The organism is Lacrimispora sp., from assembly GCF_036758025.1.
Lineage (GTDB): Bacteria > Bacillota > Clostridia > Lachnospirales > Lachnospiraceae > Lacrimispora.
The window spans coordinates 1-57,671 of record NZ_DAIOXM010000003.1 but is presented as its reverse complement, the minus strand read 5'-3'; the positions used below and the strand labels follow the sequence as shown (position 1 = coordinate 57,671).

49 protein-coding genes and 2 tRNA genes (1 of these 51 running past the window's edge) are annotated in these 57,671 nt (G+C 42.9%); 20 read left to right on the top strand and 31 right to left on the bottom strand.

Translation table 11 applies throughout. The annotated features are described in order from the left end of the window. The 15 genes from V7M78_RS04165 to gdhA form a co-directional block, all read right to left on the bottom strand. Positions 1-691: the 5' portion of a zinc-binding dehydrogenase gene (locus tag V7M78_RS04165; RefSeq protein WP_333646739.1), read on the bottom strand. The gene continues 575 nt to the left of window position 1, outside the view; only the first 691 of its 1,266 coding nucleotides appear in the window; the start codon lies at positions 689-691; the stop codon falls past the left edge of the window. A 100-nt stretch (positions 692-791) separates the two neighbouring features. Next, positions 792-1,913: an extracellular solute-binding protein gene (locus V7M78_RS04160; RefSeq protein ID WP_333646737.1), complete on the bottom strand. Its 1,122-nt coding sequence runs from the start codon at positions 1,911-1,913 to the stop codon at positions 792-794. 44 nt (positions 1,914-1,957) lie between these two features. Further along, positions 1,958-3,604 (bottom strand): ABC transporter permease, encoded by a 1,647-nt coding sequence (locus V7M78_RS04155; RefSeq protein WP_333646735.1) that lies wholly within the window; start codon positions 3,602-3,604, stop codon positions 1,958-1,960. Then, positions 3,601-4,758, bottom strand: a complete 1,158-nt coding sequence (locus V7M78_RS04150; RefSeq protein ID WP_333646733.1) for an ABC transporter ATP-binding protein — start codon at positions 4,756-4,758, stop codon at positions 3,601-3,603. Before V7M78_RS04150 ends, V7M78_RS04155 begins: the two co-directional genes overlap by 4 nt. A gap of 148 nt (positions 4,759-4,906) precedes the next feature. After that, positions 4,907-5,695, bottom strand: coding sequence for a response regulator transcription factor (locus tag V7M78_RS04145; RefSeq protein WP_333646731.1), 789 nt, complete (start codon positions 5,693-5,695; stop codon positions 4,907-4,909). A gap of 4 nt (positions 5,696-5,699) precedes the next feature. Beyond that, positions 5,700-7,412 (bottom strand): sensor histidine kinase, encoded by a 1,713-nt coding sequence (locus tag V7M78_RS04140; RefSeq protein WP_333646729.1) that lies wholly within the window; start codon positions 7,410-7,412, stop codon positions 5,700-5,702. Positions 7,413-7,824: 412 nt separating this feature from the next. Beyond that, positions 7,825-8,388: a 6-pyruvoyl trahydropterin synthase family protein gene (locus V7M78_RS04135; protein WP_333646727.1), complete on the bottom strand. Its 564-nt coding sequence runs from the start codon at positions 8,386-8,388 to the stop codon at positions 7,825-7,827. Between the two features lie 93 nt (positions 8,389-8,481). Next, entirely contained in the window at positions 8,482-8,868 is a 387-nt protein-coding gene (locus V7M78_RS04130) for a Fur family transcriptional regulator (protein WP_333646725.1), read from the bottom strand. 314 nt (positions 8,869-9,182) lie between these two features. Beyond that, positions 9,183-9,256 (bottom strand) — tRNA-Arg (locus V7M78_RS04125). A 101-nt stretch (positions 9,257-9,357) separates the two neighbouring features. Further along, complete coding sequence (locus V7M78_RS04120) at positions 9,358-10,251, bottom strand: DUF3881 family protein (RefSeq protein ID WP_333646723.1); 894 nt, start codon at positions 10,249-10,251, stop codon at positions 9,358-9,360. Between the two features lie 221 nt (positions 10,252-10,472). Further along, positions 10,473-12,080 carry a hypothetical protein gene (locus tag V7M78_RS04115; protein WP_333646721.1) on the bottom strand — a complete coding sequence of 536 codons (1,608 nt, stop codon included), beginning with the start codon at positions 12,078-12,080 and terminating at the stop codon, positions 10,473-10,475. A 2-nt stretch (positions 12,081-12,082) separates the two neighbouring features. Then, on the bottom strand, positions 12,083-12,610 hold the full coding sequence (locus tag V7M78_RS04110; protein ID WP_333646719.1) for an RNA polymerase sigma factor: 528 nt from the start codon (positions 12,608-12,610) through the stop codon (positions 12,083-12,085). A 321-nt stretch (positions 12,611-12,931) separates the two neighbouring features. Continuing rightward, a complete protein-coding gene (locus V7M78_RS04105) occupies positions 12,932-14,350 on the bottom strand; it encodes a sodium:solute symporter family protein (protein WP_333646717.1) in 1,419 nt (472 codons plus the stop codon). A 234-nt stretch (positions 14,351-14,584) separates the two neighbouring features. Next, complete coding sequence (locus V7M78_RS04100; protein ID WP_333646715.1) at positions 14,585-15,292, bottom strand: AlkZ-related protein; 708 nt, start codon at positions 15,290-15,292, stop codon at positions 14,585-14,587. Positions 15,293-15,446: 154 nt separating this feature from the next. After that, positions 15,447-16,781 (bottom strand): NADP-specific glutamate dehydrogenase, encoded by a 1,335-nt coding sequence (gdhA, locus tag V7M78_RS04095; protein ID WP_333646713.1) that lies wholly within the window; start codon positions 16,779-16,781, stop codon positions 15,447-15,449. A gap of 428 nt (positions 16,782-17,209) precedes the next feature. Between gdhA and V7M78_RS04090 the strand changes: the two genes are divergently transcribed. After that, positions 17,210-17,527, top strand: a complete 318-nt coding sequence (locus V7M78_RS04090) for a rhodanese-like domain-containing protein (RefSeq protein WP_333646711.1) — start codon at positions 17,210-17,212, stop codon at positions 17,525-17,527. Positions 17,528-17,553: 26 nt separating this feature from the next. Beyond that, entirely contained in the window at positions 17,554-19,254 is a 1,701-nt protein-coding gene (locus V7M78_RS04085; protein WP_333646709.1) for an FAD-dependent oxidoreductase, read from the top strand. 47 nt (positions 19,255-19,301) lie between these two features. Here the strand turns inward: V7M78_RS04085 and V7M78_RS04080 are convergent, their stop codons facing one another. Then, positions 19,302-19,979: a Crp/Fnr family transcriptional regulator gene (locus V7M78_RS04080; RefSeq protein ID WP_442914625.1), complete on the bottom strand. Its 678-nt coding sequence runs from the start codon at positions 19,977-19,979 to the stop codon at positions 19,302-19,304. Between the two features lie 223 nt (positions 19,980-20,202). Here V7M78_RS04080 and V7M78_RS04075 point away from each other — a divergent pair, with 223 nt between their 5' ends. Continuing rightward, on the top strand, positions 20,203-20,646 hold the full coding sequence (locus tag V7M78_RS04075; protein ID WP_333646707.1) for a MarR family winged helix-turn-helix transcriptional regulator: 444 nt from the start codon (positions 20,203-20,205) through the stop codon (positions 20,644-20,646). Positions 20,647-20,663: 17 nt separating this feature from the next. Continuing rightward, on the top strand, positions 20,664-21,815 hold the full coding sequence (locus V7M78_RS04070; RefSeq protein WP_442914622.1) for an MFS transporter: 1,152 nt from the start codon (positions 20,664-20,666) through the stop codon (positions 21,813-21,815). Here the strand turns inward: V7M78_RS04070 and V7M78_RS04065 are convergent. Together V7M78_RS04065 and V7M78_RS04060 are read right to left on the bottom strand one after the other, a co-directional pair. Further along, a complete protein-coding gene (locus V7M78_RS04065) occupies positions 21,810-22,403 on the bottom strand; it encodes a helix-turn-helix domain-containing protein (RefSeq protein WP_333646706.1) in 594 nt (197 codons plus the stop codon). The genes V7M78_RS04070 and V7M78_RS04065 overlap by 6 nt on opposite strands. Positions 22,404-22,545: 142 nt before the next feature. Next, positions 22,546-26,535 (bottom strand): hemoblobin-interacting domain-containing protein, encoded by a 3,990-nt coding sequence (locus tag V7M78_RS04060; protein ID WP_333646705.1) that lies wholly within the window; start codon positions 26,533-26,535, stop codon positions 22,546-22,548. Between the two features lie 234 nt (positions 26,536-26,769). Here V7M78_RS04060 and V7M78_RS04055 point away from each other — a divergent pair, with 234 nt between their 5' ends. Both V7M78_RS04055 and nudC read left to right on the top strand, forming a co-directional pair. Next, entirely contained in the window at positions 26,770-27,360 is a 591-nt protein-coding gene (locus V7M78_RS04055) for a biotin transporter BioY (protein WP_333646703.1), read from the top strand. A gap of 192 nt (positions 27,361-27,552) precedes the next feature. Then, complete coding sequence (gene nudC, locus V7M78_RS04050; RefSeq protein WP_333646701.1) at positions 27,553-28,395, top strand: NAD(+) diphosphatase; 843 nt, start codon at positions 27,553-27,555, stop codon at positions 28,393-28,395. Positions 28,396-28,453: 58 nt separating this feature from the next. Here the strand turns inward: nudC and adhE are convergent, their stop codons facing one another. After that, complete coding sequence (gene adhE / locus V7M78_RS04045; RefSeq protein WP_333646699.1) at positions 28,454-31,069, bottom strand: bifunctional acetaldehyde-CoA/alcohol dehydrogenase; 2,616 nt, start codon at positions 31,067-31,069, stop codon at positions 28,454-28,456. Between the two features lie 234 nt (positions 31,070-31,303). Here adhE and coaW point away from each other — a divergent pair, with 234 nt between their 5' ends. After that, positions 31,304-32,149 (top strand): type II pantothenate kinase, encoded by an 846-nt coding sequence (coaW, locus tag V7M78_RS04040; protein ID WP_333646697.1) that lies wholly within the window; start codon positions 31,304-31,306, stop codon positions 32,147-32,149. A 63-nt stretch (positions 32,150-32,212) separates the two neighbouring features. On the opposite strand, the gene V7M78_RS04035 is transcribed toward coaW, so the two are convergent. The 3 genes from V7M78_RS04035 to V7M78_RS04025 all read right to left on the bottom strand — a co-directional run bounded on the left by V7M78_RS04035 (position 32,213) and on the right by V7M78_RS04025 (position 34,551). Beyond that, positions 32,213-32,719 carry a DUF4446 family protein gene (locus tag V7M78_RS04035; protein WP_333646696.1) on the bottom strand — a complete coding sequence of 169 codons (507 nt, stop codon included), beginning with the start codon at positions 32,717-32,719 and terminating at the stop codon, positions 32,213-32,215. A 69-nt stretch (positions 32,720-32,788) separates the two neighbouring features. Beyond that, complete coding sequence (locus tag V7M78_RS04030; protein WP_333646694.1) at positions 32,789-33,778, bottom strand: ParB/RepB/Spo0J family partition protein; 990 nt, start codon at positions 33,776-33,778, stop codon at positions 32,789-32,791. Between the two features lie 2 nt (positions 33,779-33,780). Then, positions 33,781-34,551, bottom strand: coding sequence for a ParA family protein (locus V7M78_RS04025; RefSeq protein ID WP_333646692.1), 771 nt, complete (start codon positions 34,549-34,551; stop codon positions 33,781-33,783). A gap of 310 nt (positions 34,552-34,861) precedes the next feature. Between V7M78_RS04025 and V7M78_RS04020 the strand changes: the two genes are divergently transcribed. Next, on the top strand, positions 34,862-35,809 hold the full coding sequence (locus V7M78_RS04020) for an alpha/beta fold hydrolase (protein ID WP_333646690.1): 948 nt from the start codon (positions 34,862-34,864) through the stop codon (positions 35,807-35,809). 248 nt (positions 35,810-36,057) lie between these two features. Here the strand turns inward: V7M78_RS04020 and rsmG are convergent, their stop codons facing one another. The 9 genes from rsmG to V7M78_RS03975 form a co-directional block, all read right to left on the bottom strand. Further along, positions 36,058-36,789 (bottom strand): 16S rRNA (guanine(527)-N(7))-methyltransferase RsmG, encoded by a 732-nt coding sequence (gene rsmG, locus V7M78_RS04015; protein WP_333646688.1) that lies wholly within the window; start codon positions 36,787-36,789, stop codon positions 36,058-36,060. 10 nt (positions 36,790-36,799) lie between these two features. Beyond that, positions 36,800-38,743, bottom strand: a complete 1,944-nt coding sequence (mnmG, locus tag V7M78_RS04010) for a tRNA uridine-5-carboxymethylaminomethyl(34) synthesis enzyme MnmG (RefSeq protein WP_333646686.1) — start codon at positions 38,741-38,743, stop codon at positions 36,800-36,802. 30 nt (positions 38,744-38,773) lie between these two features. Beyond that, a complete protein-coding gene (gene mnmE, locus V7M78_RS04005) occupies positions 38,774-40,153 on the bottom strand; it encodes a tRNA uridine-5-carboxymethylaminomethyl(34) synthesis GTPase MnmE (RefSeq protein ID WP_333646683.1) in 1,380 nt (459 codons plus the stop codon). A 76-nt stretch (positions 40,154-40,229) separates the two neighbouring features. Continuing rightward, positions 40,230-40,907, bottom strand: a complete 678-nt coding sequence (gene jag / locus V7M78_RS04000; RefSeq protein ID WP_333646681.1) for an RNA-binding cell elongation regulator Jag/EloR — start codon at positions 40,905-40,907, stop codon at positions 40,230-40,232. A 12-nt stretch (positions 40,908-40,919) separates the two neighbouring features. After that, positions 40,920-42,200, bottom strand: coding sequence for a YidC/Oxa1 family membrane protein insertase (locus V7M78_RS03995; protein WP_333646679.1), 1,281 nt, complete (start codon positions 42,198-42,200; stop codon positions 40,920-40,922). A gap of 19 nt (positions 42,201-42,219) precedes the next feature. Beyond that, positions 42,220-42,435, bottom strand: a complete 216-nt coding sequence (gene yidD, locus V7M78_RS03990; RefSeq protein ID WP_333646677.1) for a membrane protein insertion efficiency factor YidD — start codon at positions 42,433-42,435, stop codon at positions 42,220-42,222. A 4-nt stretch (positions 42,436-42,439) separates the two neighbouring features. Beyond that, positions 42,440-42,787 (bottom strand): ribonuclease P protein component, encoded by a 348-nt coding sequence (gene rnpA, locus V7M78_RS03985; RefSeq protein WP_333646675.1) that lies wholly within the window; start codon positions 42,785-42,787, stop codon positions 42,440-42,442. A gap of 58 nt (positions 42,788-42,845) precedes the next feature. After that, entirely contained in the window at positions 42,846-42,980 is a 135-nt protein-coding gene (gene rpmH / locus V7M78_RS03980; protein ID WP_013274848.1) for a 50S ribosomal protein L34, read from the bottom strand. 136 nt (positions 42,981-43,116) lie between these two features. After that, positions 43,117-43,737 carry an ECF transporter S component gene (locus V7M78_RS03975; RefSeq protein WP_333646664.1) on the bottom strand — a complete coding sequence of 207 codons (621 nt, stop codon included), beginning with the start codon at positions 43,735-43,737 and terminating at the stop codon, positions 43,117-43,119. A gap of 501 nt (positions 43,738-44,238) precedes the next feature. On the opposite strand from V7M78_RS03975, the gene dnaA reads away from it, so the two are divergent. From dnaA to V7M78_RS03915, 12 genes are all read left to right on the top strand, one after another. After that, on the top strand, positions 44,239-45,615 hold the full coding sequence (gene dnaA, locus V7M78_RS03970) for a chromosomal replication initiator protein DnaA (RefSeq protein WP_333646662.1): 1,377 nt from the start codon (positions 44,239-44,241) through the stop codon (positions 45,613-45,615). A 258-nt stretch (positions 45,616-45,873) separates the two neighbouring features. After that, positions 45,874-46,995, top strand: coding sequence for a DNA polymerase III subunit beta (gene dnaN / locus V7M78_RS03965; RefSeq protein ID WP_333646660.1), 1,122 nt, complete (start codon positions 45,874-45,876; stop codon positions 46,993-46,995). 20 nt (positions 46,996-47,015) lie between these two features. Beyond that, positions 47,016-47,225, top strand: a complete 210-nt coding sequence (locus V7M78_RS03960) for an RNA-binding S4 domain-containing protein (protein WP_333646658.1) — start codon at positions 47,016-47,018, stop codon at positions 47,223-47,225. Positions 47,226-47,233: 8 nt separating this feature from the next. After that, positions 47,234-48,319 carry a DNA replication/repair protein RecF gene (gene recF, locus V7M78_RS03955; RefSeq protein ID WP_333646656.1) on the top strand — a complete coding sequence of 362 codons (1,086 nt, stop codon included), beginning with the start codon at positions 47,234-47,236 and terminating at the stop codon, positions 48,317-48,319. Positions 48,320-48,344: 25 nt separating this feature from the next. Then, positions 48,345-50,264 (top strand): DNA topoisomerase (ATP-hydrolyzing) subunit B, encoded by a 1,920-nt coding sequence (gyrB, locus tag V7M78_RS03950; RefSeq protein ID WP_333646654.1) that lies wholly within the window; start codon positions 48,345-48,347, stop codon positions 50,262-50,264. A 78-nt stretch (positions 50,265-50,342) separates the two neighbouring features. Then, positions 50,343-52,859, top strand: a complete 2,517-nt coding sequence (gyrA, locus tag V7M78_RS03945; RefSeq protein WP_333646652.1) for a DNA gyrase subunit A — start codon at positions 50,343-50,345, stop codon at positions 52,857-52,859. A 191-nt stretch (positions 52,860-53,050) separates the two neighbouring features. Further along, positions 53,051-54,373 (top strand): hemolysin family protein, encoded by a 1,323-nt coding sequence (locus V7M78_RS03940; protein WP_333646650.1) that lies wholly within the window; start codon positions 53,051-53,053, stop codon positions 54,371-54,373. A gap of 208 nt (positions 54,374-54,581) precedes the next feature. Then, complete coding sequence (locus tag V7M78_RS03935; RefSeq protein WP_333646648.1) at positions 54,582-55,007, top strand: RrF2 family transcriptional regulator; 426 nt, start codon at positions 54,582-54,584, stop codon at positions 55,005-55,007. A 120-nt stretch (positions 55,008-55,127) separates the two neighbouring features. Further along, positions 55,128-55,970: a fumarate hydratase gene (locus V7M78_RS03930; RefSeq protein ID WP_333646646.1), complete on the top strand. Its 843-nt coding sequence runs from the start codon at positions 55,128-55,130 to the stop codon at positions 55,968-55,970. A gap of 27 nt (positions 55,971-55,997) precedes the next feature. Further along, complete coding sequence (locus V7M78_RS03925) at positions 55,998-56,549, top strand: Fe-S-containing hydro-lyase (protein ID WP_333646644.1); 552 nt, start codon at positions 55,998-56,000, stop codon at positions 56,547-56,549. A gap of 8 nt (positions 56,550-56,557) precedes the next feature. Then, positions 56,558-57,271: a lysophospholipid acyltransferase family protein gene (locus V7M78_RS03920; RefSeq protein ID WP_333646642.1), complete on the top strand. Its 714-nt coding sequence runs from the start codon at positions 56,558-56,560 to the stop codon at positions 57,269-57,271. An 86-nt stretch (positions 57,272-57,357) separates the two neighbouring features. Next, positions 57,358-57,445, top strand: a tRNA-Ser gene (locus V7M78_RS03915). Positions 57,446-57,671: the final 226 nt, after the last annotated feature.

The window sequence follows — 57,671 nt, the reverse complement described above, 5'->3', positions numbered from 1 at the left end:
TTTTAGCGGCAAACTCTTCCGAAATAACTTCTCTGGCCCGGGCAATCTTTGCGTCATCAATATCTGTCACAACGATTCTCCTTGGCTTGTTCCTGTACTGGATTCCGTAGCTTACAGCTCCTAAGCCCATGGGGCCACAGCCTCCTAAAATAATAATATCCCCATCTTCCTTGGTTCCAATGGCATGTTCATGATCTCTCTTATTGGTGTGGTAATTTCCATGATACCCTCCGATGATACAGCTCATGGGCTCACCCAAAGAAGCCTCAAAAAAGCTTTCTCCTTCATAGGGCATCAGACAGCCCAGCTCCATAACCTCAGGCGGAAAAATGCAGTAGGTGCAGGCTCCGCCGAAAAACTCATAGGAATAACCGGGGGAAGCCAGGCTGCCTTTATAATTTAATGCAGGCTGCTGGGCAAACTTCATTCCCGGCTTAAACTGGTCTTTCCATTTATCTCCCACCTCCACGATCACTCCGGCGAATTCGTGGCCGATGATAATAGGATTGGTGTCAATGTTCTGAGGCGCTCTCTTATGCCTCTTTCCCTGCTCCGCCAGCTTATAGGTGGACATGCAGATACTGTCGCTCATAACCTTTACAAGGATCTCATCCTCCTTAATAGGAGGCAGTTCAAATTCCTCCAGCCTTAAATCCAGTTCTCCATACATCCTCACTGCCTTTGTCTTCATTCTATCTCTTTCCTTTCCGCTCTTTTGGAAAAGGTGTCCCAAAAGCCCATTGCCGAACTCATCACGTTTTCGGACTGTGGCTTATGGGACACCATTATGTTTAGTTTAATTCTGCATACAGTTCATTCCACTTGTTAAGCATTTCCTCTTTATGCTCTGCTAAATACGCAAAGTCAAGGTCTTTGATCGCTAAGGTTTCCTCATCAGGCAGACCGCTTAAGTTGCACAGAGTGTTGGAACCCCGTCCTGCAGAAGCTTCTGCACGGGCATCCTGGAATTCCGCAGAGGATAAAAGATCCATCATGGCCTGGGCTGCTGAAAGGTTGGGTGCATTCTTTACGATTGCAGCTCCTCCTGCCATTGCAGTATTGCCTTCTTCCATGTAAACGCACTCAATGGGAGCACCGTCATTGATCAAAGCTGCTACGCTGGACTCATAGGAAAGTCCTACCACATATTCGCCGTTGCTCACCAGGTTATAAACATCCTTTGAGGAGGTGGTGGAAAAGCTTGCCGGAATCAGCTGCTTAATATAATCCCAGGACTTTTCATCGTCAAATTCATCACCCATAACAGCCAGAATGGTCTGTAACTGACGCCAGCCGGAAGATGATGCATCGGGAGCAGCAAGAATGATCTTTCCTTTCAGAGCAGGATTGAGCAAATCTTCATAGCCCTTGATTTCAATTCCAAGCTCATCTCTTAAAGCAGGATTTACAACCAGGCTCATTAACTGAACATCATAAAAAGTATAATATCCAGACTCGTCATGGTATCCCTGTTCTTTGTCACAAGCTGCTGTATAAGGCTGAAGAATATCATGATAGGTCTCACCGTCTGCAGCAAACATGCCTCCGATTACCACATCTGCATCACTGGATTCATCACTTCTGATTCTGGTAGCCAGGGTTCCCACGGAATCAGCCTGGATTTCCATTTCACAATCAGGATAATACTGCTTCCACATATCTCTTAATACCTGCTGCTGAGTTTCTTCCATGGTGGTGTAAACCGTAATTTTCCCGGTCACTTCACTGGCTGGTCTTACGTAATAGGGTGCTCCTGAATCAGTTGATTCTGCTGCTTTGGTCTCTTCGGCTGACTGAGCTTCTGTTTTTGACTCCTCCGCCTTTGTTTCCGGTTCCGCTTTTGTGCTGCATGCAGTCATAGACAATGCCATAACCGCTGCAAGACCTGCTGCCAATAGCCTTCTTTTCATCATAATTTCTTCCCTTCTCTTTATAAATTTTGGTTTTATAACCATTTTTACAAGCGCACATCCTCCATCTTGGTGAATTTTAAATAGATCACCAGACAAAGTACTGTCAGCGCCATTGTAATCGTTGCAAATACTGCTGCTACCCCGTAAATACCGCCGGTAATTGCGGAATACGTACTGATTGTCAGGGTAATGGTCCTGTTATTATACAAAATTACTCCGGAAGACATCTCCGTAATAATTGATACAAAGCTTAAAACAGCTCCTGATATGATTCCGCTGGACATTAACGGTACCGTGATCTTTACAAATGCGGACACCTTGGGAGCCCCCAGATTCAGCGCCGCTTCCTCAATGCTGACCGGAATCTTCATCATGGCCGCCGTAGCGGAACGGCTGGTAAAGGGCATCCTCCGTATGGCGAGAGCGATGACCATGATGACCAGGGATCCCGTAAGGGTAAAGGGCTTTTTGGAAAATGCCACAACCATGGCAATACCGATTACCGCTCCCGGCATAATATAGGGCAGCATGGAAATGGTATCAATGGCATTGTTTAAGAAATTGCTTCGCCTTACCACTAAATAAGCGATTAAAACCGCAATGACAATAATAACCGCCAAAGTCGCAATGCTGACAATCATGGTATTTCCAATGGAACGGAACAGCATTTTTTCCATTGCCTTTTGATAATTGACCAGGGAATAACCCGGCTTTAAAATACTGTTTTTATAATTTCTGAAAGACATATTTACAATATAAATCTGGGGCAGCAATGAGATACCCACAAGAAGATAACAGTAAACATGCATGGCCGCATTGGCAAACCCGGAAGCCTTCTTAGGCTCTACGGGATGCAGGGCACTTATGGTAAATTTAAACCGGTTGGACGCCGTCTTCTGTATCAGGAATATAACTGCCGTTACCAGCACCGCGATAACGCTGATGGCTGCTGCAAAATGATAATTGGTTCCGTTTTCACCCAGGTACTGGTTATAAATCAAAACGGGAAATGTGCTGTATCCCCGTCCAATCAGCACCGGCGTTCCGAAATCCGCAAAAGATCTCATAAAAACCAGCAAAGCTGCGGCCAGAATGGTGGGCATGGTCAGCGCCATAATCACCCTCTTAAAACGGTCAATTCCCTTACAGCCCATGCTTTCGGCTGCTTCCAGCAGAGAATTGTCAATATCCCGGAATGCACCGTTCATATAGATTACCACCAGCGGAAACAGCTTTAAGGTCTGCACAAACACAATTCCGCCAAAACCATAGATAGAAACCCCGGAAATTCCTATGGATTTTAAAAACCCGGTGATCAATCCCGAATTTCCCATGAGCAGAATCCAGGCATAAGCGCCGATAAAGGGAGCCGACATGGTGCAGAGAAGGCAAAGCACAAAGAGCACTTTCCGTCCCCCCAGCCTGTAAAAAGAGTAAAAGTAGGCAAAGGGCACTCCCAGAAGCAGGCTGGTAAACATCACGCATACTCCAACTTTAACGCTTTGAAAGATAGAGCTGTAATAATAGGATTTGCTGAAAAACTGGCGAAAGGCATCAAGGGTAAATTCGTCGTTTGCATAAACCGCTTCCCTGAGAAGCTTTCCAATGGGATAAATCAGGAACACCAGAAATATCACCAGCAAAACCCCGGAGACGACACTCCAGAAATCACCTCGTTTTTTTCGGATCATTCCTTCACCTCCCGTCTTTCAAAGCCTTCCGGCAGGATGGTGCTGTTTTTTACCCCTTTCATCAGACTGCCTGTGGATTCCGAATCAAATACGTTGATCTTATTGGTATTGATGGTCAAGACAATGTCACTTCCTGGAGGAATGATGGAATCGATCTCAGATTCCTGGATAATTTCTACCTCTTCCCCTGTCTCCAGCTCTGCAAAATAATGGGTATTGAGTCCCAGGAATACGCTGTCCCGGATAACCGCCTTAATTCCCTGGCCTCCTGTACTGCTTTCTGACCGGGAAACAATCAGCTCTTCCGGCCTTGCAGATACAACAACCTCTCTGTCCCGGATCTCCTCATCTCTTATGGAATCAACAGAAATTTCATATCCGCCCTGGAATACGACCACCGCCTTTTCCCCTTCTTTTCTCAACCTGGCATTTAAAAGATTGGACTTGCCGATAAAGGTCGCCACAAATAAATCTGCGGGCCTCTGGTAAATATTTTCAGGTTTGCCGATATGGCGGATCACTCCGTCTTTCATAACTGCGATTCTGTCTGAAATAGCCATGGCCTCTTCCTGGTCGTGGGTGACATAAACCGTGGTAATTCCCACCTCTTTCTGAATCCGCTTAATCACACTGCGCATCTCCACCCGCAGCTTGGCATCCAGGTTGGAAAGAGGTTCATCCATCAAAAGCACATCAGGGCTGATTACCAGAGCTCTGGCAAGGGCTACCCTCTGCTGCTGGCCGCCGGAAAGCCGCTCCGGCATCCGGTCCCCGTACTGATCTACGTGAACCAGCTTTAAAAACTTATCCGCTTCCTCTTTCATCTGTTCCTTTGACATGTTTTTGTATTTCAGGCCGAACTCCACATTTTTACGTACCGTCATATTGGGGAAAATTGCATAATTCTGAAATACCATACCGATTCCCCTTTTGCCGGGTTCCATGTCGTTGATCACTTTGTCATTAAACCGAAAGCTTCCTCCTTCAATGGAATTAAATCCGGCAATCATTCTCAGCAATGTGGTCTTTCCGCAGCCAGACGGGCCAAGAAGGGTAAATAACTCCCCATTTTCAATGGTTACCGACAAATCCGGGATTACTGTCACTGTTCCGTACCTTTTCACCGCGTTGCTAATTGAAATCGTTACGCTCACTTTTCCCACCGCCTTTTTGGATGTATTGTATATTTTCTTCTCTTATTAATCATTATTTTATACATTTTAATCATTGATTCCTACCCAAAATACAGTCTCAATGGAAAAAATACCAAACAGATTGCTTCGTCCAAGAAAAAAAGCAGCTTTATTTCAGCTGCTCCTTCACTTTCCACGAATACTCCTTGGGGCTGCACCCAATGTATTTTTTAAATACCATGTTAAAATACTTGTAATCTCCGATTCCGCACATCCAGGAAACATCCTGAATGGCAATATTTCCCTGATTCAAAAGCTCCACAGCCTTTTGAATACGGAAACGGTTCAAATATTCGATAAACGTAGTTCCCATCTGTGTTTTGAATTTCCGGTTCAAAAACGTCTCACTGTAATTCATGGCCTCCACCACATCCTGCCAGCCTATCTTTTCCTGATAATGTTCTTCAATGAACTTCAGCAGTTCTTTTACAATCTCATCATGCTCCCCTGTCTCCTCTGCTCTGGAAACCAGCCTCACGTTTTTCAGTTCCTCCGCCTCCTGCTGCTGGGCCAGCCAGGTCTGATAGATCCACCGTTTTTCTTTTGCATTCTCAATTGCCTTTACCATCTCCTCCCGTTTCAGAGGCTTTAAAAGGTAATCCGTCACCCCGTAGTGAATGGCGCTTTTTGCATATTCAAAATTAGAATATCCAGACAGAATAATGGCGGAATAACTGTATTCTTCACAAGTCCGCCTGATCATTTCGATTCCATCCATAACAGGCATATTGATGTCCACAATCAGAATATCCGGTCTCATCTTTTCAATCAGTTCAACCCCCTCTATACCGTTGCGGGCCTCTCCCACTATGGTACAGTCCAGCTCTGCCCAGTTAACCGAATACATCAGCCCCTTTCTGATAATATCCTCATCTTCTGCTATTAAGACACGGTACATTCCGTCACCCCTTCTGTTCAATCTGAACCGTTACTTCAAGACCAATACCTTCTCTGTTTCTGATTAAAATTCCGCTGTTTTCCCCGTATTGAAGATAAAGCCTGCGGGACAGGTTGCAAAGTCCAATGGAAGAAGAACTGTTGTCATGCTCCTTTAACTGCCGCTCAAGCTCCTTAGCCCTCTGAGGCTCCATGCCCAGCCCGTCATCTAAGACCTGAATGACCAGCATATTCTTATCCATGTATCCACGGATTTGGATATTTAACTCCATTTTCTTCTGAAAACCGTATTTGATGCTGTTTTCAATCATAGGCTGAAGCAGCATTTTGGGAACAATACACTCGCTGCATTCCGGCTCCATATGGATTTCACAGTGAAAACGGTCACCGAAACGGCAGTGCTGTATCTCTAGGTATGCATCAATAAACTGCATATCTTCTTCCAGGGTCATTTCTTTTCTGGTGGTATTGACGCTGTAGCGCAAAACCTCCGTCAATTTCACGATCAGTTCCTCTGCTTTCGGCGCGTCAAATATAACCAGATTCCGGATAATCTCCAGAGTATTATAGAGAAAATGGGGATTCATCTGCTGGGTCAGCTGTTCCATCTCAATGCGGCTGTTGAGCGTAAGCAGCTCTGTATTGCGTTCATTTAAACTCTGGATATTATCCAGCATGCGGTTTACCTGGTTCCCCACTTCCCCAAACTCATCGTCTGTTCCAAGCTGAACCCTGTGCTTGTAATCGCCTTTCCGGATTATACGGATTTCCTTTACCAGGTTTTTTATGGAAGCAGCATTGTTTTCCGCCATGGTCCTTGACATCCAGCCGGCAACCACATACCAGCATATTCCTACCAAAAAGAGCACCAAAAGTCCGATGTATACCGTCTGATTCTTAGGATAGTGTACCAGGGAATAGATTACAGCCGAATATTCAGGCAGTTCCTTTGAAACACTCCAATACCGGTCCCCTTTGCTTTCCCATATTCCATGGGCCACTCCATAAAACTTATTATTGTTGTCAGCCATTCCCGGCTTGCTTATGTACATGACATTCTGGCGCATATCTGTGATCACGCCGTCAAAGTTGCTTTTGGAAAGATAAAAATTCCATTCGCTGCCGGACAGAAACAAGGTTACATACCCTTGAATGCTTCCTTCTTCAAAAACCGGTTTCACAAAAAGGGCGTCGGCATAATTTACCCTGTCATAATAAATAGCACGGTAAATTTCCCCTTCATTTAAATTTCTTGCATTATAACAAATGGCATTATTATAATTCAGCAAATAAGAAGAAAACCGGTTCTCGCCGAAAGAGGTAAAAACCATATTGCCGGCTTTATCTACAATCAGAACCTCATTACGAACCTTACAATCCTCATTAAACTGGCGGAAAAGATTTTTAAATTCATCGGAAACACTGGAATCTGTCTGGGAATACATTCTTCTCACCACATCATTGATCCGGTCATTCAACAAAAATTCTCTGTTTTGAATGTCAAGATCAAAAAATGTTTCTTCCAGCTGTTCCAAGTGGGAAACAGCATTCAGTTCATTTTCCATCAGAGTAATGATATATTGTCCTGCCCAGAAAAAGAAAGCACTGATCATCAGAAGCAGCACAATCTTCCGGGTCACGGATTTCTGCAGGTTTTTCTGAAACCGCCCCTCTTCCGGGACCTTGTTTTTATTGGAAGGACGTAAAATAATTCCCATAGTCTTCACAGTCCTTTCCCATTTTCATCAATAGCTCCTCTGTCCGCCATAACCATGATTTTTTCGTTCCCCATTTCATCTGCCTTTATTTTATATAATTTAACAATAAAAGTGTAGTTAATCAGCCATATTTTTATTAATAATTCTATTATAAGAGGTAGTCCTGGGTTTTTCAATAAAAATCGAACTTATCCGGTACAGCCGGAAGCTTGTAAACATAATACTGACTATGGGGAGATGTCGTACTGTATTTGCATTTTAACGCAAAAAAGGAGCGCTGCTTCACAGATGATTTTTCATCTGTTTTGCAGCACCCCTTATATAGATTTAATATTCTGCGCTAATCAGCCATGTACATTGTTTCGATGCCCTGATAATTTCCATCAGCGAAAGCATCTGTCTTCATGTCAAATTACTTTTTATATCCACACTTGGGACATACGCCGTTTTCATTTAAGGCAATACCACACAACGGACAACGGTCGATGTTGTTGTTTGTCTCAAATTCTTCGGAAGCCCCATTAACACCGCTGGTAAATGTAATCTTGGCAATGTTCAGCTTATCCTTCAGCAGATCATAAACAATCTTAATCATTCCTTCAACAGTCATAGTTTCTTTAGTTACAACCAAACGACATTCCGGATATGCAGTTGCAAGCTCTGTCTTGAAAGCGGGACCCTTCATTTGATTGGTGGGCGCACCGTCCTTAATGCCCTGCTTTTCATAAACATCGAGGATTGCAGGCAACAGGGGATCATCTTCCCGCAGAACCAGCGCATGGTCGAAGTTTTTCAGAACTTCCCAGGCGGTCTTCTGAATTTCGTTGCAAGGGAAAACCATATTGACGCCGGAATTAACAGAATCCTCAACCTCAATCGTCAGTACGCCGGTGTGACCGTGCAAATACTGTGCTTCGCCTTTAAATCCAAAAAATCTGTGTGCATACTGCAGGTCTAATGTTGTAATACTTCTCATAGTTCTTCTCCTTATTTTATATTATTTACGGGGTATTGCTATGCTCCCGTATGCGCACTAAATAATACTTGTCCGGAATATCTGAAGCTGTTCCTATGTATTACTTTTACATTCAGAACAGATACCCCTGAAAACAATATCATGTCCGGTAAATACGAACCCATGAGTATCCCTGATAGATCGCTCCATATCTGCTATATATTCCATGTCTACATCAAAAACACGGCCGCACTTTACACATCTTGCGTGATAATGATTACTGCAAATATGGTCGAAACGGTCAGCCCCTCCGGGCATCTCCCTTTTTTGTATCTCGCCCATTTCGCATAGCCGCTGCAGGTTCCGATACACTGTCCCTCTGCTTATATTGGGATGTTCCTTAATAATCTCATCATATATCTGGTCTGCGGTCGCATGACACTTCAGCTTATTTACAGCCTCGAGAACTAAAGCGCATTGAACTGTATTACGTCTAATCATAATATCAACCCCATTACAGTAATTATTCTTAATTAGGATTATATATCAATAAGGATCGTATGTCAAGTTTTTTATATAGGCAATTATGAAGTATTTCTTTGCATTCTGCGTGGATCATGTTGTGATTTTTTGCCATTTTATATCACCTTAATTCTTTATGTACTGCTCTCTCAACCTCACCTGATATCTTTTTTAACACATGAGCTCAAATCTCTATAACACAGGAGAACGGAGAGAACTGCCTCTGTATCCTTTTAATTACAACAAAAAAGCCGAAAACCTTGTAAAATCAAGGCTTTCGGCAATATATGTAATGTTCCTGAGCGGATTCGAACCGCTGGCCTTCCGCTTAGGAGGCGGACGCTCTATCCTGCTGAGCTACAGAAACCCATGCATAAATCTGCATTTTTTAACGGACTGTGCAACAGCATCTGCTGCACAGTCCGTCTACTATTATATTCACAATTTCCTTTTTCGTCAAGACAAATCTTATATTTCTTCCAGAGACTCCTTAAAATTCACGGTCCCCTGCATCCATATCTGCCCCTTAAACCGGCGTCCCACTTCAGGAGTTCCCACCAGATCCTTTTTCGCAATTCCCACATGGAATATTAAGTCACTGCACTCCACAGTAAAGTCATAGACCTCTTCCTCTGTAACCTGATTCTTCTTCACATCCATCTTAATGATCTCACCGATAATGGAATACTGGTCACACTCCACGCCGCAGGGCATGAAACAGGAATCAATGATGGAGTATAAATCCTCCTTCATCACTCTTCTGGAAGCCTGGGAATATAAATCAATATCTTCAATGGTCAGAGTTTCCATGGCATCCTCATCACCGTTTTTTGCCGCCTCCAAAAGATTGTTACGGTCTTTTGCAGCCACTCTGGCTCTTTCCCTCTGCTTTTCCGTCTTCTGGATGGGCAGAAGAATCTTTCCGTTTATAGCCAGGCCAGTCATACAGACATCCTTTGTATCCATGGGATGGCGGTCAATGATCCGTTCTCTGCATTCAAAAGAATTATCTATATAAAAAATCAAAGAAATTCCTACTTTATATTCATCCAAAAGCCCGGCGTATGTTTCCTTTTCCGTATGGCGCTGAATGGAACAGGACACATCTGATGTCATGTCAGTGCTCTTCAAATATGGGTAATAGTATTGTCTTTGAAAGTTTCCCTCCTGGTCCATCTCTCCGAAAATGGCAATTCCCATACCGGGAGCTACTTCCCTTCGAAGCTCACAGAGATTGGATTCCTCATCAATCTGCATTCGTTTTATTCCGGACAAATCTTCACAGAGCTTATCCAGTAATTTTTCTATATCTCTGTCTTTCTGATAAAGACTGAAACCAACAGTTCTCAGGAATTTATGCATGAAATCATCACCTGCTTTCTAAATAATGTTAAAAAAATAAAAGGAATACAATGAGGCGAAGAACACTCCGCCTCAAGTCTTAACGCTTATTATATACTATAAATCAAGAGAATTCCAGTAAAATTTTTATATTCTGAATTTTCCAGACAGTCCCCAGTATCATCTTCCCAATGTTTCACTCTCATGAAACACTATAAAGATACCCCTCCTTCTTTTGCATTTCACCTTTTATCCGTATCATATCCAACTGCAGTCCAGATGCCGGTATCATCCTGGCGGACAAGGCGCTTTAAATAAACATATTTCGCAATAGATTTCTCATCCTTGATTTCTGCAATGGCATCAATTCCGTTATTTTCAGTGATTTCAATATCTTCATAAGCAATAGGGTAATCTCCTGTAATGCCTTCCGGCGACAACAGCAGACTTGCAAATACCTGAGATACAAAAGCCGGATCAAGTTTCCAGGGGGAATGGCCTGCATCCACGCTCTTCTGCTCATTTTCTTCTGCAGACAGGTCAACATCAACCTTAACCTGCGGCTGCCCCGGATTCTCTGTGCTCACCGGTATTACTACATTTCCCCCGGATAGTTCTTCTGCGAAAACAGTCAGGGTTTCTAACGATGCTGTCCCCAATACACCGTATTCCATACCATCCTCCTGCCAGCGGATAGATCGGTTTGTCTCTGAATTTATAATTTCCGCCTTATTCTGATTCACTGTTCCAAGAACTGCCATGGGAGAGGGAACCAGTTCTCCTGCTGTTTTAGACTGGGTTAATAGAATTGAACCCGCCAAATCTCTGGCTGAGTAATACAGCTTCACAGTCTCATGGTCTTTCTCAACTGCTATCCGGTTCAGTGCATATCCCTCTGCCACCTGTCCGGGAAGCTTAGGCATAAAGCCAGCCAATTCCTTTGCCTCTTCCAGGGAAGCGGCGGCCTGCTCCATATTGGTATCTTCCTCCTTATAACCGTCTGGCACATAATAGGCTAAAAGGTCATGAGGAATTTCATTTATTAATTCAAAAGAGGTATATTCTGCCTTGATCTGAATTGCATTCTGCATTGCTGACACCTTTTGCAAGGGCAGATCTGTCTCGTTATCAACCCATAAAAAGTAAGGACTTCCTCCATCCGGAATGATCTGAAGCTTTGTCGCTTTTCTTCCATGGATGGTCTCCTGGCCAATTACTTCAACTGTCTGTGCCTTTGCGGCATCATTAATTTCATTTCCAATCTCAAAAGTAAAACGGTAATCATCGGGAAATGCCGGTAAAAGATAAATGGTTCTCTCCTCCGGACGAAGCTGCCACTTCTGGGTTCCATTGTTTGCAGTTATGGATTCCCTGGAAACTCCATCCAGATCCTTGATATAATAATTACCGCTCTTATCTGCCCATACCTCCCTTTTGGACTGTGTGATAGTCTCTCCCAGCTCATTGGTTTCACTCACCTCAATGATTCCATGGTAAGCCCGGACTACCTTCATGGCATTTTCCATTGCATATACCATATTAGAGGCTTTATTGGGAAGGAAATAATATGCGGTCACCAAAAGTAATATTGCAGCCGCAGAAGCAGCTCCTATAAATGCAAATCTCTTCCTTCGATTCCTTACAGGCTTTTCTTTTGCTTCTAAAGAATTAATAAGACGCTGCCGAAATAAGTCATCAGGATATTCCACTTCCCGGAGCAGCCGTACCTTTCTTACGGTTTCAAAAAGAGCCTGCTCATCCACTTCTTTTTGTAACCCATTCTTGTGTTCCTTCGGCCTTTTTCCGGCATTTAAATCATCAATATATTGAGATAGCTTCCTTTCATCCATTTTTATATTTCCTCCTTACCTTCTTCTGTTTCCAGTATCTTCGCCAGGGCTCTCACGGCCCGCAGCTGAAGAACGCGGATGGCTCCCTCTTTTTTTTGCATCAGCTTCCCGGTTTCTGCGACAGTATATCCCTTGATAATCCGCAATTCAATCACAGTCCGCTGTTCTTCAGTCAGCCGGTTCATGGCCTCTGCAATCCGGTCCCTTTCCGTAAGAGAATCTGAGAAGTCCTCCTCAACAATTTCCTCCGGATTTACATCCTCTAAATTCACACTGCTGCCTCTCCTCTTTTTTGCCCTCCATTGGTCGCGGATGATATTCATTGCTATGAACCTTAAATACTTTTTACATTCCAGAATATTCACATCATTCTTGTTTAAAAAAGATATCGCCTTTGCATAAGTCTCCTGTGTGATATCCTCAGCCTCTTCACGGTTCTGAACTTTATAATAAATAAAGCTGTACAGCTCCCTCCAGGTATCCCTGCAGAGTTTTTCAATCATTTCTTTGTTGTTCTCTCTATTCCTCATTCCTGCCTCCATACTGCTGCAACATGGCATTCTGCATTTTCAATAGCTATTGTAATCCGAATTTTTGTACATACACTAATAAAGACGATTATGACCGGTGAAATGTTACACACTGATTTTATTTTTTTAATACTATATCCGGAAGCAGCTTATTTATTTAAAAAATGGAAGGTGTGACCGATTCTGACTTGCTTAACATACATTATCTTCTTATGGAAGATAATGACAGGTTTAAACTTAACTTCTAACTCAATTTCCCATTATACAAAAAATGAGCCATCACAGAGTGATGACTCATTCATACAATTATATTTTATTATATCAGCTGTCAAATGCAGACGGTGCCGGAGGCTTGCCCATGGAAGATTCCACCTTGGTTACAAGGAAGAATGAAACAACTCCCCAGAAACAACCGAATACGATAGGAAGAATTCCGGTATTTCCGCCCCATATCTGCCATATTACAACTGCAACAGACCCTATGAGAATCGATACAATTCCGGCATTCTTCGTGGCCTTTGGAACCACCATTCCAAGGGCGTAAGCTGCAAATGGTCCCGCAGAACGCAGAGCAAAAGCAAACAGGTTCAATGTAATTAAGTTAATGTTAAATAATGCAATTCCCATGGAAACCAGACAAATGATCACGTTGCTTGCCCTGGTAAAAGTGATCAGCTGTTTATCTGTTACCTCCGGATTAATGAAGCGCTGATAAATATCCTTTATTACTATAGTAGAAGCGCATAAAAGATTGGAATCGGCGCTGGACATGGTTGCTGCAACAATAGCAGCCGCAACAAGTCCTGTTACAATGGGAGGTGCGTATTTTGAAGAGGCATACATAAGAGCCGTAGTTCCCTGACCTCCATCCAGACCCGGATTCTCAGCCAGTGCAACCAGACCGATGAGAGTGGGCATAAAGGCCAGAAGCGCCATTAAAACAGCTGATAAAACCGAGGCCTTTACTGCAGTTTTTTCATCCTCAGCACTGGAAAAACGGCTTACCATTTCAGGACCGGAAAGGAAGGTACAAAAATAGTTGAAAATAAGCCCAAGGATGGTTGGAATTCCTATCTTAAACATATCAAGCTCTACCGGAGGAAGCAGATTGGATACTGCCTGCCAGCCGCCAGCCCCTTGAATTACCATTGGAACGGATATCAAAAGGCCGAAGAAAATAATAAAAAACTGTAAAATGTCCGCTATGGCATCTGCCAGCATTCCGCCTAAAGTGGTATACACAATAATGATTCCGCCTGCCACAAAAACTGCTGCATTAAGAGGAATTCCCGTGATCGCACTTAAAACAGAAGCTGATGCCAGAATCTGGGAAGCTGTTAAGCAAAACAGAGATAGAACATTTAATACCGCTGTAAAAACCCCTGCAAAATTACCAAATCGCCGGTTTACTACTTCCGGAATGGTCACTGCCATTGTCTTTCGGATTCTGGGCGCAAAAAATGACAGTGGAATCATAGCAACCGCTGCCGCCAGAACATACCATGCAGCGCTCATTCCCCAACCGTTAAAAGCCTTAGCCGCCACCCCTGTGGTGCTTCCGCCGCCAATATTGTTGGCTGAAAGAGAGCATGCAATCATGAGAACTCCCATCCTTCTCCCTGCAAGCATGTAATCAGTACTGGTTTTAATAGTCAGTCTGTTTACAAAAAAACCGATAGAGAGCATAACCCCTATGTAGAGAACTAAAATAATAATCGGTACTACCTGAACACTTCCCATATTCGTTCCTCCTTATGATTGGTTTTGTGCAGTCAGGGGATACTGCAACCTACATTTATAAGGGCATTATAATACTCTTTTAGAAAAATTTCAATAAATTTTTAGAAAAATTTGATATTTAATTTAATTTCTTCATTATTTTATGTTAAAATTTAATCATTCTTATATTTTACGACTTAAATCGAACAAATCCGACCTAATTTTCCATAAATTTAGGTTTTGTATTGCTTTTAACTAACCATTAATAAATTTCACAATCTTTTTCTGCTCTGCTTCCTGGTTTAATTTGTAAACCTGTTCAGTTATTTTTCTAATTGCATCAGCCTTTTCAATCTTGCCGGACTCTTTAAAAATCTCCTCACCCCAATACCTTTCCGTAGTACAAAACACCGTCGAGGACCAGCCGTATTCTTCCCCATTGCTGGAAACCTTCTGCTTTTTTCCGCACATAGTCAGATACATCTTCATTTGCAGCTCCGTCAAGGCCCGGTCAAAGGCACTTTTCTCCTCTTTTCCGAACCCTGCAAGCTCTTTTATAGCATGAAGAGGCAGAATTTCATATTCAGCAACAACACTGTATATCCGTTTGGCATAATTGCTGGCTAATCCATCTTCATAAGCCTCTTCAAAAGTCATATCGCCGCGCCGGGCTGCAAGGAAATAAGGAATCCATTCCCTGGTGATGTAACCGCTTTTCTTAAAGAAAAACTTTCCATACCCTATGTCATCACGCTCATCCAGCACCCTCATGCGCCATTCCCATGGATCAGTTTCAGGGTCTCCTGTATGCCATTTCACTGGAGTTTCATAGGACGGCTGTTCATTCCAGTTCCAGTCAATCAGTGAAAAAATTCCCTCGCTGTTTCCTCCTCCCATGGAAAATCCCGCCTCCAGCAGTGCATTTACAAAATCCTCATAACATGATATCACCTTCTGATTCATTTCCAATCCCTCCTTTTTGTATATAGATGTTTTCTTACCTTCTCACTTTTTGTACCGCACTTCATAAACCTTAGAATGATTATATCACATTAACCCATAAAAAAAGACCCAGTCCCTTGTTTTTACAAAAGACTGAATCTCTTTCTTCTATCTATTACACGATACCCTGTGCAGTCATGGCCTCTACTACCTTTTCAAATCCGGCAATGTTGGCGCCTGCCACATAATTTCCCTTTACACCGTAACGCTCTGCTGCAGAAGCTGTCTTAGCATAAATCTGAACCATGATTTTGTGAAGTCTTTCATCCACTTCATCAAAGGTCCAGGAAAGCCTCTGGCTGTTCTGGCTCATTTCCAGTGCGGAAGTAGCTACGCCGCCTGCGTTAGCTGCCTTGCCCGGCATAAACAGAATTCCATTTTCCAGATAGAAATCAGTAGCTTCTCTGGTGGAAGGCATATTGGCACCCTCTGCAACTGCAAAGCAGCCGTTGGCCTTCAAAGTTTTAGCATCCTCTAAATTCAGCTCATTCTGAGTTGCACATGGAAGGGCAACATCACATGGAATGCTCCAGATTCCTGTTCCTTCTGTATAAACTGCCGTTGGAACCTCTTCCACATATTCGCTAATACGTCCCCTGCGCACTTCCTTGATTTCCTTAACCAGATCAAGCTTAATTCCATCCTTATCATAGATATAACCGCAGGAATCGCTTAATGCAACCACTTTTGCACCTAACTGCTGTGCTTTTTCGGTAGCATAGATTGCCACATTTCCGGAACCGGATATTACTACAGTTTTCCCTGCCAGCTCCTTGCCGTTGTCCTTTAACATTTCATCAAGAATATATACAAGTCCATAGCCTGTAGCCTGAGTGCGGACAAGAGAACCGCCGTAAGTAAGACCCTTTCCCGTAAGAACACCTTCATATAAACCGGTCAATCTCTTATACTGTCCGTACATAAAGCCAATTTCCCTTGCTCCAACTCCAATATCGCCGGCTGGAACATCCTGGTCTGCTCCAATGTATTTGGACAGCTCTGTCATAAAGCTCTGGCAAAATGCCATAACCTCTCTATCTGATTTTCCTTTGGGATCAAAATTAGAACCTCCCTTGCCGCCGCCGATGGGAAGGCCGGTCAGTGAATTCTTGAACACCTGCTCAAAGCCTAAGAATTTCAGAATACCCTGATTTACGGAAGGATGAAGACGCAGACCTCCCTTGTAAGGGCCGATAGCGCTGTTGAACTGAACACGGAAGCCTTTGTTAACCTGGACCTGACCATTGTCATCCACCCACGGTACCCGAAAGGAAATGATTCTCTCCGGCTCAACAAGGCGCTCCAAAAGCCCCATCTTACGGTATGTTTCCTCATTTGCATCAATGACCAGCTTTAAAGAGTCAAGCACCTCTTTAACCGCCTGGTGAAATTCTGCTTCTCCTGGATTCTGTTTCACAACCCTGTCATAAACCTCATCTACATATGACATAATTTTTCTCCTCCTTAGATTATTGTATATAAATTTACACAATACAAAGTTATTTAAAAAAATGCAAAAAGAGGCTAGAACTTTTCGAGTTCCAGCCCCTTTGCCTTCCCATAACCTGAAAAAAATTATAACAAGTTAATTTAATAAAGTCAAGGAGCTGTGATTCTTTATTTTTTGAATGTTAAAAATAGAATCCACACAAATTTTCTTTCATTAAAAAATTTTCTGATTAATATAATTACTTCATTGATTTTAATAAATATAAGTAATAAAATGGAATTATAAATTCAAAACATCAATCCAGCCCCGATATAACAAAAGTTTATGTGATATAGTTACAGACATTTCCCTTTATTTCCTTATAATAGATAGGAGAGAAGAAAGAAAATCAACTATTAATATAAATCTGAAAAATCCGGGAGGAAAACATGTTTAAATTTTTAAAACCAGCAGAAAGCAAAATCATCCAGGCTGCGGATATTGATAATCTGATCGGTGAAATAGAACTTATCGACATCCGGGAGCCCTACGAATACCGGACAGGAAGCATAAAGACAGCAAAAAACATCCCCATGGGAAATTTACTTGCTGAACCCGGGAAATTCCTAACCAAGGACAAAACCTACTACATCTTATGCCAGTCCGGCGGACGGAGCGCAAGAGCCGTAAAAGAGCTTTCAAAACAAAGCTTCCGTGTCTTAGACGTTGCGGGGGGCATGAATTCTTACAGAGCCATAAAAAAATAAAACCATGCAGCAACAGGAGGAATTTTATGAAGCAGAAAATATTGATCGTAGGGGGAGTGGCAGGCGGAGCATCAGCCGCGGCAAAACTCAGAAGAAACAGCGAAGAGGATGAGATCATTATGTTTGAAAAAGGGCCTCATGTCTCCTTTTCAAACTGCTCCCTTCCTTACCATTTAAGCGGAATGATAAACGATGCAGAAGACCTGGTTCTGATGAACCCGGAGCTCTTTCTCAGACAGTATCAAATTGATGCCCGCACAGGCAGCCAGGTTATAGCCATTGACAGGGAAAATAAGACCGTCACCGTAAAGAAAACAGATTCAGGTGAAGAATACAAAGAAACCTATGACAAGCTGATCCTGTCCCCTGGAGCAGCCCCCATTGTTCCCAAATTTCCCGGACTGGAAAAGGTAAATGTATTCACCGTCCGAAATGTGGTGGATATTGACCGGTTAAACCGTTTTGTAAAGCAGATGCCCGGCAAGGATATTGCTGTCATCGGAGGCGGGTTCATTGGAATTGAAATTGCAGAAAACCTGCAGAAGGCCGGATTCTCCATCACCCTGGTGGAGGCTGCCAGTCAGATTTTGAGGCCCTTTGACGATGATATGGTTCAGATTCTTCATAAGACGCTGATGGATCATGATATTAATTTGATCTTAGGAGACAAGGTAGAATCCTTTGAAGAAAATAAAGTAATATTGGCCTCAGGAAAAGAGATAGAAACAGGTGCTGTAGTCATGGCAATCGGTGTATCTCCGGAAACCCAGCTTGCAAAGGAAGCCGGTCTGGAAATCGGAGAAACAGGCGCCATAAAAGTAAACAGACATTATCAAACCAGTGATCCCAGCATTTACGCAGTGGGCGATGCAGTGGAAATTTACCATGCGCTGACCCATTCTCCCTCTAAGCTGTCTTTGGCAGGCCCTGCCTTAAAGCAGGCCAGAACTGCCGCAGACCATATTCATGGGAAAAACACTCTGAACAGGGGATATATCGGCTCCTCCGCCATTCAGGTATTTGAGTACAACGGCGCCTCCACCGGATTAAATGAAGCCTTGATCCAGGCCCTTCATATGAAAATCAATTATGACATGGTCCGCATTATCCTTTCAGACCGGGTTGGAATCATGCCGGAGGCGGCTCCCATGCACTTTAAGCTTCTGTTTGAAGTTCCCACGGGAAAAATACTGGGGGCTCAGGCCATTGGAAAAGGCGATGTCACAAAGAGGATTGATGTCATTGCAACCATCATAAAGCTGGATGGAACCTTAGAGGACTTAAAGGACATGGAGCTGTGCTATGCTCCCACATTTTCCACTGCAAAGGACATTGTCAATTATGCAGGGTATGTGGGCTCCAACCTTTTAAACCAGGAATTTAAGCAGGTGAATGTAGACAAGGTAAGGGAACTGGTGGAAAACCAGGAGCTGATCATTGATGTGAGGGAACCCTATGAATACGAAAGAGGCCATATCAAGGGAGCTTTTAACATACCCTTGAGCCAGCTCAGGGAACGGGTCAGTGAAATTCCCAAAGACCGGACCGTATATCTGCACTGCCGCACCGGACAGCGAAGCTATAACGCCGCCCTGGCTCTTCAGCACTTAGGTTTTCAAAACGTTGTCAACGTTGCCGGAAGCTTTCTGGGCCTTTCCTTTTACGAATACTACCATGACAAGGTAAGCGGAAGAAGTCCCGTTGTGACAGAATATAATTTTATATAAACAAAGAGCCTGTATTCAGTTTTCATCTTCTGAATACAGGCTTTTCCTCATTTCGTAAGCGCTCTCAATTTATCCTTGTCAATCACGCAGATAGCCCCTCTGGTCTGTTCGATGATTCCTTCCGCCTTAAACACCTTTAACATACGGGAAACCACCTCCCTGGCACTTCCGATGTATCTGGCAATCTGCTCCTGGGTAATGTACAGGCTGGTAGAATTAGTCTTAGCCATCTCATCCGCCAAAAAGATAGCCAGCCTTTTATCAAAGCTCATAAAAAGAATCTGTTCCATGGCCCACATCACGTCAGAAAACCGTTCAACGGCATTTTTATATGCAAAATTCTCCACATACACATTTTCATCGCTCAGCTTACTGAAAGCGCTTATGTGAATCAAATAGGCCTCAGTATCCTGTTCCGCATCAATGTGAACGTCAAAGGTAATATGGCTTAAAATACAGGAAGCAGAAAATACACAGACCTCTCCGGAAGAAACCCGGTACAACGTGACCTCTCGCCCATCCTCAGATAAAATATAAACCCGGAGCCCTCCGCTTTTAATCAAAAGAACACCCTGGCACTGACTGCCTGCACTGTGAAGGTTATACTCCTTCTTATAAGATACCGCAGAAATATTGCTTTCCAGAAAATCTGCTTCCCGTTCACTTAATTTATCCCAGAAATCAAGGCGGGACCGTATAAATGCCAATTCCTCTTTTCTAACCATCATCTGCTCCTTACACCAATACTTCTTCAGGCTTAAATTCCCCATTTATTTATGATATGTATTATATAACCCCTGTTCCGTAATTGTCAATCTGCCCCATTTTTTCAAATTTTCGTTTCCAAAACTTTACTTCCAAAAAATAGTTGCAAAAGAAACCTTTTAGTGATATGATTCCAAATAGTTGCAAGGGAAACTAATTAAAAAAATGAGGTGACAGTAAAACATGGACAACATCGGAAAGCTGAATGCTGCCATTTACAGAAACATACAAAGCATATTGAATTCCAAGCTAAAGGATATTTCCATCCAAAGCGGACAGCACGATTTCTTTTATGTCATTTCCAAAAATGAAGGAATTACTCAAAAAGACTTAAGCCAGCATCTTCACATTGGGAAATCCACTACGGCAAAAGCGGTGAAACAGTTGATTCATCATGGATATATCAAAAAGGAAAAGGATGAGAAAGACCGACGCTTTGAACGTCTCTATCTGACGAAAAAAGGGCAGGAAATCGCACCCAGAATAAGGAATACCTTTACGGAATTAGTCAGTATTACCACAAGAAATTTATCAGAACAGGAAACAGATCAGGCAATTGCCCTTCTCAACAAGATCCTGGAAAACGTATCCGAAGAAAAATCAGAAATACAATCCCCTACTGTCTGAAGAAAGGATCACATTATATGGAAGAACAAAAACAAACCTTATGGACAAAAGATTTTATCATCATTTCACTGGTAAACCTGCTGCTTTTCTGCGGATTCCAGATGCTTCTGCCTACCCTGCCCCTTTATGCTAAGTCTTTAGGAGGGGCCGATGCTCTTCTTGGCTGGCTTTTAGGAGCCGCCACGGTGGCTTCCCTTATCATCCGCCCCTTTTCAGGAATTGTCCTTGACAAAATAGGCAGAAAAGGCATCTTTTTCACCGGAGCTTTTATCATCATCCTGGTGACCATTGCTTATTCCCGGTTTCCTGTTGTGGGCATGATCATTGGAATCCGGTTTCTCCACGGGATAGGCTGGGGAATGGCTACCACAGCCAGCAGCACCATGGCATCTGATATTATTCCAAAGCCCCGGTTCGGCGAAGGCATGGGATTTTTCAGCCTGTCCAGCAGCCTTGCCATGGCTTTGGCGCCGGGAATCGGCCTGGGCCTGCTGGCCTCCAGAGGATTTATCTCCCTTTCCCGCTGGTCTGCAGGTCTTGGAGCCGCCGCCCTTTTACTGGCACTTTTCATCAGAAGTAAAAATACCGCCGCCAAAACAGAGAGGAAATTAAAAGCGTCTCCCTATGAGAAAGCTTCCATCCTTCCGTCTTTTGTCATGTTTTTCGTCAGCTCCACCTATGGCTCCATAACCGGCTTTCTTTCCCTTTATGCCTCAGGAAAAAACATTTCCAACATCGGTATGTTTTTCACTGTTTACGCCCTGTTCCTCCTGCTTTCAAGACCCCTTTACGGAAAGCTGACGGACCGCTTCGGATTTCCGGTGATCGTTTACCCGGGCTTTCTTCTAACTGCCGCCGCTATGATCCTCTTATCAAAGTCAGGAACCCTCCCTATGTTTTTGGCAAGCGCTGCGGTGTACGGCCTGGGCTTCAGTGCCCTACAGTCCAGCTTCCAAACCATGGCTGTGGTCCGTGCTCCAAAGGAACGGCTTGGTGCAGCCAATGCCACCTTTTTTACCGGTTTTGACGGAGGAATCGGCTTTGGTTCCGTAATCGGCGGAATGATCGCATCTAAGGCAGGCTACAGCAGCATGTATTTTTACTTTTCCCTGTTTATTCTGATTGCAGCAATTCTCTATTTCCTTGGATTTAGAAAGAAAAGCCTATAGACGAAGGGGATATTTCTGCAATCCATGACTGGTGCAGTAGACATATAGAATCCCCTTTCTTTTTCCAGCAGGCAGATAAAATTCCGGACTTTGTTCCGGATATAACCGAATGAGAAGGACCCTGTCATCGTGGACATAGGCAGAAAAAGCGATGTAGTGGTCCTTTTTCATGGGGTGATCCAGGGTTACATAATACTCCATATCTATTTTATCTACGGTCATCTTATGTTCCTCTGAAAAAGGTGAAACCTCTAAGGGGCTTATCTTCCTTCCACAGCAGGAAATAGACGTTTCTCCTGTGCTGACCAGAATATTGCCGCAGACAGAGCATACATAAAACTTTACCTTAGAGATTTTTCCAATGTCAGGCCGGTTAGGATTTAATTCACCTTGCAAAAGCACGAGAATATCCGCTCCCAGTATATCAGAAAGCTGGTTCCATAAGGCCGCATCAGGGCAGCCCAGCCCGCACTCCCACTTGGAGACTGTTTTATTGCTGATATGAAGCTGATCCGCAACCTGCTGCTGGGTCAGCCCTTTTTCTTTTCTCAACTGTAAAATCAAGTGTCCTATTTTTTGACAATCCATAATTCTTACCTCCTTCCATTACCTGTTAACCAATATTACAGCAAGCAAAGCATATAATCAATATTCTGTCCATTTTTAATATGAAAAACTGCCCTTTGATATGGAAATTATCATCTCCTCCAAAAGGCAGTTTAAAACCTGTTTATTCTATTGAATCATTTAAAACGCCTTCGCCATCAGATTCCTCCTGATCTGTTTCCTGAGCTTCATCGGTGTCAGATTCTTCTTCCTGATCAGGAATTTTCTCCTCTTCTTTATAAGGAGGCTCTTCTTCAAATTCTTTTTCCGAATCAGTTTCTTCTTCCGGAACCTCTGTCTCCGGGGCTTCTTCCTCCGGAATTTCTTCGTTTGGAATTTCTTCTTCCGGAATTTCTTCGTTTGGAATTTCTTCTTCCGGAATTTCTTCCTCTGGAGTTTCTTCGTCTGGAATTTCTTCGTCTGGAATTTCTTCTTCCTCTGGAACCTCTGTCTCGGGAATTTCTGCTTCTATGACTTCTTCTGGCATAATTTTCTCAGGCAATATCTCTATGGCCATACTCATACTCTGACCTTGCGTAAGTGCTACAGTTATTTCATACGGAGCATACCCCGGGGTCATGATCCTTATTGTATGTTCCTCTCCTGGAGTAAATTGATCTGCTTTAATAGTCAGGACCTGAGGCAGACTTGATGAATCAAAGGTATAATCTGTGTCTTTATACAGTTTAGTCTCATCTAGATAAACCTCTGTATTTGCAGTACTAAAATAGAAATATGATGTAGTGGAAATCTTTAATTCTCCATCATCCCACTGGTATGTTATTTCCGGAAGCAGCCGATAAGGCTTGAAGATGACCGTGCAGGAACGGTATCCTGGTACTGAAATAGTTATGGTATAGCTGGTGCTGTATGACAAGATGTCCTGCAATGCAAGTTTCAGACTGTCAGAATCTCTTTCATAATTTGAAACAGACAGAGCCCAGGAACCTTTTACAGAAATATGAGATTTATCAAGAGCATCCCACCACTCCTGATCTCCGTCACTCACCTCCAGAACAATTTCTTTTCCTCCTGACATGGACTCTTCCATAATCACTTCCAAAGCCGGCGGTGTCTTTGCAGCAACGTACTTTCCAAAATCCAATTCTACCTTTTGATAATTCTCATTACTCAAAATAATATGATTTACATCTTCCGTAAGCAATGAGGCAGAAACATAAAGTTTATTGCTCCCCTCTAAAGTATAATCCTTACCTTTTTCCAGTAAGCTTCCGTTTAAGGATACAACTGCCTGGCCATAAAAATAATTATCACTGCTGGTCAGCACCAGACGTTCCGTATCATAATTAATTACTCCTGTAATATTAACCGTGTTCAACACCTTCACCGTTGTTTGAGCAGTCCGGTAACCAGTCGCTTTTATTGTGATTGTATAGGTTCCTGAATAAGAAAGGCTGCTGTGACTTAAAACCAGTCCATCAGATTCTATTCTGGGGGTTACTGTATAGCTTCCTACAGTAACAGAATTAATCTTACTCAGCCAGTCTCCCACATTCCCCAATGCCTTTACTGTCACTTCACTTCCCTTCGGAACGGGTTCAGCCTTGATTTCCGGTGCTTCCAAAGGTACAGTCAATTCCCCTGGCGCTGTTCCTTCCAGATTTTTCACAGCATAATCAGACTCACGGAGTTCAATGGTATAGGGTTCGCCTGCTGTAAAATTATGGGCAAATATTTCAATTCCATTGCTGTAAGAGGATATGTAGTCATTACTCTCTCCCATAATCAATTCTTTTCCGTTTAAAACCACCTTCATCTTACTGGAAGTCAGATAAAAACTGTCACCTGTAAGCTTAAGGCTATAATTCTCATTATTCCAGCTTTGTATTACATCAGGTGCTGCTTTAACAGGTTTAAAAGTGATATATACCACCTCATAGCCTGGTACGGCAATCTTCATAGTATAATCGTAATATGTGGACATACTGCTGCTTAAAGTAACCGTAAAGCTGCTGCCTTCCTTGTTGAAAGAACTGATGGTTCCGGTTCCATACTTATATGACAATTGCAGATGGCTTTGGTCCAGGGTCTGGAACCATTCCATTTCTTCACTGTTCTCCGGGTATGAACCGATACGGAACACCATAGTTTTAGAATCTCCTATGACCTCATCAACCGTTATCTCTGCCGTCTTCTTAGGAATGATAAAATCATCCGAAGATTTTATGGTCAATGATACGTCCTCATATCCTTCTGCCTGAATCTCAAAGGTATTTTCTCCATTTACCAGATGACGGTAGGGAATATAAATCCGGTAATCATCACTGGTAAAATCCCCCGGCTCCAGCTTGTTTCCATTTACAATAACAGTCTTTATATCTTGCAGATAATAGGTAGACGAAGGTCTTAATTCCAGCCTTCCTCCTTCATTATTCCATACAGACGTAAATTCAGGAGCCTTATCTACAACAACAAGAGTCCCCTTCACATCCTCAAAACCAAAAGAGCGAATGGTAATCTCATACGTTCCACAATAATTCATAGGACCGCTGACACCGTCTCCCTTTACTCCCAAAGTAATTGTCTTTCCATCCTCTGACAGAGTATTATTCTCCTGATAATAGTGGTTTTTTATACTGCTGTATGGAATCTCAATTTCCGTAATGGAACGGTACCAGGACTCATTTTCCTCACTGAGCTGTATCACTGCATCTTTTCCTTTCAAGGAAGGTGCAATGGATAACTGAGGTCCAACAGTATTATCCGTTTTTCCAGTCAAAAGCTCAATCTTTGTTCCATAACCCGCTTTGTCTGTCAAATACTTCACATATCTGGGCAGGCTTTCTGCTTTCTTCCAGTTTCTCTTGGAAAGGTCTTTCGCCTCTGTACTCATTGTCAGGCTTTCATTTAATGCAATCTTTTTATCCAAAACTTCCCACTTGGATAAAAACACGTTTCCTGAGGCTGTTTCAATCCCCAAATCATCTGTGATTACATGATTGGCCGCCAGATCAAACAATATGGCAATGGAAGTCTTCTCTTCTTTTCCTTCCATATTGGCGGGAGGTGCGGCAGTCGCACTTGAAACTGCATCCAGAGCCATACTCTTTAAAGAAGCTGTCTGAAGCCTGATCTTCACAACATCTGCCGTAGTTTTTGATGACTTTACAAAAATAGACTCTCCCAGTTTGATAAACTTTACATATTGAGAAAGTGGGATGGATTCCTCTGCAAGCACCACCCAGGGAATATCAGTGGGAAGGGAAAACTCTGCCTCGGCTGTCTCATGTTCCACTACAGAACTCTTTCCCGGTTCTTTCAATAAAAGAGTAGATACAGTCCACTTTCCTGAGGTTATGGCAACAGTATGAGCATTCTTATCGGGCAGAGGAATTTTAACTATCTGTCCTGAAGAATCCACAGGTGTGACCAGAGAGGTTGCATCTTTTCCCGCTACAGAATAACGGAATGTTTCCACTCCTTTCGTCTGGTCAGAAAAGGTGATGGCTGCATAGGGAAGTCCCAGGACTGACACGATCCCGCTCTTTTCCACAATAACAGGATTTTTATTTTTCCAGGGATTTGTTTCCCCTGTGTTTTCTTCTTTGTTTTCTTCTTCCGGTTGATTTCCTCCATTTTCTTCCGGAATATTAATCCGGGGATCATCATCAGAATCATCGGAATCATAGGCGTCCTGTGACGAACTGCCATTCCATGCCCCGCTGCCATCCACATAGTATCCGTCAGGCGTATAACCGTTTACCACAGCTTCTCCTGACTGCTTGTCCAGATAATACCACTTTCCGTCAATCTCTTTCCAGCCTGAGGCCATGGAGCCATCTGCCTCCAGGTAATACCACTTTCCATCGATCTGTTTCCAGCCGGAAGCCATAAAACCATCTGCCTCCAGATAATACCATTTCTGATCCTGGTCCTGATACCATCCTGTCCTCATCACTCCGTTTTCATCAAAATGATACCATTTGCCGTCATCTGTTTTCAGCCATGAATTCTTCTGTTCCCGGCCGTCTTCCAGTATATACTGCCATTGGTCTCCGTTCTGCCTCCATTCCCCAGCAGACGACTGGATGGGAAATGAGATGGTTACAGCAGTCAGGACTGCCAATAATTTAATCCCGTTTCTATTTCTCATACATTTCTCCTTACATATGATTGAAGTTAGTTACCTCTAACCAATGCATTATATAATATTTTGTAACAATTCAGCAAGCTGCTAAACGAGAAAAATCTTCAACAGAGGCAGAGTGATAATTAATCACCATCAAGAACTAATTGTTAACCTTAATATATTTTAAGTTGACAATTGATTTTTCCTATGATACCATTTCCTCTAGAAAATCATACCACTGCAAAGGAGTTTACCACCATGAGTACAGTACAATCTTCCCATCCAAATACGTCATCCACTGTTAAGTCCTCCATTTCCACCAAAGAACTGGCCTTAACAGGAATGTCTGCAGCCATTCTTGCCGTGATTTCCCAGATATCCCTTCCCATGCCTACAGGAGTACCCATCACCATCCAGGTCTTCGGCGTAGTTTTGGTGAGCACTGTTTTAGGCTGGAGGCTTGGCTCCCTGGCAGCCCTCGTCTACGTGCTTTTAGGTGCCGTTGGGCTTCCTATCTTTGCCAACTTCAAGGGCGGACTCAGTTCCATTACAGGCCTTACCGGCGGCTATATCTGGTCCTGGCCTCTCATGGCTCTCATATGCGGAACCAGGCTCAGAACAGGCAGCAAGACCTTAAATACCTTTTTCGCCTTTTTCCTTCCCATCATAGGCACCCTGGTCAATGAGACCATGGGCGGTCTTCAGTGGGCGGCTCTGGCAGAAAATATGTCCGTACTGGGAGTCTTTACTTATTCCATGACCATGTTCATTCCCAAGGACATTGTTCTTACCATAATTGCCGTTATTGTCGGAATGCCCATCCGCAGAATCCTTTCCCGTCAGTTGTGATTTATTTGTAAAAACATATAGCTTTCCCGTCCGGCGCTTTTTTCAAAGCGCCGGTTTTTTCTTCCCCAGTCACTCTTCCAAACACTTTTCGGTCCTCCCTTTCAGCCGTTTTTTCAACTCAGCTTGACAGAAAGCTCTTTGAAACTTAAAATGTTCTAATGAAACAATCAATTCCAAAGAAAGGATTCTCATATGATCCAGGATATTTTCCCCCACGTATTTTACAATGAATTTGAAATAAAGACTCCGGATGAAGACAGCTATTTTCTCTATTTTCACTCCGGACGCATTTTGTTAAAAAAAGAAAACTCCCCTGAAATTCCCAGGTTCAAAGAAATAAAGGATTTAAACCAGGAGGCCATGTCCCACTGCGATTATCTCTTTTCCATTGACCGCATGGATTTTTTTCTGGTAGATGAAACCAGGGTTTCCTTAGAAGAAAACTCTTCTCTCGCCTTTTATGAAACCAATATCATACGAAACCTTAATCCCATGTGGGTCTCCTTTGCTGCCGTAAACGGGGAACACCTTTACCGCTTCTACGGAACCAACCGTTTCTGCGGCTGCTGCGGCTCTCCCACCATGAAGAGCAAAAAGGAGCGTTCCATGGTCTGTACCTCCTGCGGCAATACGGTTTACCCAAAAATCTCCCCTGCCGTTATTGTAGGCGTTACCTACGAAGGAAAGCTTTTGTTAACCAAATATGCCGGAAGGGAATACACCCGGTACGCTCTCATAGCCGGCTATACGGAATTCGGCGAAACTCTGGAGGACACCGTAAAGCGGGAGGTGATGGAGGAAGTCGGTCTTGAAGTGAAAAACATCCGTTATTACAAGAACCAGCCCTGGGGCTTCAGCGACTCCATTTTGGTGGGCTACTGGGCCGAGGTTTCCGGTTCTCCACAAATCCGGCTGGATGAAACGGAGTTATCCACTGCCGTCTTTATGACTCCACAGGAAATTCCCGACGACTTTACCAATTTAAGCCTGACCCATGAAATGATTCTGCTTTTTAAAAACGGATACCTTGAATAAATCAAAGACGAAAGGCCGCACCAAATTTCTGGTACGGCCTTTTGCCACCTATTTTAACTTATTTACCGTAGTAAGCCTTTAAGTACATTTCCTTGATCTCGCTCAAAAGAGGATATCTTGGATTTGCGCCTGTACACTGGTCATCAAATGCATTTTCAACCATCTCATCCAGAGTTTCAAGGAAGCATTTCTCCTCCACTCCGTACTCTTTAATGGAAGCCTTAATGCCTACAGCCGCTTTTAATTCTTCAATCTTCTTAATAAAGTTCTTAAAGATTTCTTTATCATCCTTACCCTGTACACCGCAGAAACGTGCGCACTCCACATACCGTTCAAAGGTGTGAGGATACTGGTACTGGGAGAAGGTTCCCATCTTAGCAGGAGCTTCACAGGCGTTAAACTCCATAACCAGGGTAATTAACAGGGCATTTGCCACACCGTGGGGAAGGTGATGGTAAGCACCTAATTTATGAGCCATGGAATGGCACACCCCTAAGAATGCATTGTTAAATGCCATACCCGCCATACAGGAGGCATCTGCCATCTTGCATCTGGCTTCCACATGATCTCCCTGATTATAAGCTGTGGGCAGATAGTCAAACACGTTCTTCATGGCCTTTAATGCCAGACCATCGGTATAATCAGAAGCCATAACAGAAGCGTAAGCCTCTAAGGAATGGGTCAGAACGTCAATACCGGAAGCACTGGTTAAGCCCTTTGGCTGGCTCATCATATTGTCCGCATCTACAATAGCCATATCAGGCATTAATTCATAATCAGCTATGGGATACTTCACTCCTGTTTCCTGATCCGTAATAACCGCAAAGGAAGTCACCTCAGAACCGGTACCGGAAGAGGTTGGGATTGCCACAAAGTAAGCCTTTTCTCCCATTTTCGGGAAGGTGTAAACCCTTTTGCGGATATCCATAAAGCGCATAGCCATATCCTTAAAATCCACTTCCGGATGCTCATACATCACCCACATGATTTTGGCTGCGTCCATGGCAGAGCCTCCGCCTAATGCGATGATGGTATCCGGCTTAAAGGAGTTCATAGCTGCCGCACCAGCCTGGGCATTTGCCAGGGTTGGGTCAGGCTGAACATCAGAGAATACTGTGTAAGCAATTCCCATTTCATCTAATTTATCTGTCACCGGCTTGGTGTAACCGTTCATATGAAGGAAGGAGTCTGTTACCACAAATGCTCTTTTCTTGTCATAGACATCCTTTAACTCACTAAGCGCCACCGGCATACAGCCTTTTTTAAAGTAAACCTTCTCCGGATTTCTGAACCACAGCATGTTCTCTCTCCTCTCAGCAACGGTCTTGATATTCAGTAAATGCTTGACACCCACATTATCGGATACAGAGTTTCCACCCCAGGAACCGCAGCCTAAGGTTAAGGATGGGGCCAGTTTAAAGTTATAAATATCACCGATGCCGCCGTGAGAAGACGGTGTGTTCACCAGGATACGGCAGGTTTTCATAGCTGCCGCATGCTTTGCCAGCTTTTCCTTTTCATTTACATTTGCATAGAGGGAAGCCGTATGGCCGTAACCGCCGTCAGCTACCAGCTGTTCTGCTTTTTCAATGGCCTCATCAAAGGTTGCCGCCTTATACATAGCCAGTACCGGAGACAGCTTTTCATGGGCAAATTCCTCTTCAATGTGAACATTTTCCACTTCGCCGATAAGGATTTTTGTGGCTTCCGGAACTTCAATTCCTGCCAGTTTTGCAATGGTTGAAGCCTTCTGTCCTACTATTTTAGCATTTAACGCACCATTGATGATAATAGTCTTACGAACCTTGTCCAGTTCATCACCTTTTAAGAAGTAGCATCCTCTGTCTGCAAACTCTTTCTTCACTGCATCGTAAATGGATTCCAGAACTGTCACAGACTGTTCAGAAGCGCAGATCATACCGTTGTCAAAGGTCTTGGAAAGGATGATGGAGTTTACTGCCATCTTAATATCTGCCGTATCGTCAATCACCACAGGAGTATTTCCTGCACCAACACCCAGAGCCGGCTTTCCGGAAGAATAAGCTGCCTTTACCATGCCCGGGCCTCCCGTTGCCAGAATAATATCGGCACCTCTCATAACCTCATTGGTCAGTTCCAGAGAAGGTACATCAATCCAGCTGATAATTCCTTCCGGAGCCCCTGCCTTAACAGCGGCATCGAGAACGATCTTTGCTGCGGCAATGGTAGAATTCTTTGCGCGGGGATGAGGGGAAATGATGATGGCATTTCTCGTCTTCAAGCTGATCAATGTTTTAAAAATAGCAGTTGAAGTGGGGTTCGTAGTTGGGATAACCGCCGCAATAAGGCCGATTGGCTCTGCAATCTTCTTAATTCCATAAGCCTTATCTTCTTCAATCACACCGCAGGTCTTTGTATCTTTATAAGCATTATAAATGTATTCAGCAGCATAGTTATTTTTAATGACTTTATCTTCCACCACACCCATGCCGGTTTCTTCCACAGCCATTTTTGCAAGAGGTATTCTCATCTTATTGGCAGCACTGGCAGCCTCGTAAAAGATTTTATCTACCTGTTCCTGGGTATAAGAAGCAAATACTTTCTGCGCTTCCCTCATTGCGTCCATCCTGGCAATCAGGGCATCTACGCTGTCAATGATTTGGGGAACCATGATCTTTTCTTCTTTCTTTGCCATTTTAACTTTCCTCCGTTTTTATAAGTCAAATAGGTATTTGTTATTATTTTAACGATCTTGATACTTACATTATATTCTATTGTTATTTTTTTGTCAATATTCTTTCCTAAAAAATATTTGCCTAAAATTCCTTGCATTTATATAAAAACTTGGCAATCTTCTATATGTATGCTATTATAGCCTCAGAATCTAAAAAATTTTTATTTTTTCATGAAAACAAGGGGATTTAAAAGTATGAAAATAACCATTGGAATCGATATCGGAGGAAGCACGACTAAGATCGTTGGATTTCAGAATAATCAACTGAAAATTCCTACTTTCGTAAAGGCCGATAACCCTATTGCCTCCCTCTTTGGGGCATTGGGAAAATTTATTTACGACAACAGCATTCAATTAAATGAGATTGAAAAAATCATGATTACAGGTGTGGGAAGTGCCTACGTGGAACAGCCTTTATATGGGATTCCCACTTATAAGGTGGGAGAATTTACCTGCAACGGCTTGGGCGGACAATATTTTACCGGGCTCCAGGACTTAATCGTGGTGAGCATGGGAACAGGAACCTCCATGGTTCAGGTAAACGGAGATAAAATCGTCCATATCGGAGGAATCGGAATCGGAGGAGGAACCATTATGGGACTTTCCAGCCTTCTGCTGAAAACCACAGATATTTCTCAGATCATTGATCTGGCCGGAAGAGGAAATTTAAGCAATATTGACCTGCAGATTCAGGATATCTCAAGAACTGCTCTCCCGGGACTTCCCCTGACAGCCACTGCCTCCAACTTTGGAAAGGTCCGAAATTCCATATCAGAAGAGGATATCGCCATCGGTATTATCAACATGGTAGTACAGGCCATCGGAAAATCTGCCATACTATCCTCATTAAACAGCAACATCCATAATTTTGTCATGACCGGCAATTTGGCAAAGCTGCCTCAATGTCCTCAAATCCTCCATTCTTTAGAAGAGCTTTTTGACGTCCATTTCATCATACCGGACCAGGCTGAATACGGCACTGCTATCGGTGCAGCCCTCACCGAAGAACACCATATGGAAATGAAACAAATTTTATTATAGCTGACATTGAAACATAATGAATGTAAAAAACCAGGTGAGCCAATACAGCTCCACCTGGTTTTTTTATGAATGGTATCCCAATGCCTGTTCCAAGGCATCCTTTTCTTCACTTCCTAAAAGAACATCTGTTTCCCCTCTGTCCACTTCCTTGATATAGACGTAGCAGCCTTCCCGGCTGTGAACGGAATTTAAAACAAATCCGGAATTGGTATAATCCAGCATTGCCATAGCAAAGCTTAAATTTCCTCCCATTCCTTTAAATGCATTGTACTTCACAATACCGAATTTTTGAAAAGCACTTCGATAATTTTTATTGGTATTGCGCAGGGAGTCCTTATTGGCCCGGTCTTCTGCCTTTAACTCTGCAATATCCTCCATCTGCTCCATAATAATATCTTCCAGAGTCTCCGCATCTTTTCCTCTCATAAAGTAATCATATCTGCGGTACAGCTTTCTCATCTGAATAAGACATATAATCACGACCACCAATAATATCAAAGTGACTGCAGCTAATCCAAGTATTAAAAAAGCAGGATCAATCGGAAACTGATTTAATCTGCTGTTATCCATTCTTTCGTCCTCGCTTTCATAAACATTACCCCCAAGGGGTACTTTCTTTGCCTTATGGGCAAACTTACCTTATCTTATGGATTCTATTAATTCTACTATTCTTTCCAATTCTGCCTCAGAATAATACTCGATTTCCACTCTTCCCTTATTTTTATCCTTCCGGTTAATGCTGACCTTGGTTCCCATGGCAGTCTTCATCCGGTCCTCTAACTCCCGGAAAATCAGAGTAAGAGTTTCATCTCCATCCGGTTTTTCCTTTTCTGTTTTCTTTCTGGATAAGGATTTTACCAGCCGCTCCACTTCACGGACGCTTAAATTCTCTGCTGCAATCTTTCCTGCAAGCTGAAACTGCAGCTCCCCATCTTCCACTGCCAGCAAAGCCCTGGCATGTCCGCCTGAAATCTGGTTCTGGATCAGCATATCCTGAACCCTTTCATCCAGCTTTAACAGTCTCATGCTGTTGGTAATAGTCACCCTGTTTTTGGACACTCTGGCCGCTATTTCTTCCTGTTTTAAGCCAAATTCCTGCATCAGCCTCTGATAAGCCCTTGCTTCTTCAATGGCATTTAAATCCTCTCTCTGAACGTTTTCGATCAAAGCGATTTCCATAGTCTGCTGCTTGGTGTATTCCCGGATTACTACCGGAACTTCCTTAAGACCTGCCAGCTTGGCAGCTCTCCATCTCCGTTCTCCAGCAATAATTTCATAAAGATCACCCTTTTTTTGCACCAAAAGAGGTTGTAAAATTCCATATACCTTCATGGACTCCGCCAGCTCAATCAAAGCTTCCTCTTTAAAATCCGTTCGCGGCTGATCCTGGTTTGGCTCTATGGAAGACAGCTTTAAAAACATTTCTTTCCCTGTTTCTGGTTCAGATGCTGTTTGATCTGTTTTTCGGCTCTGGCCTTCTGATAAAGCGGATTTTCCCGAAGGAGGAAGAGAAGACCCTTTAAGGTTTTTTGAATTTTGCTTCATTTCCTGCTCTTCTGCCGCAGATTCCATTACTTCATCTCCAAAAATGGCCCCAAGGCCTTTTCCTAAACCTGTTCTCTTTCCCATATTTAGACTTCTTCTCCTCTGCTTATTACTTCTGCAGCCAGCAACCGGTAGCTTTCCGCTCCTGCTGACCTGGAATCATATAAGTTGATGGGCATCCCGTGGCTGGGCGCTTCAGCCAGCCTTACATTTCTGGGTATAATGGTCTTGTAAATATTCTGGTTTAAATTGTTCTTTACGCTTTCCACAACCTCCAGAGAAAGGTTTGTCCTGGCATCGTACATGGTAAAAACTACACCTTCCATTTCAAGAGAAGGATTCAATTTCTTTTTTACCAGATTTACAGTTTTTAAGACCTGGCTCAGTCCTTCCAAAGCATAATATTCACATTGAATTGGCACTAATACGGTATTTGCAGCTGTTAAAGCGTTGATCGTCAGCAGGTTCAATGACGGAGGACAATCTATGATGATAAAATCATAGTTTTTCTTGATTTTTTCAAGATATGTTTTGAGCAGTCTTTCCTTGTTTTCAATCTCTAGTAATTCGATTTCAGCACCTGCCAAATCTACATCAGACGGAAGCAAATCCAGATTTTCCTGAACATTGGTAATCAGGCATTCTTCAATTTCACAATCTCCTACCAGCAAATCGTAGACGGTTCGTTCCATAGTGGTTTTTTCCACTCCCAGTCCGCTGGTTTCATTTCCCTGTGGGTCAAAGTCCACAGCCAATACTTTCTGTCCCGATTCCGCAAGACAGGCGGATAAATTAATTGCAGTGGTCGTCTTTCCCACTCCGCCCTTCTGGTTTGCTATCGCAATGATTCTTCCCATTTTGCCTCCATATCCTGTTGGTTCACAAACTCTAAGTTGAAATATAACTTTATTTCAACCTTATATTTTTTCCGGTTATAACATTGGAAATTGCAGTACAGACTAGAGTATAGCATATTTTATTTTTTTTTCCTATGGTTTTTATGTAAAAAATACATAAATTATCAAAAAATGTTTCACGTGAAACATTTTTCCATAAAAAACCCATTCATTTCCAAGTTTTAAGAATAAATTAATATGTTTCCCGTTGTAAGTATATATCGATTATATTATAATAGGGGAAGAGATCATTTCCTTCAGGAGGTAACCTATGAGAACAAAAAACAAATTGCTGACTTTGCTTATTTTATCAGCCAGCTCTGTTGCTGCTACGGCTGTCATAAATAAATTTGTTAAAATTTCTGCCCTGTCCAAAAACTTGCTGGCAGATTCAAAATCACTTTGCTTCAAATGGCGTTTCGGCAACATTCATTATACAAAGACAGGCTCTGGAAAACCGTTGTTATTGATCCATGATTTAAATGTCTGTTCCAGCGGCTATGAATGGAATCAAATGATCCATGATTTAAAAGATCATTACACCGTATACACCTTGGACCTCCTTGGATGCGGACGCTCTGAAAAGCCGGATTTGACTTATACAAATTATCTTTACGTGCAGATGATATCCGATTTTATTAAGTCAGAAATAGGACACAGGACCAATGTAATAGCATCCGGTTCCTCCTCCTCCCTGGCTGCTATGGCTTGCAACAATTCCCCTGAGCTTTTTGATCAGGTTATGCTCATTAACCCGGACACGCTTCTGGCTTGCAGCCAGATTCCCAACAAACACGGAAAAGTATATAAATTCATTTTAGACCTTCCTGTTATAGGAACACTGCTCTATCATATTGCCGTTAGCAAGCAATCCATTACAGAAGAACTTACTTCCAACTACTCCAATCCTTATTCTGTAAAGACCTCTCTCATTGATACTTATTATGAGTCCGCTCATTTGGGAGAATCACCAAAGTCCTTATACGCAAGCGTGAAGTGCAACTATACAAAATGTAACATTTCCAATGCATTAAAAAAGATCAACAACAGTATTTATCTTGTGGGGGGAAGCTCCATGGAAAATATGGAAGAAACCATAAAGGAGTATCAGAATCTTAATCCAGCCATTGAAAGTTCTTTCATAGAAAATTCCAAATATTTTCCACAGCTGGAAAATCCTTCTGAACTGTTTAATATTATTCAAATGTTTTTTGTTTAAAAAATAATGTTTCACGTGAAACATCCACAAACAGAAATCTCTGTTACAAATGGATGTTTCACGTGAAACATTTTATTTTATCCCTAAGGGATATTATCTTGTCCTACTATCAAATAACTTATCTTTCTCTCAAAAGCTCTTTCTTTATTTCATTTGCAAATTCACCTTATTACTCATATAATCTTCTATTTGCTCAACCGTGAACTCACCTTATCACCCATGGACCTTCTCTTCGCTCAACCGCAAATTCACCTTAATGGCTCTTTCCCAGGCAGCCCTGCCTTTCTGGGATACTTCTTTGAAGTACTATTATTCTTGGTAATCTTTACCAACGACCGTTCTGCATCAGTACCAGGCAGTAAAAATGTCTCCACTCTTTCTACCTTCCCACCTAATAAAAACACAGCATGTTTTGCCGAATTCAGCTCCTCTTCTATTTTCCCCGATTTATAGGGAATAAAGGCTCCATTCACCTTTACAAAAGGCATACAATATTCAGACAAAGTGCTTAAATTAGCAACTGCTCTGGAAACGCAAAGATCATACTGCTCCCTATGGAGGGGATCTCTCCCCATATCCTCTGCCCTGCCATGGATGGCCTCTATATTTTCAAGGCCCAAATTTTTTATGACTTCGTCTAAAAATTTAATCCTTTTATTTAAGGAGTCCATCAAGATAATCTTTAAACCAGGAAATGCTATTTTCAGAGGAATTCCAGGAAAACCGGCTCCCGTTCCCACATCAATAATTTTATAATTCTTAGTATCAATATCTTCCACCGCTTTGATCAAAGACAGGCTGTCTGCAAAATGCTTTGTAATCACCTCATCCATTTCAACAATAGTGGTCAGGTTCATAAATTTATTCCATTCTGCAAGTAATTCAAAATAATTATAAAATTGGTTTAATTGATTTTCTTCTAATTTTATAGATAATAAATTCAATTCTTGTTCCAGTTTATTCTTAAAAACCTCTGTCATACGCCATTCCTCATTCTTTATTCCCCAGGGGGTCTCTTTGCTCTAAAGGCAAATTCATCTTATTTTCTGATCCCTTCTGATGACGAAGCTGTTCCAAATGAACCATCAATACCGCAATATCTGCCGGAGACACCCCAGATATTCTGGAGGCCTGACCAATGGATAAAGGCTTGTACAGATTCAGCTTCTGGGTTGCCTCAATTCTAAGACTTTTCACCTGGGAATAATCAAAATCAGCATCCAGTCTTTTATTTTCCAGCTTCTTATACTGAGTCACCTGCTGCTTCTGCCTTCTGATATATCCGTCGTACTTAATATTGATCTGAACCTGCTCTGCCACATCCTCAGGAAGATGGGGCCTGCTCTTATCAATTTCAGTTAACATAATATATCCAAGCTCCGGCCTTCGCACCAGCTCTGCTAAAGTAGTTCCAGTCTTCAAAGGAGTACTTCCATTTATTTCCAAAAACTCCTGAACTTCTTTCGATGCTCCGATATTGGTAGATTCCAGACGTTTGATTTCTTCTTCAATGGCTTCCCTCTTCCAAAGAAGCCTGTCATACTGCTCCTGACCGATTAAACCAATATCATACCCAATTTCCATAAGACGAAGGTCTGCATTATCCTGGCGCAGCAAAAGCCTGTATTCGGCTCTGGAGGTCATCATCCGGTAAGGCTCAAAGTTCTCCTTTGTCACCAGATCATCAATCAATACTCCAATATACGCCTGAGAACGGTCCAGAATCTTAGGCTCCCGTCCCAGCACCTTCATGGCAGCGTTAACACCAGCCATAAATCCCTGGACAGCCGCCTCCTCATAGCCGGAGCTTCCGTTAAACTGGCCTCCGCTGAACAAACCTCTGACAGACTTAAACTCCAGGCTTGCATCAAGCTGGATGGAATTGATGCAGTCGTATTCGATGGCATAGGCATTTCTGGTAATCTTCACATTCTCAAGCCCCGGAACAGTCCGGTACATGGCATGCTGGACATCCTCAGGCAAAGAACTCGACATTCCGGCTAAGTACATTTCATTGGTAGAAAGCCCCTCCGGCTCCACAAAAACCTGATGGCGGCCTTTATCCGGGAACTTCACTACCTTATCCTCTATGGATGGGCAATACCTGGCCCCTGTTCCCTCAATAGCCCCGGAATACATAGGAGAACGGTCCAGATTATTCCTGATTACCTCATGGGTCTTTTCATTGGTATAAGTCAGCCAGCAGGATATCTGATCCTTCTGAACCTCTTCCGGGTCCGTAGAAAAGGAAAAAGGAACCACCTTTTCATCCCCGAACTGCTCCTCCATCTTGGAAAAGTCAATACTCCTCTTATCCACTCTGGCCGGAGTTCCTGTCTTAAAACGGAACATTTCAATGCCATTGGCCTTCAAAGATTCCGTCAGATGATTAGCCGCCTGAAGGCCGTTAGGACCCGTATAATTAATAACTTCCCCGTAAAGGCATCTGGCTTTTAAATAAGTTCCCGTAGCCAGTACTGCCGCCTTACAACGGTATGCTGCTCCGGAAAATGTCTTAACACCTTTTAAAACTCCATCCTCCACAATAATCTCCGACACCTCTGCCTGCCGGATGGTTAAATGATCCGTATTTTCCAAGGTCATTCTCATGGCCCTGGAATACTCCGCTTTATCCGCCTGAGCCCTCAGAGAATGGACCGCAGGCCCCTTGGACTGGTTCAGCATCTTAGACTGAATAAAGGTTTTGTCAATCACCTTTCCCATTTCCCCGCCAAGGGCATCCAGCTCCCGGACCAGATGTCCCTTAGAGCTGCCTCCGATGTTGGGATTGCAGGGCATCAGAGCAATGCTGTCAACGCTGATGGTAAACACAATGGTTTCAAGCCCCAGTCTGGCACAGGCCAAAGCCGCCTCACAGCCTGCATGCCCCGCACCCACAACCACAACATCGTAAAATTCTTCTATATGCTGCATACTATTATTCCTCTCTAAATCCATAACTTTCTATTTTCCCATGCAAAACTTGCTGAATATTTCATTAACTAAATCTTCTTCCACCGACTCTCCCAGGATGGTTCCAAGACCTTCATAAGCATCCATTAAATCAATGGAATAAAAGTCTTCCGGCATCTCATTTTCAATACTCTGTTCCACCATGAAAAGACTTTTTAAGGCCTCTGAAAGAGCATTCTTATGGCGCACATTGGTGATATAAACCTGGTCATTAAAGTCGATTTCACCCTGATAAAACATGGACTTAATCTCATGCTCCAAAGCTTCTATCCCCACCCTTTCCCTGGCAGAAATAGAAATTACTTTATGGCCTGTTTTGCTTCTCAATTCCTCTTCTTTGACAACTGCTTCCAGATCAGTTTTATTCAAAAGTACAACCGCTTTCCGGTCCTTAATAAACTCTATAATCTCTTTGTCATTCTCATCCAGAGGACATGACCCATCTACCACGTAGATAATCAAATCCGCCTCTTTCGCAGCACTTCTGGCCTTCTCAACCCCGATTTTTTCCACCACATCCCCGGTGTTTCGAATGCCTGCCGTATCCACCACATGAAGGCTTAAATCCTCCAATCTGATCTGTTCCTTTAAGGTATCCCTGGTAGTTCCTGCAATATCAGTTACAATGGCTCTCTCCTCTCCCACCAAAACATTTAAAAGAGAAGATTTCCCTGCATTGGGCTTTCCTAAAATAACTGTTTCAATTCCTTCCGAAAGCACTCTGCCGTTATCCGCAGACTTAATAAGACTTTCCAGTTCTTCCTTTAATGGCCCGATTACCTCAGATAATTTTTCTGAATACCCCTCCAAAGAAATATGCTCCGGATCATCAAGAGCTGATTCCAGAAAAGCGATCTCATATATAATCTTTTCCCTCATCCCCCTGATCCTTTTTGAAACGGCCCCTTCCAACTGGCTGACAGAAGACTTTAAGGCGTAATCATTTTTAGCATGAATCACATCGATGACAGCCTCTGCCTGGGATAAATCCAGCCTTCCGTTTAAAAATGCCCTCTTTGTAAACTCTCCCGGTTCCGCCGGTCTGGCTCCATACTTTAAAACGGTTTCCAGAATCTTCTTTGTCACAAGAACTCCCCCGTGACAATCAATTTCAATGGTGTCCTCCGCCGTATAGCTTTTGGGCCCCTTCATCATCATCACCAGAACCTCGTCAATCACCTCGTCCCCGTCACAGATATAACCGTAATGGATGGTATGGGATGGTTCTCCGGAAAGCTTTTTATCCTTCTTTCCCTTTGTTTTAAATATTTTATCTATAATTGGAAACGCCTCTTCGCCGCTGATTCTTACAATTCCGATTCCGGAACTGGACATAGCTGTGGCGATGGCTGCTATTGTATTCGTTTTCATATTCAATCACCTGGATTTATATAGAAAAGAGGTGAGGGTGCCTTGCGACAGCCCCAACCCCTCATTGTTGTGTGACTTATTTATCTTTTTCATAATACCGGTCTTTTTTCAAATGATCCCTTTTTAAAGAAATAACAACGTGGCGGAAGGGATCCTCTCCCTCACTTCTGGTAATGACTGATTTGTCATTCTGAAGTGCGGAATGGATGATCCTTCTTTCATAGGGATTCATAGGTTCCAGGGAAACAGGACGTCTCGTCCGTTTCACCTTGTAAGCAATGTTTTTAGCCAGGTTTTCCAGAGTTTCTTTTCTCCGCTCCCTGTAATTTTCCGTGTCCAGCTTGACCCGGATATAATCTTCGCTTTCCTTGTTTACAACAAGGCTTACCAAATACTGGAGGGAATCCAGAGTCTGTCCTCTTTTACCAATCAGAATACCCATATCCTGGCTGGACATGTCAATGGAAAGCTCCCGCTCCTCTTTCTGAAAGGAAACATCCAGATTGACATTTAAATCCATAGCGCCGAACACATCAGAAAGAAAAGCTGCCGCCTTTTCTTCCAGGGTTTCTTCCTTCTTCTTTTTCTTTCCTGCGCGGATGACAGCCGGTTTTGCACCGATAATTCCCAGAATACCATTACTGCCCTTTTCAATAACCTCATACTCCAGCTGGTCACTGGTTGTACCCAATTCGATCAATGCCTTCGTAATCGCTTCGTCAACGGTTTTTGCTGAAACTGTAATCATATCCATAGGTCACCCCTCCTATTTACTGTTCTTGTCATTATACTTCTGAACCATACGGGCCTTGGCCGAAATGCTGTTAGGGTCTGAAGATCCGCTGTCATAATAATCTTTGGAAGCCTGAGCCTGCTCTTTAGCCTTTTCTTTTCTGGCATTCTTCTCAGACTCTGCCTTTTCATTGGCTGCCTGAAGATTCTTTAAGGTAGCTGTGGCGTTCTGGGAAACCTGCTGAGGAGGAAGTCCCTTTTTTGCCCTCTTGGCATTGGCCTTCTCCATATTTTTCCTGATCATCTCATCCATATCAATCTTATTGAAATAGCTGTTTACAGCAAGCTGCTGGATGATCTGGAACACACTGGAGGCAATCCAGTAAATACCGATACCGGAAGCAAAGGTGAAACAGAAGAATACGGACATCAAAGGCATAACCGTGTTCATGCTCTTCATGGACTGGGCCATGGCATTATTTTCGTTATTTTCATTCTGAGGCTGATTAGCAGTCATCAGTTTTGCACTGAACCACTGGCTTAAACCGGCCAGAATAGGAATAAGGAGAGCAAAGCTTAACTGGAAGCCGCCTCCCGGGGGAAATATAACACTGGAAGGAGTGGAAGCCAGATTGATTCCTAAAAAGGAATTCATATGCTCAATCTGAGATGCACTCTGGGAAATCACATCCTGAACGTTGGGGAACAGTCCTTCAAGGGCCTTCCACTGGCTCGGATTCAACTGATATAAAAAGTCAACCATACCGTCGCTGGTAGCTAAATCCCCAATCCGGCTGGTATTTATTTTATTTTCACTGGCAAACTGATTTAAAATTCCCACATGGTCCATTCCAAGGGAAGTAATTTTAACAACCACGTTTTCAAATACTGCTTTTACGCTCTGTACATAAGCAGGAATGTGGTAAATAACCTGATACAAAGCAAAGAGAATGGGCATCTGGATGACAAGCTGCAAGCAGCCTCCGGTCATGGAAGTGCCGTACTTTTCATAAATTGCCTGGACCTCCACATTCTGCCTTCTCATGGACTCCTGGTCTGTCTTTCCCTTATACTTAGCCTGAACTGCAGAAATTTCCGGCTGCATAACGCTCATCAGCTTGGAAGATCTTTGCTGTTTTAACGTGAGGGGAAACATAAGAAGCTTTGTCACAAGAGTAAATAAAATAATACACAAACCAATATTCTGGATTCCGAATGAGCTGGTCAGCTTAAAAAGCCAATCCATAATAACACCCAGAACGGTTGCAAAGGGCCCCAGAATGCCTCCCACCTTAGTGAGTACTAAGAATTCCAATGAACTACCTCCTCATCTCTTACGGAACTGGATCATAACCGCCTTTTGCAAAAGGATTACACCGAAGTATTCTCTTGCAAGCCAAAAATGTACCTTTCACCACGCCGTACTTTTTAAGTGCTTCAATGGCGTATTGAGAACACGTAGGCGTGTAAATGCAGTGAGTTCTTATTTTCAGAGGAGACAAAAATTTCTGGTATCCCCTGATCAACAAAATCATGATATTTTTTACCATAAGATCACTTCGATTCTTCTTTTAAAATGTTATGAAGTCCGCACAAGTGCAAATATGCACTTTCAATTTTTTCGTAATTTTCTTCTTTGGCCGCCGGTCTCACAACGACCACAATGTCTAATCCTGTCTCTACCTGATTCACATGAAGCCTGAAGCTCTCTCTGATTAACCTGGTTATGTGATGCCTTACTACGCTGTTTCCCACTTTTTTGCTGACGGATATGCCGATTCTGGTTTCGGGCCTGTCCGTCCTCTTTACATACATGACAAGCAGCTTGTTGGCAAGAGATTTTCCGTTTTCATAAACCGCCTGAAAATCCCTGTTTTTCTTAATCGAATTAAAATGTTTCATGAATCTCTTTCCTTTATTTGGGAAAAGAAAAGGCCACAATTACTTGCGGCCTGGTCCATTAAGCTGATAATTTTGCTCTTCCTTTTGCTCTTCTGGCAGCTAAAACTTTTCTTCCGCCTGGAGTGCTCATTCTGGCTCTGAAACCATGAACTTTAGATCTCTGTCTCTTTTTTGGCTGAAACGTCATCTTCATAATCTACGGACACCTCCTCTTGTTACAATCGCTTTATCATAGGCAATATGATGAAACACATTGAGACTTTTTTAATTAAACATCGTTTCAATTATATAGAACAAAAGTTGGTTCGTCAAGGGAAAAATTATTTTTCTCATGCTTTCATAACCTTGAAAAGAGCCTGTGTAATAGCAGTCGTAAGAATTGCGGAAACAATTGCCTCAGGAACTCCCTGGACAAAGATAATTCCTATGATTACTCCGTAAATTCCATCTGTCAGTCCTTTTGCAGCCATCCCGTACTCTTTTCCAAAAAATAAGTAAATCAGATTCATTACCAATAAAGTATTGGTTAATGCTCCTGCCGCTCCTGCCGCTGCAAGGGCAGCCTTACTCTTACCTTTCCATATCTTTAAAACTCCCCGGAATACATAATAAGCCACAATTCCGATTAAAATTCTGGGAACCATACAGATTACAAGGCTCCCAAAGTTTCCTCCGTATTCTCCTACCTTTATAAAAGGAGAGAAAACAAAAGACGTAGGATTAGGCATATAAGTGTTTTTCCATAAGCTGGCCAAACCGAATATCCCTCCTAAAAATCCGCCATATTTTGGTCCAAGAACAATGGCTCCAATTATGACCGGAATGTGGATGATGGTGGCGTTCATAAATCCCAGAGGAATAAGTCCAAAGGGAGTCAACGCCAGAATGACGATAATGGCAGCGAATACAGCCGCCAGTACCATGCTGCGGGTTTTGTTTAAAATATTCATATTTACCTCCTGTGCTACTGTTCTTTAAAAAGATACAATGCAGTTAGTTACATCTGCATTATACATGAAAAACGTAATCCAGGTCAAGAAAGTTCAACGTACCAAGGTGAATTTGCCCTATGGGTAAAGAAAGTCCTCCTGGGAGTGCCGGGCTTTGTTGATTTACATAAAGTTATCAACAAAATGGGGATAACTTGTGGAAAACTCTCTGGATATTACCTTGATAACCCTATATTTGTTCACAGGCATGTCCTCCATCCCCAGATAAATCCAATATTTCCAGAATGTGAATAAAGTAACTTTCCAAAATACCCTTTTTTGTGGAAAAATATCTCTCCGGATGGTTATCAACAAGCCGCTCACATAGTATAAACAGGGTTTTCACACACTTATCCACAATTTTTTACTAATCTCATTGAAAATTATCTTAAAATAGTATAGAATGAACTGTAGATTGGGCTAATGCGCACATTTGCATTTTTATGATGTAGGAGACTTACAATGTTAGAAAAGTTAAAAGAAAAATGGGACGAAATCTTATTGAATTTAAAAGAAGAACACGATATCACTGACGTGTCTTTCAAAACCTGGCTTCTCCCCTTAAAAGTTCATGCCGTCAGCGGCGAAAAAGTGATCGTCACGGTTCCGGATGTGGAATTCTTAGGATACATCCGCAAAAAATACGGATTTCTTCTGAAGATCACCATTGAAGAAGTAACCGGTTTTGAAAGCACCATTGATTTTGTTGTGGAAAATCAGATTCAAAAAGAGAAAGCCCTGGCTCCTGCAGGCAACACTCTTATTACAAACACGGCAGGCTCTGTCAGCCAGTCAGCCATACAGACAGCTAACTTAAACCCCAAATATATTTTTGACACCTTTGTAGTTGGTGCCAACAACAATTTGGCTCATGCGGCATCCTTAGCTGTAGCGGAATCTCCTGGCGAAATTTACAACCCTCTTTTCATTTACGGAGGCGTGGGACTGGGAAAAACCCACTTGATGCATTCCATCGGCCATTTCATATTAAAAAACAATCCGTCAGCAAAGGTACTGTACGTGACCAGTGAAAAGTTTACCAATGAGCTGATCGATGCCATCCGAAACAAAAATAACTTTTCCCCCACAGAATTCCGGGAAAAATACCGCAATAACGACGTCCTGCTTATCGATGATATTCAGTTCATCATAGGAAAAGAAAGTACCCAGGAGGAATTCTTCCACACCTTCAACACCCTCTACGAAGCCAAAAAGCAGATCATTATTTCCTCAGATAAGCCTCCAAAGGACATCGAAACCCTGGAGGAACGCCTTCGTTCCCGGTTTGAATGGGGCTTAACTGTGGACATCCAGTCTCCTGATTACGAGACCAGGATGGCCATTCTGCGAAAAAAAGAAGAGATGGAAGGCTACAATATTGACAACGAAGTGATCAAATACATAGCCACCAACATCAAATCCAACATCCGGGAACTGGAGGGAGCCTTAACAAAAATCGTAGCCCTCTCCCGCCTCGATAATAAGGATATTACCGTAGAACTGGCAGAGGAAGCCCTAAAGGACATCATTTCCCCTAATGATAAACGGGAGGTCACACCCGAATTGGTCATTCAGGTGGTTGCCGACCATTACGGCATCACTCCCCTTGATATTTCTTCCCAGAAGCGGAACAAAGAAATCGTCTATCCCCGCCAGATCGTCATGTATCTCTGCCGGGAAATGGTGGGAACCCCCTTACAGATGATAGGAAAATTCCTGGGAGGACGGGACCATACCACTATCATCCATGGAATAGAAAAGATCACGGCGGAGATCAATAAAAACGAATCCTTAAATAATACCATAGATATCTTAAAAAAGAAGATTAATCCACAGTAACCTGTGTATGAGCTGTTAATTTCCTGTGGATAAAAAAGGGTTAAGAATGGGTTCTGATCTTCTTGTGGATAACCTTCCAGTTTGAAAGGACTTTTGTGGACGTTATTCACATCCTTATATACAGAGAAAAGCCAGCCCTGATAACCGTTATAAGGGCTTTTACACAAACCCACAGCCCCTACTACTAATACGACGGAATTTAACTATATCATTCATTCATTTATTGCCATTTTCAAAGCAAAGGAGTTATCAACAATCATGAAACTGACATTCCAGCAGGATGCCCTTTTAAACGGCATTAATATTGTATTAAAGGCGGTTTCCAGTAAGACCACTATGACCATCCTCGAATGCATCTTTATCGATGCCAGCGGATCAGAAATCAAACTGACTGCCAATGACATGGAACTGGGTATTGAAACCAAGGTGGAAGGAACCATCCTGGAAAGAGGAAAAATCGCTCTTGAAGCCAAGCTTTTTTCTGAGATCGTCAGAAAGCTCTCCTCTGCAGGAGATTCCCTCATTACTATTGAAAGCGATGAAAAGTTCACCACCACCATTTCCTGTGAAAAATCCGTATTTGATATTCAGGGACGGGATGGAGAGGAATTCTCTTACCTTCCATACATTGAACGGGACAACTATATCTGTCTGTCTCAGTTTTCCTTAAAAGAAGTCATCCGCCAGACCATCTTTTCCATTGCTCCCAATGACAGCAATAAGATGATGACCGGAGAGCTTTTTCAGGTGACAGGAAACCAGTTAAAGGTGGTTTCTCTGGATGGTCACCGCATTTCCATCCGGAATATTGAATTAAAAGACACGTATCATGATATAAAAGTCATTGTTCCTGGCAAGACTCTAAACGAAATCAGTAAAATTCTGGATGGGGACAATGAAAAAGAAGTGCTGATTTTCTTCAGCCCCAACCATATTTTATTTGAGTTTGAAGATACCATTGTGGTATCACGCCTCATTGAAGGAGATTACTTCCGAATTGACCAGATGCTTTCCAGTGACTATGAAACAAAGATCATGGTAAACCGGAAAGAGCTTTTAAGCTGCCTGGACAGGGCAACCATCCTGGTAAGGGAAAATGACAAAAAGCCTCTTATCATCAATGTACAGGATCAGGAGATGCAGTTAAAGATCAATTCCAGCTTTGGATCCATGAATGCGGAGATGTCCATCCACAAAACAGGAAATGACATCATGATCGGCTTTAATCCCAAGTTCCTGATTGATGCCCTGAGAATTATTGACGACGAAGAAGTGGCTCTTTATATGCTCAATGCAAAAACCCCCTGCTTTATCCGGGATGAAGAAGGAAAATACATTTACCTGATTCTTCCTGTTAATTTTAATGCGGCATCCGTTTAAAGGTGCAGAGAAGAGGATCAATGGAAACCATAAAATTAAGAGATGAATACATCAAACTGGGCCAGGCGTTAAAAGCCGCGGGCCTGGTTGGTTCCGGCGTTGATGCCAAACATGTGATAGAGGATGGCCTTGTATCAGTCAACGGCCAGACAGAATATCAGAGGGGAAAGAAATTAAGAGACGGGGACACCGTCACCTTTGAAGGCAATACCATTAAAATCGAGGCGTAAAAAATTCCATGATGATTGAATCTATAGAGCTAAAAAATTACCGCAACTATGACGAATTACATATGGATTTTAGTCAGGGAACTAATATACTCTATGGGGACAATGCCCAGGGAAAAACAAATGTCTTGGAGGCCATCTATGTCTGTGCAACCACCAAATCCCACAGAGGGAGCAAGGATAAAGAAATCATACAGTTTGACAGAGATGAATCCCATATCAAGCTGAACATCAGAAAAAGAGACGTTCCATACCGGATTGATATGCACTTGAAAAAGAACAAGGCAAAGGGCGTAGCAGTCAACGGGGTTCCCATCAAAAAGGCCAGCGAACTGTTTGGAATTGTCAATGTGGTGTTTTTCTCTCCGGAGGACTTAAATCTCATAAAAAACGGCCCTGCCGAAAGGCGCAGGTTCGTTGATTTGGAATTATGCCAGTTAAATAAGCTTTATGTTCATTCCCTGGTACAATATAACAGAATCGTAACCCAAAGAAACAAGCTGTTAAAAGACTTAGCCTTCCATCCGGAATATGAAGAAACCCTGGATGTCTGGGATATGCAGTTAGTTCAGTATGGAAAAGAAGTCATCGGCTGCCGGAAGGAATTTGTGGATCAGCTTAAGGAAACCATTGAAGCCATCCACTGGAAGATTTCAGGGGAAAAAGAAACCCTTACCATTTTCTATGAGCCAGATGTGGAAGCAGGAGATTTTGAGGAAGCATTGAAACGAAGCAGACAGCAGGATTTGAGGCAGAAAACCACCCTCACCGGTCCCCACAGAGATGATTTAAGCTTCATGGTCAATGGAATTGATATCCGGCGGTTCGGTTCACAGGGACAGCAAAGAACAGCAGCCTTATCCTTAAAGCTTGCAGAAATAGAGCTGGTGAAAAAAAAAGTAAATGATTATCCCATCCTTTTGCTGGATGACGTGCTGTCAGAGCTTGACAGCAGCAGACAGAACCAATTGCTGGCAGGGATTGATCATGTGCAGACCATTATTACCTGCACAGGGCTTGAGGATTTTGTCAGCAACCGCTTTCCCATTGATAAGATATTCCGGGTAATGAGCGGTACCGTAAACAGTGAAAATTAACGATTCAGGAAGGAAGCGTATAAATATGAGTCAAGAATATGGAGCAGATCAGATCCAGATATTAGAGGGGCTTGAAGCAGTAAGAAAGAGGCCTGGTATGTATATCGGCAGTACCTCCAGCAGAGGACTTCACCATCTGGTCTATGAAATCGTGGACAATGCAGTGGATGAGGCCCTGGCAGGCTACTGTGGATGTGTGGAGGTCACCATCCATCCCGACAACTCCATAACCGTTTCAGATGACGGACGTGGAATCCCCGTAGGAATCCAGAAAAAAGCTGGAATTCCGGCGGTAGAGGTGGCTTTTACCATCCTCCATGCCGGAGGAAAGTTCGGAGGCGGAGGATATAAGGTTTCCGGCGGTCTTCACGGCGTAGGAGCTTCCGTTGTAAATGCTTTGTCACATTGGCTGGAAGTAGAAATCCGTCAGGATGGAAGCGTTTATAAGCAGCGCTATGAAAGAGGAAAGACCATATATCCCTTAAAAGTCATCGGCCAGTGCGGTCCTGATGAACATGGAACTACGGTTACATTTCTTCCTGATAAGGATATTTTTGAAGAAACTGTTTTTGACTATAACATTTTAAAGGTCCGTCTCAGGGAAACAGCTTTTCTGACCAAGAACTTAAAAATTGTTCTGCGGGATGATAGAGAAGAAAAGCATAATCACGTATTCCACTACGAAGGCGGCATCAAGGAATTTGTCACCTATTTAAACAAGGGCAAAACCTCTCTTTATGACCAGGTATTTTACTGCGAAGGCACAAAGGATGGGGTTTTTGTTGAGATTGCCATGCAGCACAATGATTCCTATACGGAAAACATTTACAGCTTTGTCAACAACATCAACACTCCCGAGGGCGGAACCCATTTAGCGGGCTTTAAAAATGCCCTTACCACCACTTTAAACGACTATGCCAGAAAAAATAAGCTGTTAAAGGAAAGTGAGGCCAACTTATCCGGTGAGGATATTAGAGAGGGCTTGACTGCCATTATCAGCGTCAAGATCGAAGAGCCTCAGTTTGAGGGGCAGACCAAGCAGAAGCTGGGAAACAGCGAGGCCAGAGGAGCTGTAGATAATCTGTTAAGAGAGCAGTTAACCTATTACCTGGAACAGAATCCCGGCATTGCAAAAACTATCTGCGATAAGTCCATTCTGGCGCAGAGAGCAAGAGATGCGGCCAGAAAGGCCAGGGATTTAACCAGAAGAAAGACAGCTCTGGAAAATATGACCCTTCCCGGAAAGCTGGCAGACTGTTCCGACAGGAATCCTGAAAACTGTGAAATTTACATCGTAGAGGGAGATAGTGCGGGAGGCTCCGCAAAGACCGCCCGTTCCAGAAATACCCAGGCCATTCTTCCTCTCCGCGGAAAAATATTAAACGTGGAAAAGGCAAGGCTTGACAAAATCTACGCCAACGCGGAGATCAGGGCCATGATCACTGCCTTTGGAACAGGTATTCATGAAGACTTTGATATCAGCAGACTGCGTTACCATAAAATTATCATTATGACCGATGCCGACGTAGATGGAGCCCACATCAGCACCCTGCTTCTCACCTTCCTTTATCGTTTTATGCCGGAACTCATCCGCCAGGGCTATGTATACCTGGCCCAGCCGCCTTTATACAAGGTGGAAAAGAGTAAACGGGTATGGTATGCCTACAGCGATGATGAGTTAAATTCCATCTTAAAAGAGATAGGACGGGATAATAACAATAAGATTCAGCGTTATAAAGGTCTGGGAGAGATGGATGCAGAGCAGCTTTGGGAAACCACCATGGACCCGGAAAGAAGAGTCCTCCTGCGTGTCAGCATCAGTGATGATACCTCCTCAGAGGCTGAGGTAGACTTAACCTTCACCACCCTTATGGGCGACCAGGTAGAGCCAAGACGTGAATTTATCGAAGCAAATGCCAAATATGTGCAGAATCTCGATGTTTAATAAAAAAGGTTTTCAAGTACAAAGGCGATTTTTCGCATCTTGACAGATGCGTGAATTGAAATAATTGGAGGAAATAAAATGGAACCAAATATCTTTGATAAAGTTCATGACGTGGACCTAAAAAAGACCATGGAAAAATCATACATTGATTATGCCATGAGCGTCATTGTTTCCAGAGCCCTGCCTGATGTACGGGATGGTTTAAAGCCCGTACAGCGCAGAGTTTTGTATTCTATGATCGAGCTGAATAACGGTCCTGATAAACCCCACCGTAAATGCGCCCGTATCGTCGGTGATACTATGGGTAAGTACCATCCCCACGGCGACAGTTCCATCTACGGAGCATTGGTCAACATGGCCCAGGAATGGTCCACCAGATATCCTCTGGTGGATGGTCATGGAAACTTCGGTTCCGTGGATGGAGACGGCGCCGCAGCCATGAGGTATACGGAAGCCCGTTTGAGCAAAATATCCATGGAAATGCTGGCGGATATCAATAAAAACACCGTTGACTTCAGCCCTAACTTTGATGAAACCGAAAGGGAGCCTGATGTGCTTCCTTCCCGCTATCCAAACCTTCTGATAAATGGAACCTCCGGTATAGCCGTAGGTATGGCCACTAACATTCCTCCCCACAACTTAAGGGAGGTCATCGGTGCGGTTATCAAGATCATTGACAACCAGGTGGAAGAAAACAGAGAAACCACCATGGAAGAAGTGCTGGAAATCATCAAAGGGCCTGACTTCCCAACAGGAGCAACCATCCTGGGAAAACGGGGAATTGAAGACGCATACCGCACCGGAAGAGGCAAAATAAGGGTCCGTGCTGTCAGCGATATAGAAACCATGCCAAATGGAAAAAGCCGGATCATTGTAACCGAGCTTCCCTACATGGTCAACAAAGCCCGTCTGATTGAAAAGATTGCAGAACTGGTAAAAGATAAAAAAGTGGACGGAATTACAGATTTAAGAGATGAATCCGACCGTACCGGCATGAGAATCTGCATTGAGCTGCGCCGTGATGTCAATGCCAATGTACTGTTAAACCAGCTTCTCAAACACACCCAGCTTCAGGATACCTTCGGTGTCATCATGCTGGCCCTGGTTAAAAATGCTTCCGGCGTTCTGGAACCAAAGGTCTTAAACATCCTTCAGATGTTAGACTATTATCTGGACCACCAGAAAGAAGTTGTAACCAGAAGAACCCAGTATGATTTAAATAAAGCAGAGGAAAGAGCCCATATCTTAAAGGGGCTGCTCATTGCCTTAGATAACATCGACGAAGTGATCCGGATTATCCGGGCCGCTGAAAATGTCCAGGCAGCAAAAGCAGAGCTTATGGCCCGCTTTGAACTGAGTGATCCTCAGTCTCAGGCTATCGTAGATATGCGTCTGAGAGCTTTGACAGGTCTGGAACGTGAAAAGCTTGAAAATGAATACAAGGAGCTTCAGGAAAGAATTGCAGAATTAAAAGCAATTCTTGCAGATGAGAAAAAGCTTCTGGCAGTCATCAAAGAGGAAATTTCCATCATCCAGGCAAAGTACGGAGATGACAGAAGAACCTCCATCGGATTTGATGAATTCGATATGTCCATGGAAGACTTGATTCCCGATGAGAATACCATCGTAGCTATGACAAAGCTGGGATACATCAAGAGAATGTCCGTTGACAACTTCAAAAACCAGAACAGGGGAGGAAAGGGAATCAAGGGAATGCAGACCATTGATCAGGATTACATTGAAGACCTGATGATGACCACCACCCATCACTACCTGATGTTCTTCACCAATACAGGCCGGGTTTACCGGTTAAAGACCTACATGATTCCCGAAGGAAGCCGGACAGCCAGGGGTACCGCCATTGTAAATCTTCTGCAGATGCTTCCGGGAGAGAACATCACATCCATCATCCCCATGAAGGAATACGACGATGACAAGTATCTCTTTATGGCAACCAGAAACGGTATGGTGAAGAAAACTCCTATGAAGGATTACGCCAATGTCCGCAAAAACGGCCTTCAGGCCATTGTTCTCAGGGATTATGACGAGCTGATTGAAGTTAAAGCCACTGATGATACAAAGGATATTTTCCTGGTGACTAAAAAAGGCCAGTGTATCCGGTTCCATGAAAAAGACGTCCGCGTGACAGGCCGTGTATCCATCGGTGTTATCGGCATGAAGCTCAACGAAGACGATCAGGTTGTGGGAATGCAGATGGATTCCCAGGGCCCCAAACTTTTGATTGTATCAGAAAACGGCATGGGAAAACGGACTCCGATTGAAGAATTCACTCCTCAGAACAGAGGCGGAAAGGGAGTTCTCTGCTATAGAATTACGGAAAAAACAGGAGACATTGTAGGAGCCAAGCTGGTTCACGATGATCATGACCTGCTCCTCATCACAACCGGAGGAATTGTCATCCGGATTTCCGTCAACGATATTTCCGTTATAGGCAGAAACACTTCCGGTGTCAAGCTGATGAACATTGATCAGGATTCCGATATCACCGTTGCCAGCATTGCAAAGGTACGGGATGACGGCAGCAAATCCGAAGGCGAAGGTCTGGAAGAACTGGAGCTGGAAGAGGAAGAATAATCCTTAATGAAAAATGGTATTGTAATATTTGGATTTTTATATTATAATAATAGCCATCAATAAAGAGCAGTGAAGGGACTTTGAACGCAGCCATGTAAATTTACTGCAGTCAAAGTTCTTTCCTTTTATTGAAATTAAGCAGGAAAGTTCTGCGAGGACAATAAGTCCGAAAAAAAAGGAGGAATACCAGCTTGGATAGTGACCCAGGCGCGGCGCAGATAGCCGCACAGATTTTATTATTAATTGGTCTGACCTTGATGAATGCATTTTTTGCAGGGTCGGAAATGGCCGTTGTATCGGTCAACAAAAACAGAATTCGGATGTTAGCTGACGGAGGAAACAAAAAGGCAGCTCTGATTCAGAAGCTTTCAGAGGATTCCACAGGCTTTCTTTCCACCATTCAGGTGGCAATTACATTTGCCGGCTTCTTTTCCAGTGCATCGGCAGCCACCGGAATTTCACAGGTTTTAGGAGGAAAGCTGGAATCTCTTGGCCTCCCCTACAGCCGGAGTCTTGCCATGGTTATAGTGACCTTTATTCTGTCTTACTTTAATCTGGTTTTCGGAGAACTGGTTCCTAAAAGAATAGCCTTGCAGAAGGCAGAACGGTTCAGCTTATTTGCTGTAGGCCCTATTTATTTTATCTCAAAAATAATGGCCCCGTTCATCAAGTTTCTTTCCTTATCCACCAACGGAGTGTTAAAGCTTCTGGGGATGAAGACAGCCAATTTAGAAGAGGAAGTCTCTGAGGAAGAAATCCGTTCCATGCTTCAGACAGGGCGGGAGAGCGGTGTGTTTAACCAGATCGAAGAAGATATGATTACGTCAATTTTCCTTTTTGACGATAAGAGGGCCAGAGAAATCATGACGCCCAGACAGGATATGGTGGCAGTTGACATCAACAAGCCCATGGATCTGGTTCTCAATGAGATCCTGGACAGCCGTCATTCCAGAATTCCTGTTTATGAAGATGAGATTGATAATATAATCGGTATTTTATTCATGAAGGACTTTATCATAGAAATGAATAAAAAAGATCAGTCGGAAGTAGACATCCATGCCATCATGCAGAAGCCTTACTTCATACCGGAAAATAAAAAGACAGATGATTTATTTCTGGATATGCAGAAGAATAAGACAAAGATGGCCATCCTGGTAGATGAATACGGCGGAGTCGCCGGCCTGATCACCATGGAAGATCTCATCGAAGAAATCGTAGGAGATATCCACGACGAATACGATGACGAAGAACCTGAATTAGTTGAAATAGAGCCTTATGTATACAAAGCAGCAGGAAGCGTATCCCTGTATGATCTTGATGAGGTTCTTCACGACGAGATAGAAAGCTCCTGCGATACCTTATCCGGTTACTTAATAGAGCTTTTAGGCTTTATCCCAAAGGATTCTCAGATGCCTTTAGAGCTTGATGATGAGAAAAATCATTATACGATTTTGGAAATGGAAGATAAGGTAATAAAAGAAGCTATTGTTAAGATAAAGGAAAAAGCGGTTTAATATCATTCATAAAGTGAAAAGGTCTGGTTTCCTGAAGGAACCAGACCTTTTTTCACCGTCTCCTGGTAATATTCTCTTTGTCCTGAGGGCAAATTCACCTTATATGTCCCTTGACAATCCCTCCAAAAGTTTGGTAAGATACAAACTGAAACTATAATAATTACAGATAAATGGGGTCATTTGATGTTTGTAAGAATGGGGGATTCCTATGACAAGTGAATTTGCAGTAGCTGTTCATGGACTGGTCTATTTAAATAAAAAGAAAACTACAATTTCCAGTGAAGAACTGGCTACCAATGTATGTACCAATCCTGCCCGCATAAGAAAGGTCATGGCAAAATTAAAAAAGGCCGGAATGATTGTAACCAAGGAAGGTTTGGAAGGCGGATACCATTTTATCAAAGATCCTGCCCAGGTGAATTTAAAACAAGTTTGCGATGCTCTTGAAGTCACGTTCGTATCCTCCTCCTGGAAATCAGGAGATGAAAATATGCCATGCATGATTTCTTCCGGAATGTCAGGTGTTATGGATGACATTTACGGAGAACTAAATGAGCTTTGCAGAATCAGAATGGAAAAAATAACCATAAAGGATATTCAGGAAAAGCTGGTAAAAAGCCGGCAGGGTTCCTGAACAATGGCAGGGAATGAAGGTTCACATCACTCCCTGCCATATTTGTGCTTGATTTCAGGAAATTAATGATTTATGATTAAAAAAGACAGAATTCGCGGCGACCGTCGGGAGGAAAAAAACATGATAAGAACCGTTAGAACCGAAGAAATAATAAAAAATATTAAGGAAATGTGCATAGAAGCAAACCATGTGCTGTCAAAAGACATGGAAGAAGTGTTTTTTAAATCATTGGAACAGGAAAAATCGGATTTAGGCAGACAAATTCTCTTCCAGTTAAAAGAAAATTTAGAGATTGCCGGTGAAGATATGATACCCATTTGCCAGGACACAGGAATGGCGGTAATTTTTATAAAAATCGGGCAAGATGTACATATAGAAGGAGGAAACCTTACAGATGCCATCAACCAGGGAGTGAGAGAAGGTTATATAGAAGGCTATTTAAGAAAATCAGTGGTAGAGCCGGTAGAGCGGATCAACACGAAAGACAATACTCCCGCAGTCATCCATTATGAAGTTGTGGCTGGTGACCAGATTGATATTACCGTAGCTCCCAAGGGCTTTGGAAGCGAAAACATGAGCCGTGTATTTATGTTAAAGCCTGCAGATGGAATAGAAGGTATTAAGGAGGCCATCCTGACTGCCGTAAAAGATGCTGGCCCCAATGCCTGTCCGCCTATGGTTGTGGGAGTGGGAATCGGAGGAACCTTTGAAAAATGTACGCAAATGGCAAAACATGCCCTAACCAGAGATTTAAACGAAAAGCCCTCTGTTCCATATGTAAGAGAATTGGAATCAGAAATGCTTGAGAAAGTCAATAAGCTTGGAATTGGTCCCGGAGGGTTGGGAGGAAGCGTCACCGCTTTGGCCGTAAATATAGAAACTTATCCCACTCATATAGCCGGCTTGCCTGTGGCGGTAAATATCTGCTGTCATGTAAACAGACATGCACACCGGGTCATATGATAATTGAAGCAAGAAAGGTCGGATACCATGAACCATCATATAAAAGCACCTATCAGCAGAGAAGAGGCAAAAAGCCTTCATGCAGGAGATTACGTCTATCTCACAGGAGTCATTTACACTGCCCGGGATGCTGCACATAAAAGAATGAAAGAAACTTTAGACAGGGGAGAAAAACTTCCCTTTGATATAACAGGAAACATGATTTATTACATGGGCCCTTCTCCTGCCAGAGAAGGACGCCCCATTGGATCCGCAGGGCCCACCACATCCAGCCGCATGGATAAATACACCCCCCTTCTTTTAGATATGGGGATGGGCGGAATGATTGGAAAAGGAAAAAGAAGCAAAGAAGTCATTGAATCCATTGTCAGAAATGAATCCGTTTACTTTGCAGCAGTAGGAGGAGCCGGAGCACTTCTTTCAAAATGCATAAAAAGTTCGGAAGTCATTGCTTACGATGATTTGGAAACAGAGGCTGTCAGGCGTCTGGAAGTAGAAGACTTTCCGGTAGTTGTCGTCATAGACAGCAAAGGTAATAATTTATATGAAACAGCAATTCAACATTACAGAGAGGACTAAAATAAAACATGAACCGTATTTTTTATATGGTAGCCAGAAATTTTTTTCGTGTTCCCCTATGGCTTTTCCGCATTTGGAAGATGGGACTTCCGGGAGATACCCACACTCTTGAGCAACGTTATGATTATCTCAGGAACGTGGTGAAGTCGGTAAATAAAACAGGACGTGTTAAGGTAGAAGTTCATGGCATTGAAAATCTGCCTTCTGAAAATGGATTTATCTTATTTCCCAACCATCAGGGACTTTTTGATGTACTGGCTCTTATGGATGCCTGTCCAAATCCTCTCAGTGTAGTGGTAAAGAAAGAAGCTGCCAAACTGATTTTAATAAAACAGGTAATTAAGGCTCTGGATGGTTTTTCCATAGACCGTCAGGATGTGAGGGCCTCCATGGATATTATCTATAAGATGACCGACAATGTAAAAGCCGGAAAGAATTATGTGATCTTCCCGGAGGGAACCCGCAGCCGGAATGGAAACACGTTGCAGTCTTTTAAAGGAGGAACCTTCAAAAGTGCGGTAAATGCAAAATGCCCCATTGTACCTGTTGCCCTTATTGATTGTTTCAGGCCCTTTGATGAGAACTCTTCTAAGAAAATGGAAGTGCAGGTTTCCTTTTTGAAACCTCTCTATGCTGAAGATTATCAGAACTTAAAAACCATTCAAATCGCAGAAATTGTAAAAGACAAAATACAAGAAGAAATAAATCAAAAAATAGGTTGACAAGTCGAAATATATTATGTATAATTGTCAATGCGTCTGGAGAAGATTTGATTCGAAAGACTGCTCATATGGAAATTATGAACTACGGAGAAATACTCAAGAGGCCGAAGAGGCGCCCCTGCTAAGGGTGTAGGTCGGGCAACCGGCGCGAGGGTTCAAATCCCTCTTTCTCCGCTCATTTCCAAAAATGATTTTTGTTTTGACAGTGAAAAAAAGTGATTGACATATCTGGAAAGATGTGCTAACATATACAAGCTGTCGAAAAACAGCAAAAAAGAAAATAAAAAAAGTGTTGACAAAACAAAAGCGTTGTGATAGACTTAACAAGTTGCCTTTGAAACGGAAACACAAAAAGCACTTTGAAAACAGAAGATTGAACAGTATGTAAAACCCTGAAAAT

What these genes read in the sequence shown, in the direction of transcription:
- V7M78_RS04160 (WP_333646737.1), bottom strand. Translation starts at nt 1,913, where the DNA reads ATGATGAAAAGAAGGCTATTGGCAGCAGGTCTTGCAGCGGTTATGGCA.
- V7M78_RS04155 (WP_333646735.1), bottom strand. Translation starts at nt 3,604, where the DNA reads ATGATCCGAAAAAAACGAGGTGATTTCTGGAGTGTCGTCTCCGGGGTT.
- V7M78_RS04145 (WP_333646731.1), bottom strand. Translation starts at nt 5,695, where the DNA reads ATGTACCGTGTCTTAATAGCAGAAGATGAGGATATTATCAGAAAGGGG.
- V7M78_RS04140 (WP_333646729.1), bottom strand. Translation starts at nt 7,412, where the DNA reads ATGGGAATTATTTTACGTCCTTCCAATAAAAACAAGGTCCCGGAAGAG.
- V7M78_RS04135 (WP_333646727.1), bottom strand. Translation starts at nt 8,388, where the DNA reads ATGAGAAGTATTACAACATTAGACCTGCAGTATGCACACAGATTTTTT.
- V7M78_RS04130 (WP_333646725.1), bottom strand. Translation starts at nt 8,868, where the DNA reads ATGATTAGACGTAATACAGTTCAATGCGCTTTAGTTCTCGAGGCTGTA.
- V7M78_RS04120 (WP_333646723.1), bottom strand. Translation starts at nt 10,251, where the DNA reads ATGCATAAATTCCTGAGAACTGTTGGTTTCAGTCTTTATCAGAAAGAC.
- V7M78_RS04115 (WP_333646721.1), bottom strand. Translation starts at nt 12,080, where the DNA reads ATGGATGAAAGGAAGCTATCTCAATATATTGATGATTTAAATGCCGGA.
- V7M78_RS04110 (WP_333646719.1), bottom strand. Translation starts at nt 12,610, where the DNA reads ATGAGGAATAGAGAGAACAACAAAGAAATGATTGAAAAACTCTGCAGG.
- V7M78_RS04105 (WP_333646717.1), bottom strand. Translation starts at nt 14,350, where the DNA reads ATGGGAAGTGTTCAGGTAGTACCGATTATTATTTTAGTTCTCTACATA.
- V7M78_RS04100 (WP_333646715.1), bottom strand. Translation starts at nt 15,292, where the DNA reads ATGAATCAGAAGGTGATATCATGTTATGAGGATTTTGTAAATGCACTG.
- gdhA (WP_333646713.1), bottom strand. Translation starts at nt 16,781, where the DNA reads ATGTCATATGTAGATGAGGTTTATGACAGGGTTGTGAAACAGAATCCA.
- V7M78_RS04090 (WP_333646711.1), top strand. Translation starts at nt 17,210, where the DNA reads ATGTTTAAATTTTTAAAACCAGCAGAAAGCAAAATCATCCAGGCTGCG.
- V7M78_RS04085 (WP_333646709.1), top strand. Translation starts at nt 17,554, where the DNA reads ATGAAGCAGAAAATATTGATCGTAGGGGGAGTGGCAGGCGGAGCATCA.
- V7M78_RS04080 (WP_442914625.1), bottom strand. Translation starts at nt 19,979, where the DNA reads ATGGTTAGAAAAGAGGAATTGGCATTTATACGGTCCCGCCTTGATTTC.
- V7M78_RS04075 (WP_333646707.1), top strand. Translation starts at nt 20,203, where the DNA reads ATGGACAACATCGGAAAGCTGAATGCTGCCATTTACAGAAACATACAA.
- V7M78_RS04070 (WP_442914622.1), top strand. Translation starts at nt 20,664, where the DNA reads ATGGAAGAACAAAAACAAACCTTATGGACAAAAGATTTTATCATCATT.
- V7M78_RS04065 (WP_333646706.1), bottom strand. Translation starts at nt 22,403, where the DNA reads ATGGATTGTCAAAAAATAGGACACTTGATTTTACAGTTGAGAAAAGAA.
- V7M78_RS04060 (WP_333646705.1), bottom strand. Translation starts at nt 26,535, where the DNA reads ATGAGAAATAGAAACGGGATTAAATTATTGGCAGTCCTGACTGCTGTA.
- V7M78_RS04055 (WP_333646703.1), top strand. Translation starts at nt 26,770, where the DNA reads ATGAGTACAGTACAATCTTCCCATCCAAATACGTCATCCACTGTTAAG.
- nudC (WP_333646701.1), top strand. Translation starts at nt 27,553, where the DNA reads ATGATCCAGGATATTTTCCCCCACGTATTTTACAATGAATTTGAAATA.
- adhE (WP_333646699.1), bottom strand. Translation starts at nt 31,069, where the DNA reads ATGGCAAAGAAAGAAGAAAAGATCATGGTTCCCCAAATCATTGACAGC.
- coaW (WP_333646697.1), top strand. Translation starts at nt 31,304, where the DNA reads ATGAAAATAACCATTGGAATCGATATCGGAGGAAGCACGACTAAGATC.
- V7M78_RS04035 (WP_333646696.1), bottom strand. Translation starts at nt 32,719, where the DNA reads ATGGATAACAGCAGATTAAATCAGTTTCCGATTGATCCTGCTTTTTTA.
- V7M78_RS04030 (WP_333646694.1), bottom strand. Translation starts at nt 33,778, where the DNA reads ATGGGAAAGAGAACAGGTTTAGGAAAAGGCCTTGGGGCCATTTTTGGA.
- V7M78_RS04025 (WP_333646692.1), bottom strand. Translation starts at nt 34,551, where the DNA reads ATGGGAAGAATCATTGCGATAGCAAACCAGAAGGGCGGAGTGGGAAAG.
- V7M78_RS04020 (WP_333646690.1), top strand. Translation starts at nt 34,862, where the DNA reads ATGAGAACAAAAAACAAATTGCTGACTTTGCTTATTTTATCAGCCAGC.
- rsmG (WP_333646688.1), bottom strand. Translation starts at nt 36,789, where the DNA reads ATGACAGAGGTTTTTAAGAATAAACTGGAACAAGAATTGAATTTATTA.
- mnmG (WP_333646686.1), bottom strand. Translation starts at nt 38,743, where the DNA reads ATGCAGCATATAGAAGAATTTTACGATGTTGTGGTTGTGGGTGCGGGG.
- mnmE (WP_333646683.1), bottom strand. Translation starts at nt 40,153, where the DNA reads ATGAAAACGAATACAATAGCAGCCATCGCCACAGCTATGTCCAGTTCC.
- jag (WP_333646681.1), bottom strand. Translation starts at nt 40,907, where the DNA reads ATGGATATGATTACAGTTTCAGCAAAAACCGTTGACGAAGCGATTACG.
- yidD (WP_333646677.1), bottom strand. Translation starts at nt 42,435, where the DNA reads ATGGTAAAAAATATCATGATTTTGTTGATCAGGGGATACCAGAAATTT.
- rnpA (WP_333646675.1), bottom strand. Translation starts at nt 42,787, where the DNA reads ATGAAACATTTTAATTCGATTAAGAAAAACAGGGATTTTCAGGCGGTT.
- rpmH (WP_013274848.1), bottom strand. Translation starts at nt 42,980, where the DNA reads ATGAAGATGACGTTTCAGCCAAAAAAGAGACAGAGATCTAAAGTTCAT.
- V7M78_RS03975 (WP_333646664.1), bottom strand. Translation starts at nt 43,737, where the DNA reads ATGAATATTTTAAACAAAACCCGCAGCATGGTACTGGCGGCTGTATTC.
- dnaA (WP_333646662.1), top strand. Translation starts at nt 44,239, where the DNA reads ATGTTAGAAAAGTTAAAAGAAAAATGGGACGAAATCTTATTGAATTTA.
- dnaN (WP_333646660.1), top strand. Translation starts at nt 45,874, where the DNA reads ATGAAACTGACATTCCAGCAGGATGCCCTTTTAAACGGCATTAATATT.
- V7M78_RS03960 (WP_333646658.1), top strand. Translation starts at nt 47,016, where the DNA reads ATGGAAACCATAAAATTAAGAGATGAATACATCAAACTGGGCCAGGCG.
- recF (WP_333646656.1), top strand. Translation starts at nt 47,234, where the DNA reads ATGATGATTGAATCTATAGAGCTAAAAAATTACCGCAACTATGACGAA.
- gyrB (WP_333646654.1), top strand. Translation starts at nt 48,345, where the DNA reads ATGAGTCAAGAATATGGAGCAGATCAGATCCAGATATTAGAGGGGCTT.
- gyrA (WP_333646652.1), top strand. Translation starts at nt 50,343, where the DNA reads ATGGAACCAAATATCTTTGATAAAGTTCATGACGTGGACCTAAAAAAG.
- V7M78_RS03935 (WP_333646648.1), top strand. Translation starts at nt 54,582, where the DNA reads ATGACAAGTGAATTTGCAGTAGCTGTTCATGGACTGGTCTATTTAAAT.
- V7M78_RS03930 (WP_333646646.1), top strand. Translation starts at nt 55,128, where the DNA reads ATGATAAGAACCGTTAGAACCGAAGAAATAATAAAAAATATTAAGGAA.
- V7M78_RS03925 (WP_333646644.1), top strand. Translation starts at nt 55,998, where the DNA reads ATGAACCATCATATAAAAGCACCTATCAGCAGAGAAGAGGCAAAAAGC.
- V7M78_RS03920 (WP_333646642.1), top strand. Translation starts at nt 56,558, where the DNA reads ATGAACCGTATTTTTTATATGGTAGCCAGAAATTTTTTTCGTGTTCCC.